Source organism: Rathayibacter sp. AY1B4 (assembly GCF_002932815.1).
Lineage (GTDB): Bacteria > Actinomycetota > Actinomycetes > Actinomycetales > Microbacteriaceae > Rathayibacter.
In genome coordinates this window covers 1-57671 of record NZ_PSWN01000022.1, presented here as the reverse complement: position 1 = coordinate 57671, position 57671 = coordinate 1, and the positions used below count along the sequence as shown (strand labels likewise).

The following is a 57671-nucleotide window of genomic DNA, read 5'->3' as shown; positions in this document are numbered from 1 at the left end:
CATGGCGGTGCTCGCCGCCTACCGCCTGCAGAGCGGAGTCGCGCTCGACGCGTACCTCACCGATCAGGTCTTCGGCGACTCCGGCTTCGAGACCGTCGCCCCCGACGCGGACGACGTCGCCGGCTTCTCCGCCTACCTCGAGCGCTACCGCGCCGGCCTCGCCGTCGAGCAGACCGCCGTCGAGACCCTCACCGACCCGCAGAACCAGGGAGCCACCGCATGACCACCCAGACCCCCGCCGTCGAGGAGGCGATCGCCCGCGTCCGCGAGGACGTCGCGCGGCTGCACTCCGAGCTCGTCCGCTACGGCCTCGTCATCTGGACCGGCGGCAACATCTCGGGCCGCGTGCCCGGTGCCGACCTCTTCGTGATCAAGCCCAGCGGCGTCTCCTACGACGACCTCGCGCCCGAGAACATGATCCTCTGCGACCTCGACGGGAACGTCGTCCCCGGCACCCCCGGCAGCGACCGCAGCCCCTCCAGCGACACCGCGGCGCACGCCTACGTGTACCGCGAGATGCCCGAGGTCGGCGGAGTCGTGCACACGCACTCCACCTACGCGACCGCGTGGGCGGCCCGCGCCGAGTCGATCCCCTGCGTCATCACCGCGATGGCCGACGAGTTCGGCGGGGAGATCCCCATCGGCCCGTTCGCGATCATCGGCGACGACTCCATCGGCCGCGGCATCGTCGCGACCCTCAGCGGGCACCGCTCGCGGGCGGTCCTGATGCAGAACCACGGCGTCTTCACCATCGGCAAGGACGCGAAGGACGCCGTCAAGGCGGCCGTCATGGCCGAGGACGTCGCCCGCACCGTGCACCTCGCGCGCCAGGGCGGCGAGCTCGTCCCCATCCCGCAGGAGTCGATCGACGCCCTGTTCGACCGCTACCAGAACGTCTACGGACAGAACCCCACCGGAGCCATCGCATGAGCGTGTACCAGAGCATCATCCCCGACCTCGCCACCCGCACCGTCTGGTTCCTGACCGGCAGCCAGGACCTCTACGGCGAGGACACCCTCCGCCAGGTCGCCGAGCAGTCGCAGGCCGTCGTCGCGCAGCTGAACGAGGCGGGCGCGATCCCCGTGACCGTCGAGTGGAAGCCTGTGCTGAAGAGCTCCGATGCCATCCGCCGCACCATGATCGAGGCGAACTCCGACGACTCCGTGGTGGGCGTCATCACCTGGATGCACACCTTCAGCCCCTCGAAGATGTGGATCCACGGCTTCGACGCGCTCGCCAAGCCGCTGCTGCACTTCCACACCCAGGCGAACGTCGCCCTGCCGTGGCAGGACATCGACTTCGACTTCATGAACCTCAACCAGGCCGCGCACGGCGACCGCGAGCACGGCTACATCCTCAGCCGGATGAGCGTGCCCCGGAAGACCGTCGTCGGCCACGCGAGCGACGCCCGCGTCACCGAGGCCATCGGCACCTGGTCGCGCGCGGCCGCAGGCTGGTCCGCCTCGCAGAGCATGAAGGTCGCCCGCTTCGGCGACAACATGCGCAACGTCGCCGTCACCGAGGGCGACAAGACCGAGGCCGAGATCCGCCTCGGCGTCAGCGTCAACACCTGGGGCGTGAACGAGCTCGTCGAGCGCGTCGACGCCGCCACCTCCGAGCAGATCGACGCCCTCGTCGCCGAGTACCTCGAGAGCTACGACGTGGTCCCCGAGCTGCTCCCCGGCGGCGAGCGCCACGAGTCGCTCCGCTACGGCGCCGCGGTCGAGATCGGCCTGCGCTCGTTCCTGGAGGAGGGCGGCTTCGAGGCGTTCACCGACAGCTTCGAGGACCTCGGTGGGCTCCGCCAGCTCCCCGGACTCGCCGTGCAGCGCCTCATGGCCGACGGCTACGGCTTCGGCGGCGAGGGCGACTGGAAGACGGCCGTCCTCATCCGCATCGCCGCCGTCATGGGCGCCGGCCTCCCCGGCGGCACCAGCCTGATGGAGGACTACACCTACGACATGACGCCCGGCGAGGAGCTCATCCTCGGCGCGCACATGCTCGAGGTGTCGCCGTCCCTGTCGTCGAAGCGCGCCTCGCTCGAGATCCACCCGCTGGGCATCGGCGGCCGCGAGGACCCGGTGCGCCTGGTCTTCACCGCCGACGCCGGCCCCGCCGTGGTGGTCGCCCTGAGCGACGTCCGCGAGCGCTTCCGCCTGGTCGCGAACAAGGTCCAGAACGTCGAGCCGCCCCAGACGCTCCCGCACCTGCCCGTCGGCCGCGCCGTCTGGCAGCCCGCCCCGGACTTCGGCACCAGTGCCGCCGCCTGGATCACCGCCGGTGCCGCGCACCACACGGTGATGACGACGCAGATCGGGCTGGAGGCGTGGGAGGACTTCGCCCGTATCGCCGGCGTCGAGCTCCTCGTGATCGACGAGTCGACCACCCTCCGCGGCTTCGAGTCCGACATCCGCTCGAACGCGGCGTACTACCGCCTCTCCCAGGGCCTGTAGATCCTGCGAGGCCGGACGGCCGGCTCCCTGCGGGGGGTCGGCCGTCCGTCGTTCCCGGCGAGCCGCCGGGTCGGGGCGGGGGCCCGCCGCCGAGACCGGCCTGGATCACGTCGGCGATCGAGGGCGGATCGCCCTCTCCGGCCCGTTCGGCGCCCGCTGCAGCGTCCCGGCCCCGGTTGCGGACGCGCTCGCAGCACGACGGAGGCCGGGAGGCCCGGACGGCCCTCGCGGGCAGTCGGTCCTTCCGGCCTCCGGGATGCAGGCGTGCGGCGGGCGGTCAGTCGCGCGAGGTCGAGAACGCCGCGTCGAAGGCGTCGGCCGGCGGCGTGATCGCGTTGAGCTTCCGCACGAAGGCCAGAGCCTCGGGGGCGCCGTCGAGGCGGTCCATGCCGGCGTCCTCCCACTCGACGCTGGTCGGGCCGGTGTAGCCGATCGCGTTGAGCGCGCGGAACACCGGCTCCCACGGGACGGCACCGTGCCCGGTCGAGACGAAGGTCCACCCGCGGCGCGGGTTCGCCCACGGCAGGTGCGAGCCGAGGACGCCGTTGCGGCCGTCGAGGTTGGTGACCGACTCCTTCACGTGAACGTGGAAGATGTGGTCGGCGAAGTCGAGCACGAACGCGACGCTGTCGAGCTGCTGCCAGACGAAGTGCGACGGGTCGAAGTTGAAGCCGAACGAGGCGCGGTGGCCGATCGCCTCGAGGGTGCGCTTGGCGGTCCAGTAGTCGTAGGCGATCTCGCTCGGGTGCACCTCGAGCGCGTAGCGGACGCCGACCTCCTCGAAGACGTCGAGGATCGGGTTCCAGCGGTCGGCGAAGTCCTGGTAGCCGGCGGCGATCCACTCGTCGGAGGCGGGCGGGAACATGGCCACGCCCTTCCAGATCGACGAGCCGGAGAAGCCGTTGACCTGCGTCACGCCGAGCGCGGCGGCGAAGCGGGCGGTGTCCTTGAGGTCCTGGGCGGCGCGCTGCCGGACGCCCTCGGGGTCGCCGTCACCCCAGACGCGGTCGCTGAGGATGTCGCGGTGGCGCTCGTCGATCGGGTCGTCGCAGACCGCCTGGCCGGTGAGGTGGTTCGAGATCGCGAAGACCTGGAGGCCGTTGCGCTCGAGGATGTCCTTCCGGCTCTGCACGTACTCCGCGTCGTCCCAGCGGGCGACGTCGATGTGGTCGCCCCAGCAGGCGATCTCGAGGCCGTCGTAGCCCCACTCCCCCGCGAGGCGGGCCACCTCCTCGAACGGGAGGTCGGCCCACTGGCCGGTGAACAGGGTGATCGGTCGCGTCATCGCGGTGTCCTCACTCGAGTCGCCGCCCGGGTTGGCCCTCCGGGTGCCCTGGCGGCTAATTTGAAGTTCCACGCAACATATCAGGAGCACCCTGACGGAAGGAACGATCATCCGATCGATCGACCGCGCATCGTCGCGCGCCGCCCTCGCCACCGCCACTCCCGCCCCGACGTGGGAGGACGGCCTGATCGTCGGCAGCGGCCGCGTCGGCGCCGTCGTGCACGGCCCCGCCGACTCCCTGACCGTCCCGCTCGCCCACGAGCGCTGGTTCCTCCCCGTCAATCCGCGCCCGGACGCGCCCGACCTCGCCGGCGTCCGCGACGAGCTGCGCGGCGCCATGCTGGCCGGCGACTCCGACAGCGCCACCGCCCTGCTCGCCCGCGCCGCCCGCGACAGCGGCTACGACGGCGGCCTGATCTGGACCGACCCGCTCGGCCTCTGCGCGACCGTCACGCTGCGCACCCCCGGCGGTGTCGCCTCCGCGGTCCGCCTGATCGATCCGCTCGGCGGCGAGGCCGCGGTGGAGTGGACCGACGAGGACGGCGGCCGCCACGCCGTGCGCCTGCTCGCCCCGCACGGCGGCGAGGGCGTCCGGCTGGCTCTGGAGTCCTCCGCGGACACCGTCGTCACCGTCGAGCTCGCGCTCGGGGCCGGCGAGGCGACCTCCTTCGACACCGGCGTGCCCGACGCCTCGGCCGTGGTCTCGTCGCACGTCGAGGGCGGCGCCTCCGCGGTGCTCACGGCCGAGGCGGGCGAGGGCCCGACCGCGATCCGCGCCGTGACGCGGGCGACGAGCGGAGCGACGTGGCGCGTGGCCGGGGGCGCCGCCGTCTCGGACGTGGAGATCTCCACGGGGGTCGCCCGCGTGCTCCGGCTGGACGTCGCGATCGGCGCGGCTCCCGACGCCTCCGCCGACCTCTCCTGGGAGGAGCTGCGCGACGCCCAGCGCGAGGGGCACGGCCGGCTGGTCGGCGCCTCCGTGCTGGATCTCGACGGCGCCTCCGACGCCGAGCTGACCGAGGACCTGTGGGACGCCGCCCGCGCCGGCGACGAGGGCGCGCGCCGCCGCGTCGTCGAGCTCGCGTACCTCAGCGGCCGCGCGAACATCGTCGCGTCGACCGGCGAGCTGCCGCCGACGCTGCAGGGCGTCTGGCAGGGCACCTGGCGGCCGGCGTGGTCGGCCGACTACACGCTGAACGGCAACGTCCAGAACGGCGCGATGGCGGGGATGATCCCGACCGGCACGCCCGAGCTGGCGCTGTCGATCCTGGAGCTGGTGCTGCCGCACCTCGACGACTACCGCGAGAACGCGCGCCTCGTCTACGGGGCCGAGGGGATGCTCCTTCCGTCGCGGATGTCGACCCACGGCCGCGCCGACCACTTCGCGGCGAGCTACCCGCACCTGTTCTGGACCGGCTGCGGCGGCTGGGTGCTGCGCCTCGCCGCCGACGCCGTCGCCGCGACGGGCGACCGCGGCATCGTCGACGACCGGCTGTGGGAGCTGGCCGAGGGCGTGCTGCGCTTCGCCGAGACCGGGACGACCGTGGTCGACGGGGTGCGCCGGATCGTCCCCTCCTACTCCCCCGAGAACACACCGGGTGGTGCGCGCTCGCCGATAGCGGTCGATGCGACGATCGACGTCGCCGTGCTGCGGGACACCGCGCGGGCGACGGCGCTGCTCGGCCGGGCCCGCGGCGACGACTCGCTCGACGAGCGCTGGGCGCGGGTGGTGGCGGAGCTGCCGGAGTACCGGGTCGCCGAGGACGGCACGCTGGCGGAGTGGATCGACCCGCGGTTCGCGGAGGAGATCGCGCACCGGCACGCGTCGCAGCTGTACCCGCTCTGGTACGGGGGCGATGCGGCCTTCGAGGGCCCCGGCGCCTCCGCGGTGCGGCTGCGGGCCGCCGCGGCGGCGACGGTGGCGGCGAAGATCGCGTGGCGGGCCGAGGCGCCGACCGCTCCTCCCGGGCGGATGGAGATGGCGTTCGGGCTGGTGCAGGTGGGCGTCGCGGCGGCGGCGCTGGGTGACGGGGACGCGGCGCTGACCTGCGCGGAGTGGCTCGCGGTCGAGCACTGGTCACCGACGCTGACGACCCGGCACGACGCGGGGCGGATCTTCAACCTCGACGCCAGCGGCGGACTGCCGGGGCTCGTGGCGGCGATGCTGCTGGGATCGGATGACGAGACGCTGACGGTGCTGCCGGCACTGCCGTCCGCGTGGGCGCGGGGTGCCGTGACGGGGCTGCGCGCGCGCGGCGGGGTGGTCGTGGACCGGCTGGAGTGGTCGCCGGGGCGGGCGTCGCTGCGGGTGCGGCGGGTGCCGAGCGCGGAGTGGCTGGCACCGGCGGGCGGGACGCGGGTGCGCACGCTGCGCGACGCGGTGCTGCGCGTCGACGGGCGCGAGGTGTCGGGCGGGCTGGAGCTCGGTGCGGAGGCGGTGCGCGTGGACGTGGAGTGGCGCGGCTGAGGGCACTGCGGAGGGTACGGCTGCGGCACGCGGAACGAGCTCCGCTCCGCCGACGGAGGCGGAGCAGCGCACCGGGTGTCGTCCCCGCTGGCCGCCGGACCCGCCGTGTGGCCGCGTCGACGTGAGAACGAGACGCGCGCCGGATGCGGTGGGTCGGGTCAGCTCCGCGAGTGCCCGTAGCGGTCGTAGACGCGGTTGCGGGCCGCCCGCTCGGCGGCGGGCAGGCGCTGCGCGTCGGCGATCTCGTAGACGCCGAAGGTGTCGCGCAGGCGCGAGGCCGGGTCGACCTCGACGAAGGTGCACCAGGGCAGCCAGTGGTGGTGGCTGCGCAGGGTCTGGGTCGCGAAGTCGCCGCTCTCGTGGCCGAGGCCGGCCATCGCGTAGCCGATGCTGCCGTCGACGTCGGTCGACTGGCGGGTGTTGCGGTGCAGGAACTCGGCGAAATCGAGGTAGTGCTCGTCGCCCGTGATCAGGTGCAGTCGGTAGTAGCTGTACGAGCAGGCCGCCATGTAGACGTCGGCGCCGCCGCCGAGGGTGATGATGCTCTGTCCGCTGATCGAGTACCGGTTGAAGGGATGCGCCCAGGGCGCGCGGACCGGGAAGGACCACGCGTAGGTCCAGGTCTCCGTGTAGTCGGCGGCGCGGACGGCGCCCTCCAGCCAGCGCGGCTCCTCCGTCAGGTCGTACAGCGCGAGGAACCCGAACAGCCCGTAGATGCCCGCCTCCTTGTCCTGGATGTCGGCGTTGTCGCAGGTGCCGCCGCGGTACTCCAGCGTGCGGTGGATGTTCGCGAACGACCACTCGCCGGCGCGCACGGCGGACGCGCGGTAGCGCCCCTCCCCCGTCACGAGGTGCAGCTGCACGAGGAAGCGGATCACGCTCGGGGTGTTCGAGCGCGAGTCCATCCGCACCGAGCCGTCGGCGTTGTAGGCGCGGTGGAAGCTGCCGTCGGCGTCCTGCACCTCGAGCAGCCAGTCGGCGGTCCGCCGGCAGAACTCGAGCCAGAGCGGGCGCTCGTCGCCGAGGTCGCGCAGGTGCAGGTAGCCGTCGAGGATCGCCTCGACGCCGTCGGCGAGCATCCGCAGGTAGTGCGGGTACGGCTCGAAGCCGCCGAGCGAGGGGTTGAAGCACATCCGCGGCGGGCCCGACTCGGGCAGCGCGGTCCGCGCCCAGAAGTCGACGATGCCGACGCCCTGCTCGAACGCCTCCGGCACGCCCTCGCGGTCGCCGTAGCGCAGCAGCTGGTAGCCGATGCCCGGCTGCTGCCCGACGAAGCCGAACTGGAAGGAGACGCTCGAGACGTCGAGGTCCGGCAGCTGACAGGCGAACGGCAGGCCCCAGGAGTCGCCGTAGCGGCGGGTGAGGCGCTGGAGGATCGCCATGCCGTGGTGGAAGTGCCGCTCGTTGTCGACCTCGAACAGGTCGTCGCGGAGCCGGGCGTAGGTGCTGCGCCAGGTGGCGCGCATCATCGTCGCGAAGTCGTCGTACCGGCCGAGGTCGACCGCGACGGCGTAGCGCTGGCGGAAGCCGACCTCGACCGGGTGGTTCACCCGCTGCAGGGCCTTCGGGGCGGCGTCGTAGTCGAGGCCGGAGTAGGGGTTGTCGATCGGGCGCTCGCCGTCGGCGCCCGGGTGGACGTAGTCGATCGACAGGCCCGCGGGCGGCACGTCGAGCGGGGTCCGCACGCCGAAGCCGTAGTAGAGGTAGTTCAGCGTCGTGCCCTGCGGGCGGCTCAGGCCGATCGAGCCGACGGTGCAGTCCGGGTCGGTGAAGTTCTCCGAGCGGACCACGTCCAGGCGCGGCAGCGTCGCGTCGGCCGCCCAGCGCGAGAGCGCCACGGTCTCGCCGGTCGCGAGGCTCTGCGCGGCGAACAGCGGCAGCGCGTAGTGCGTCTCGGTGCGCCAGAAGTACTCGCTGCCGGGGTCGCGGCCCATCGCGTCGGCGGGCCCGAAGGCGTTGTCGCGGTACCAGGCGCCGGGGGCGAAGCACTCGTAGTCGCGGAGGTCGTCGGACCCGGTCAGCCCGAGCGAGACGGCGGTGGAGAAGCCGAGGTCGCCACCGGCCGCCAGCACCTCGACGTCGCGGTGCACGGAGAAGCCGTCGCCCGCGACGCGCCAGACGTCGGTGACGGCGAAGGATGACCCGGAGCGGATGGTGATCGTCCCGCTCGCGGTGATCGCCCCCTCCGACAGCGAGACGTCGTCGTAGGGCGCGCCGGAGTACTCGCTGATCGCGGCGACGGTCTTGACCGTGACGCGCAGCGGCCGGTCGTTCGCGTAGAGGACGCTCTCGCCCGCGAGCACCTCGAGGCCGCCCGCCTCGACGCGGAGGGTGTAGTCGCCGGAGCGCAGTTCCACGGTGGTTCCTTCCCGGAGGGTCATCTCAGCTCTTCTCGTCGTGCGCGCGGGGGCCGGCCGATCGGGCGGCCCCCGCCGGCTCGTCCTCGAGCCGCTGCGCCCCCGGATCGAAGCGCCGCGAGCCCGGCCGGAACAGCAGCGCCACGCCGCCCTCGACCAGCCCCGCGAGCAGCAGCAGGATCGCGAACGGGATCAGCGAGATCTCGGCCCACGCGCCCATCACCGGCATCACCAGTCCGGCCGCCGTGAAGCTGACCGTGCCGAGGATCGCCGTGACGCTGCCCGCCTCGCTCGACGGGCCCTGCAGCGAGAGGTACTGCACCGGGGCGAAGCCGAGCGAGCGGCCGGCCAGCGCGAACGTCAGCGCGCCGACGACGACGAGCAGCGGCTGCGTGCCGGTGAGCGCGAGCACCGCGACCACGACGGCGCCGAGCGCCGTGACGATCGCCGAGGCGGACATCGCGAACCGGGGTCCGAAGCGCGGCACGATCACCCGTCCCGTCGTCTGCCCGACCGCGATCGTCACGAGCGAGGTGACCAGGAACAGCAGCCCGTACAGGTCGGGCCCGACCGCGTAGACGTTCGTGTAGAGGAAGGGAGCGGTCGCGAGATACGCGAAGCCGACCGACCAGCCCGCGGCCGAGGCGGCGGCGAGCGCCAGCACGCGCGGCCGGCGGAGCATCCCGAAGGAGTTGCGCAGCGACGGGCCGAGCCCGCCCTGGTGCCGCCGCTCGCGGGGCAGCGTCTCGGGCAGCACCAGGAGCGCGATCACGGTCGCGAGCGCTCCCCAGGCGGCGACCGCGAGGAAGGAGCCGCGCCAGTCGATCACCTTGGTCAGCTGCGCGCCGACGGAGGGCACCAGGATCGGGAAGACCGAGACGATCACGGCGAGGTTCGCGAGCATCGTGACGAGCCGCTTGCCGCTGTAGAGGTCGCGGACGATGGCGGTGACGACGACGCCCGCGGCGGTGCAGGCGGCGCCCTGGACGAAGCGGGCCGAGAGCAGCACGGCGGTGTCGGAGGTCATCGCCGCGACGAGGCTCGCCGCGATGTGCAGCGCCGCCGAGACGCCGAGCGGCCACTTGCGGCCGACCGCGTCGCTGAGCGGTCCTGAGATGAGCTGGCCGGCCGCGAAGCCGAAGGTGGCGCCGGTGACGACCAGCTGGGCGGTCGCCACCGAGACGCCGAGATCCTCCTGCAGCGTCGGCAGGAACGGCAGCACCAGGTCGATGGTGAGCGGCCCGAAGCCGACGAGCATCGCGAAGATCGGCAGCAGGAGGCGGCCGCGGGGCATCGCCCGGACGGCGGGGGAGGCGGGGGAGGCGGTCATGAGCGCGGAGCGCAGGTCACGGAGGGGATCCTGTCCATCAGCTCCCGGCCGAGACCGGGAAGTAGAGCGAGAAGGGTTCGTCGACGACCTCGTGCAGAGGCCGGAAGCGGACGGCGGCGGGCTGGCCGACGGCGCGGTACCCGTGCAGCCACTGGGTCCACTGCCGCTCGTTGTCGGGGGCGAGCAGGGCGGGGGCGTCCTCGAGTCGCCCCCGCAGCGCGATCTCGCGGTCGACGAGGCCGGCCAGCACGATCGGGCCCTCGACGAAGGCGACCGTGCCCGGCTCGTCCGGGATCGGCACGGCGCGGATCTCGGTGCCGAAGGCGAGGTCGACGCTCGTGCGGCCGCCGGGGTGCTCGATCAGGAGCGCGCCGTCGCCCGCCCGGACGCGCTCGGCGTCGCCCGCGACCCCCGGCTCGCCGACGGTCCACTCCGGCACCCGCAGCCGCACGTGCAGCGCGACCCCCTCCTCCGAGACGATCTCGACCCGGATCCGCGAGGCGGTGGGGCGGTGCACGTCGCCCGCGGCACCCGCGTTGGCGTCCGGGCCGACGTAGCCGGCGGTGTCGAGCACCTCGACCCGCACCGCCGCGTCGCCGGCGGCGGTCGGCAGGCGCAGGCTCGCGTCGACGTGCTGCGCGATCGTCAGCTCGGCGTCACCGCCGCGGTAGAAGACGAGCCCGGAGTGGCGCGTGTGCGCCTGCACCAGCGTGCCGTGGCAGCACCAGAAGTCCTCGGTCGGGCTGCCCCAGTCCTTGCGGGCGCCGCCCTCGAGCGGCAGGAAGTAGGCGACCATCCCGGTCCGCGGGTTCTGCTGGGCGAGGAGGCCGTTCCAGAGGTTCCGCTCGATGTAGTCGGCGTAGGCGAGGTCGCCGGTCCAGCGCAGCAGCACGTCGGCCAGCCGGATCATGTTGTAGACGACGCAGTGCTCCTGCGTCTTCTCGCCGCGGCGAGCGGCGAACGCGAAGGGCGGCGTCCAGATCTCGCCGGAGGTCTGACCGCCCGTGCAGAAGGTGCCGCGGAGGGTGACCGCCTGCTCCCAGTAGGCCTCGACGATCCTCCGCCAGCGCTCGTCGCCGGTGACCTCGTAGGCGCGGGCGGCGCCGAGGACCTCGGGGATCGTGGTGTTGGCGTGCATGTTGGTCAGCACGTCGCGGCCCTCGAGCAGGCCCTCGAAGAGGGAGCGGCGGTCGTAGCGGCCCAGCAGCTCGGTGTAGACGGGGTCGCCGGTGATCGCGAGGAGGTCGGCCCAGACCTCGAGCATGCCGCCGGTCTCGACCTCGAGGATCTCCTGGAACGCGGCGTCGTCGAATCCGCGGACCCACTCCAGCAGCGGGACCGTGGCGGCCCGCGCCATCCGCAGCGCCCGCTCGTCGCCGAGGTCGAGGTGCAGGTCGACGAGGCCCATCAGCAGCTTGTGCATCGCGTACTGCGGCGCCCAGATGGGGCGGCCGGTCGCGAGGCGGTCGAGGTAGCCGCGCGGGATCGCCCAGATCCAGCCGCCGCCGTTCTCCTCCTGGCAGCGCTCGAGTCCGTCGAGCACGGAGTCGATCCGGACGCGCAGCAGCGGGTCGCCGGTGACCGCGACCTCGCGGGCCGCGGCGGAGAGCCAGTGGCCGAGGAAGTGCCCGCGCAGCTGGGAGCCCGGCGTCTCCCAGCCCCAGTGCCGGTCGAGGCCGCGGGCCTCGCGCGAGTCCTGCGAGGGGTGCAGGTGCCAGCCCTGGTCGCCGATCCCGGCCTCGATCAGGAAGTTCTGCAGCAGCCCCTCGTCGGTGAGCGAGAGGAGGTAGTCGCGGTTGAGCCGCCGCCGCGCGTCGAGCACCCCGCGCTCCAGACGGGTCTCGTGCGGCGCCGGGTGGGTCAGCGGCATGGGTGCTCCTCGTCGAGGCGGTGGGTGGTGGGGATGAGCGGTGCGAGCGGTGGTCGATCGGCGCGGGTCGATCCGCGCGGTGGTCCATCCGACCGAGGGTCGAGATCGATCTCTCGCTGTACTCAGACCAGGATCGACGATAGGAATGGGGACATGCAATCCCCGAGAGTGATCCATCTCGTCGCCGATGACGTGTCCGCCCTCCTCACTCAGTCGGGAGGCGACCTGCCCGTGCTGCTGCACTGGGGTCCGCGACTCGACGCGAGCGACGACGATCTCGCAGCTTTCGCAAGAACTCCCGCGCGGACGGGGATCGAGGGCTCCTCCGACGTCCCCTACGAGCCCGGGATCCTGCCCGAGCACACCTTCGGCTGGGCCGGCCTGCCGGGTCTCCGGGTGCACCGGGAGGGCGCCGGCTGGTCGCCGAGGCTGACCGTGGACGCCGTCTCGGTGGACGGGGAGGCCCTCGCGGAGGGCGCGGTCGCGCAGGCCGGCAGCGCCGCCGTGACCGTCGAGGCGCACGACGCGCAGGCCCGGATCGGGGTCGTCCTAGAGATCGTTCTCTCTCCTGCCGGACTGCTCAGGACCCGCGTCTCGGTCCGCAACGACGGCGCCGGGCACCTCGAGGTGATCGGCGTCGACCCCGCCCTCCGGATCCCGACCGAGGCCCGCGAGATCCTGGACTTCTCCGGCCGCTGGGGCACCGAGAAGATCCCCCAGCGCCACCCGGTCGTCACCGGCACCCACTCCCGCTCCTCGCGGCGCGGCCGCACCGGCCTGGACGCGACGACGGTCGTCGCGGTCGGCACCCCCGGCTTCGACTCCGCCGACGGCCGGGTCTGGCTCTGCCACGTCGGCATCGGCGGCAACCACGAGCACGCGGTGGAGCGCGGCGACGGCTGGCTCGCCTTCCGGGGCGGCGAGCTGCTCCTGCCCGGCGAGGTGCGCCTCGCGAGCGGCGAGAGCTACTCCTCCCCCTGGATCTCCGGCAGCTTCGGCCACGGCCTCGACTCCGCGGCCGCGCGCTTCCACGCCCACCTCCGCGGGGTCTCCCGCTCCTCGCGCCGGCCGCGCCCGGTGACGCTCAACGTCTGGGAGGCGGTCTACTTCGACCAGGACCTCGCCGTCCTCGCCGAGCTGGCCGACCGCGCCGCCGCCCTCGGGGTCGAGCGCTACGTGCTCGACGACGGCTGGTTCCTCGGCCGCAGCGACGACCGCGCCGGCCTCGGCGACTGGACGCCCGACCCCGTCGCCTGGCCCGACGGCCTCCTCCCCCTCGCCGAGCACGTCCGCGGCCTGGGCATGGAGTTCGGCCTCTGGGTCGAGCCCGAGATGATCAACGAGGACTCCGACCTCGCCCGCGCGCACCCCGACTGGATCCTGCGGGCCCGCGAGGAGCTGCCGCCGCGGTTCCGCTTCCAGCAGGTGCTCGACCTGACGAACCCCGACGCGTTCGCGCACATCCTCGGCGTGCTCGACGGCCTGGTCGCCGACCTCGGCGTCGCGTACCTCAAGTGGGACCACAACCGCGACCTGATCGACGCGGGCCACCCCGCCACCGGGACGGCCGCGGTGCACGAGCAGACGCTCGCGCTGTACCGGCTGATCGACGAGCTGCGCGCCCGGCACCCGGAGCTCGAGATCGAGAGCTGCGCCTCCGGCGGCGGCCGGGTCGACCTGGGGATCCTCGAGCGCACCGACCGCGTGCACACCTCCGACAACCAGGACCCGCTGGACCGCTCGCGGATGCTGCGCTGGACCGGGCTGCTCGTGCCGCCGGAGATGCTCGGCTCGCACGTCGCCTCGCCGGTCAACTCCGTCACCGGTCGCACCAGCGACCTGCACACCCGCTGCGCGATCGCCTTCCTCGGCCACTTCGGGATCGAGTGGGACCTCCGCGAGCTGGACGCGGAGGAGGAGCCCGTGCTGGCGGGCTGGATCGCGGCGTACCGCGAGCACCGCGGCCTGATCGCGACCGGCCGGGTCGTCGGGGGCGACGACTCCGACCCCGACGCGCCGTCGCTGCGCGGCGTCGTCGCGCCGGACGGCTCGGAGGCGCTGTACACGCTGGTCACGCCCGCGCTGACCGCGGACTCGCGCCGCCGCGTCCGCCTCCCGGGCCTGGATCCGCGGGCACGCTACCGGATCGAGACCGCGCGCCCCGGCTCGCTCGGCCCGCCCTGGCAGAGCCCGCACTGGCTGGAGTCGACGGTGCCGCTGGACTCCGACGCCCCGGCCCCCGCCTACCCGGGGAGCCTGCTGGGCGAGGCGGGCCTGGACCTGCCGACCTTCCACGCCGACCGCGCGATCGTCCTGCGGCTCGTCCGCGAGACCGCGTGAGCACCGCCGCCGCCGACCCGTCCGCCACCACCCTGGAGCACCCCGTGAACAGCACCGTCACCGTCGACCTCGACCGCCCCGGCGCCACCATCAGCCGCCACCTCTACGGTCACTTCGCCGAGCACCTCGGCCGGTGCATCTACGACGGCTTCTGGGTCGGCGAGGACTCGCCCGTCCCGAACGAGGGCGGGATCCGCCTGGACGTCGTCGAGGCCCTCCGCGCCCTCGACATCCCCAACCTCCGCTGGCCCGGCGGCTGCTTCGCCGACCGCTACCACTGGACCAACGGCATCGGCCTGCGCGAGGAGCGCCCCGGCCTGATCAACACGCAGTGGGGCGGAGTCGCGGAGGACAACTCCTTCGGCACCCACGAGTTCATGGCGCTCTGCGAGCTGCTCGACGCCGACGCCTACATCTCGGGCAACATCGGCTCCGGCACCGTGCAGGAGATGGCGGACTGGGCCGAGTACCTCACCGGCGCGGGGAAGTCGCCGATGGCCGACCTGCGCCGCTCCCACGGCCGGGAGGAGCCGTGGACCGTCCGCTTCTGGGGGCTCGGCAACGAGACCTGGGGCTGCGGCGGCAACATGCGCGCCGGCGCGTACGCCGACCTGGCGCGGCAGTTCGGGACCTTCGTGCAGAGCGGCAACGACACTCCGCTCTACCGCGTGGCCGCCGGAGCCGACGGCGCCGACACCCACTGGACGCAGACGCTGATGGAGGTGATCCCCGAGATCGAGGGACACCCCTTCTCCTCCGTGCCGTGGGAGTCGGTCTCGGTGCACTACTACACGATCGGCGGCAGCTGGCACGCGAAGGGCAGCGCGACCGACTTCGACGCCGACACCTACTGGAGCACGATCGTGGCCGCGCAGGGGATCGAGGAGCTGCTCCGCTCGCACGCCGCGGTGATGGACGTCCACGACCCCGAGAAGAAGTACGGGATGGTGCTCGACGAGTGGGGCACCTGGTGGGACGTGGAGCCGGGGACCCACCCGGGCTTCCTCTTCCAGCAGAACACGATCCGCGACGCGATGGTCGCGGCCTGGCACTTCGACGTCTTCCACGGCTTCGCCGACCGCCTGACGATGGCGAACATCGCGCAGACGGTGAACGTGCTGCAGGCGATGCTGCTGACCGACCCGGACGGCGGCGAGATGGTCCGCACGCCGACCTACCACGTGTTCGAGATGAACAAGGGGCACCACGACGCGACGGTGCTGCCGACCACGGTCGCCGGCCCGACGCACACGGTCGACGGCCGCGAGATCCCCGTCGCCTCCGCCTCCGCCTCCACGAAGGACGGCCGCGTCCTGGTCTCGCTGACGAACGTCGACCTGGAGGAGCCGCTCGAGGTCTCCCTCGACTTCCGCGGCGGGACCGTGACCGGCGCGACCGGCCGCCTCCTCACCGCCGACCGCCCCGACGCGCACAACCGGCCCGGCGCCGCCGACGAGGTGACCCCCGTCGCCCTCGAGGGCATCGAGACCACGGCGACAGGACTGCGCGTCACGCTGCCCCCGCACTCCTTCGCGACCGTGACGCTGGAGCTGTCGTGATCGCCGCGCGCACGGAGGCCGCCCGCCGCCCGCCGATGGGCTGGAACAGCTGGGACTGCTTCGGCGCCTCGGTGACGGAGGAGGAGGTGCTCGCGAACGCCGAGCACCTCGCCGAGCACCTCCTGCCGCACGGCTGGGACACGGTCGTCGTCGACATCCAGTGGTACGAGCCCGATCCCGGCACGAGCGACTACCAGGAGGTGTCGGAGCCGGTGCTCGACGACTGGGGCCGCCCGCAGCCCGCCGTCGGACGCTTCCCCTCCGCGGCGACGGGCGGGTTCACGGCGCTGGCCGCGCGCGTGCACGCCCTCGGCCTCCGCTTCGGCGTGCACCTGATGCGCGGCGTCCCCCGGCGGGCCGTCGAGCTCGGCCTGCCGGTGCTCGGGGCGGAGGCGACCTGCGCCGACATCGCCGACCGCGGGAACGTCTGCCCGTGGAACCCCGACAACTACGGCGTCGACATGAGCGCGACCGGCGCGCAGCAGTACTACGACTCCGTGATGGCGCAGCTGGCCTCGTGGGGCGTCGACTTCGTGAAGCTCGACGACGTGCTCTACCCGCCGATCCAGGCGGAGGAGATCGCCGCCCTCTCCCGCGCGATCGACGCGACCGGCCGCCCGATGGTGCTGAGCCTCTCGCCCGGCAAGCAGCTCTCGCTCGAGAACCTCGAGCTGCTGCGCTCGACCGCGCAGATGTGGCGGATCTCGGACGACTTCTGGGACGACTGGGCGCACCTGCACGAGCAGTTCCAGCGGGCCGCGCGCTGGGCGCCGCACCAGCGCCCCGGCGCCTGGGCCGACGCCGACATGCTGCCGCTGGGGCGGATCGGCGTGCGCGCGCACGTGGGCGAGGACCGGCTCTCGCGGTTCACGCCCGCGGAGCAGCGGACGCTCGTGACGCTGTGGTGCCTGCTCCGCTCGCCGCTGATGATGGGCGGGCACCTCCCGGACACGCCCGCCGACACCCTGGCGCTGCTGACGAACGACGACGTCCTCGCGCTGCTCGGCAGCGACGGCAGCCGCGAGATCGTCCGCGACGGCGACCTGGTGGTGTGGTCGGCGTGGCGCGGCGACGAGCAGTGGCGCGGAGTGTTCTGGCTGGGCTCGTCGGCGCGGTCCTACTCGGCGCACCTGGCCGACCTGGGCTGCTCCGGCGCAGCCTCGGCCGTCGATGTGTGGAGCGGCGCCGAGCTGCCGATCGTCGGCGGCGCCGTCGAGCTCGAGCTCGAGCCGCACGGCTGCCGCCTGCTGCGCCTGGCCTGACGCGCGGGCACCGGCCGGGGCGGGCGGGCCCGCCCCGCCCCGCCTCGCCCCTCGCCTCGGCTCGGCGAGAAGCCAGGACTTGTCGCACTCGACGCCCACTGCGACAACTCCTGCGCACTCGCGACCGGCCTCGGGACGCCGGACGCCCGTCGCTCCTGTGCCGAGCACCCCGAGACTCCAGGAGTTCTCGCACTCGAGACCGACTGCGACAACTCCTGCGCACTCGCGGAACCGCGATCGGAGGAGTCCGGCGAGAAGCCAGGACTTGTCGCACTCGACGCCCACTGCGACAACTCCTGCACACTCGCGAGCGGAGGCGGCGGCGGACGCGAAGAGACGCAGGAGGCCGCCGCACTCGAGCTCGAGTGCGACGGCCTCCGGACCGTCAGGAGCAGGCGCCCGCGGGTCAGGACTCCGTGTCGACGAGCGAGTCGAGGTGCGCGAGGTCCTCGGACGAGATCTCGAAGTCGACGTCGGCGTTCTCGACGATGCGCGAGGGCGTCGTCGACTTCGGCAGCGGCAGCACGTCCTTCTCGAGCAGGTAGCGGATGCAGAGCTGCGCCACCGACTTGTCGTACTTCGCGGCGATCTCGCCGATGTCGGAGTTGTCGAGCAGGCCGCCCGTCGCGAGCGGCGAGTAGCCCTCCACGAGGATGCCGTGCTCCTTGCAGTACGCGGTCGTCTCGTCCTGGGTGTTGCCGACGAACCAGCGGATCTGGTTGGCGTGCGGCACCACGTCGGTCGCCGCGATCAGCGACTCCAGATCGGCGACCTGGAAGTTCGAGACGCCGATGGCGCGCGAGCGACCGGCCTCGAGGATCTCCTCCATCGCCTTCCACGCCGCGATGTTGCCCTCGCGGTGGTCGGAGCCCATGTCCTGCCAGGGCCACGGGGCGTGGATGAGGTACAGGTCGACGTGGTCGAGCTCGAGCGCCGCCATGGTGGTCTCGAAGCTCGCCTTCGCGCCCTCGTAGTCCTTCACCTCGGCCGGGAGCTTGGTGGTGATGAACACCTCGTCGCGCGGGACGCCGCTGTCGCGCAGGGCCCGGGCGACGCTCGCCTCGTTGCCGTAGGCGCGGGCGGTGTCGATGTGGCGGTAGCCGGCCTCGAGCGCGGCGGTCGTCGCGTCGTAGGCCTCGGGGCCGTCGGGGATCTGCCAGGTGCCGAACCCGATCTTCGGGATGGCGACTCCGTTGGACAGCGTGAACGTGTCGGTCAGGGCGGGCATGACTCTCCTCTGCATCGGTCTTCTCCGCGGGCCGCCACCGGCGGCGCCGCTCCTTCCACGCTAGGCCGGGCCTCCGGCTCGCGCGGGCCCCTTGCGCTGTGCGCCTCCGGTGCTACGCGGCCGTCGCGCTCCCGGCCGCCGACCCCGCAGAAGTCGCAGGTCTCGCGCTCGAGCACCGCGACTTCTGCGGACTCGCGAGCCGGCACCACCGGCCCGCCCCCGCGAGCGGCCGGCGCCTCCCCCTGAGGCGCCGACCGCTCAGCCTCGCGCCACCGACCAGGGGGTCCGCAGCGCCCGCTCGGCGAGCAGCCGCCGCTCCCCCGTGATCGATACCTCCGCCGTCACTGCCGCGTCCGCCGCCGAGGCGCCGGCCGTCAGCCGCAGCGGCCCCGGGTCCACGGCGAGCCGGCCGTCCTCCCCCGTCACCGCGAGCCGGGCCGCGTCGACGTGGAAGTGCACCGTCAGCGTCTCGCCCGCCGCGATCGGCACGCGCGCGAAGCCGATCAGCTGCGCGACCGGCCGCACCACCGCAGACGTCGGATAGCCCGCGTAGAGCTGCACCACCTCGACCGTGTCGGCGCCGTCGTTCCGGAGCGATACCGCCACGTCGAGCGATCCGCCGACCGGCAGCTCCGCCGCCGTCGCCAGCTCCGTGTACGTCACCGCGCCGCGGGTCAGCCCGTAGCCGAACGGGTAGAGCGGAGTCGCGTCCAGCGCCGTGATCCCGGGGTTCGAGAGCCCGAGCGACGGCTGCAGGTACGTGGTCGACGCGGACGGGAGCCGCGGGATCTGCACGGGCAGGCGCCCGGTCGGAGCCACGCGGCCCGAGAGCACCCCGGCGACCGCGGCCGCCCCGTCCGCTCCCGGGAAGAACGCCTGCACGAGTCCGCGCGCCGCTCCGAACGCCCCGAGCGCGTAGGGCCGGCCCGAGAGGACGACCACCACGGTGGGCACGCCGGTCTCGAGCACGGCCGTCACCAGCGGCTCCTGCGCTCCGGGGAGGCGGAGGTCGGCCGCGTCGCAGCCCTCGCCCGAGGTGCCGTCGCCGAAGAGCCCGGCGATGTCGCCGACCACGACGACCGCCGCATCGGAGCCGCGGACGAGGTCCACCGCCTCCTGCACGCCGGCGGTCGACGCGGAGGTGATCGAGCCACCCTCCGCGAAGCGCACGCGCGACGCTCCGAACTCCTCCTGCAGCGCCGTCAGCACGGTCGGGATCGACAGGCCGAGGTCGTGCCCGGGGTGCTTGGAGAGCACGTGGTTGGGGAACGCGTAGCAGCCGACCAGGCTGCGGAACTGGTCCGCGGCCGGTCCCACGACGGCGAGCGAGCCGGAGGACAGCAGCCCCGCGACGTCCTCGTCGCGCAGCAGCACGACCGACTCCTCCGCGATCCGCGACGAGATCGCGCGGTTGCGGGCGCTGTCGAGGTCGACCTCCTCGGCCCCGTCGGGCACCAGCGGGCCGCCGTCGAGCAGGCCCGCCTCGAACTTGTGGCGCAGGTGCCTGGCCACGGAGCGGTCGAGGTCGGCCTCGTCGACGACGCCCTCGCGGATCAGGCGCGGCAGCTCGCCGTACGCCGCCGTCTGCGGCAGCTCGACGTCGACCCCGGCGTGCAGCGCCAGGCGCCCCGCGTCGGCCGCGTCGACCGCCACGTGGTGCATGGCCTGGAGGAACGGCACCGCCCAGTAGTCGGCGACGACCGTGCCCTCGAAGCCCCAGCGGTCGCGGAGCAGCGTCGTCAGCAGGTGCCGGCTGGCGCTGCTGGGTACGCCGTCGATGTCGGTGTACGAGGTCATCACGCTGCGGGCTCCGCCGTGCCGCAGGGCGGCCTCGAACGGAGGCAGCACCGTGTCGGCGAGCTCGCGCGGTCCCATGCTCACGGGTCCGTGGTTGCGGGCGCCGCGGGAGGCGGCGTACCCGGCGAAGTGCTTCAGCGTCGCGACGACACCGGTCCCCTCCAGCCCCGCCACGTAGGCGGCGCCGAGCTGCGAGACCAGGTACGGGTCCTCGCCGAGGGTCTCCTCGACGCGGCCCCAGCGGTAGTCCTTCACGACGTCGACGACCGGGGCGAGGCCCTGGTGGATGCCGAGGGCGCGCATGTCCGAGCCGATCGCCTCCGCCATCTCGCCCACGAGCTCCTCGTGGAAGGTGGCCGCCCAGGCGAGCGGAGTGGGGAACGCGGTCGCGCCGTACGCGGCCAGGCCGGTGAGGCACTCCTCGTGCGCGATGGCCGGGATGCCGAGGCGGCTGCCGGCGACCACGCGCTCCTGCAGCTCGCGGAGCCGACGGACGCCCTCCGGGACGGTGACCGGCTCGGTGCCGAACACGCGGGTCAGCTGGCCGAGGCCGCCGGTCAAGAGGTCGTCGCCCGCGGCGGGCCCGTCGTCGAGCTTCGGAGCGAAGTCGTCGGCGGAGTCGGTGAGCCAGACGGAGCCGAGCTGCGCCGCCTTCTCCTCGAGGGTGAGTTCCTGGGTCAGGAGGCGGGCGCGCTCGGCCGGAGGCAGAGCGCGGTCCCGCCAGTCCCGCCCGGGAGGACGCGCGGCGTCCGTCCCGGGCAGTGCTGGGGAAGCGTCGTGCATCAGCCCTTGAACGCCCCGTCCATGATCCCGGACACCATCCGGCGGCCGACGAAGAAGAACGCGATCAGCAGCGGGAGGGTGGCCATGAACGATCCGCCCATCGCCAGGGCGACGTCGATCGAGCGGTTGGCCTGCAGCTGCTTCAGCGCGATCTGCACCGTGAACAGCTCCGGCGACTTGAGGACGATGAACGGCCACATGAAGTCGTTCCAGACCGCGGTGAACGTGATCAGTCCGAGGACGAACGCCGCGGGGCGGACCACCGGGAAGGCGATGCGCCAGAACAGCTGCCACGAGTTGGCGCCGTCGATGCGGGCCGCCTGGATCAGCTCGTCGCTGACCGTCGTGGACATGTGCTGCCGCATCCAGAAGATGCCGAAGGCGCTGGCCAGGCCCGGCACGATGATCGCCTGGAGGGTGTCGACCCAGTCGAGCGCCGAGACGATCAGGTACTGCGGGATGATGCTCAGCTGCGCCGGCACCGTCATGGTCAGCAGCACGATGAGGAACAGCACGTTGCGGCCCGGGAACTGCAGCTTCGCGAAGGCGAAGCCGGCCATCGCGCAGAGGATCGCCGAGATGACGGCGATGCTCAGCGACACGATGAGGCTGTTCAGCATCGAGGCGATGAACGGGACGGTGTCGAACACCTTCTCGGCGATCGCCATGAAGTTCGTGCCCGGGTACAGGCGCGGCGGGATCGACGTGACGGCGGTCGCTCCGACCGACGCGACGACGAACATGTAGTAGAGCGGGAAGATCGAGACGAGCACCGCGATCACGAGGAAGACGTAGGTCGGCCAGCCGACTCCGCCGCCCTTCCCGCGCCGCTTCGGCAGCTGTGCCTTCTGGACCGTGGGGGCCAGCGTCTGCGGGACGGCCTGGTCGATCACATCCGACATCAGACGGCCTCCTTCCGGGTGCGGGTGGAGAGGTAGAAGTTGAGGAGGGAGACGAGGACCACGATCACGAACAGCACGACGCCGATGGCGGATCCGTAGCCGAACTTGAACTGGCCGAAGCCCTGCTCGTAGAGGAAGAGCGCCAGCGTCTGGCACTGCCGGCCGGCGCCGCAGGTGAGGCCCGATTCGGGAGCCACCAGGAGCGCCTCCGTGAAGATCTGCAGACCGCCGATGGTCGACATGATCACGGTGAAGACGATGATCGGGCGCAGCGCCGGGATCGTCAGGTGGCGGAACTGCTGCCAGCTGGACGCGCCGTCGACGGAGGCCGCCTCGAACATCTCGCGGGGCAGCGACTGCAGGCCCGCCAGGTAGAGGAGCGTGTTGTAGCCGAACCAGCGCCAGAAGACCATCGTCGAGATGACGATCCAGGAGCCGTAGTTCGTGGCGAGGAAGTTGATCGACGGCAGTCCGAAGATGCCGAGGAACCAGTTGATCAGGCCGAAGTTCTTGTCGAAGATCTGCGCGAACACGATCGCGGTCGCCGCGACGGAGGTGATGTACGGCACCAGCAGCGCCATGCGGAAGAAGTTCGCCCAGCGGAGGCGGGCGTGGTTCAGCAGGTGCGCGAGGAAGAGGGCGAACAGCAGCTGGGGCACCGTCGAGATGATGAAGATGCCGAAGGTGTTGACCAGCGCGTTCCAGAACCGGGAGTCGGCGAAGAGCTGCTGGAAGTTCGCGATGCCGACGAAGGTCTGCTCGCCGATCGGGTTCCAGTCGAAGAGCGAGACGTAGAACGTGAACAGGAGCGGGAAGAGCCCGAAGACGATGAAGATGATGAAGAAGGGCGCGACGTACGCGTAGGGGGCGATCCGCTCCGAGAGGGAGTTGCGGATCCGCGCGGCCTTCTGGACCGGCGCGCTGGGCTGCTTGCGCTGCTTGCGGGGTGGTGCTGCTGTCACCGTTGACACGGGAGTACCTCCGTCGAGAAAGGGGGGAGGGGCCCGGCGCGCGAGGCGCCGGGCCGCTCGGGTGGGTGGGGCGATCAGCCGCCGATGGCCTGCTTGGCCGTGTCGAGTGCGGTCGACCACGCCTTGTCGGAGGTGACGTTGCCGGCCTCCAGCTCGACGAGGGTGTTGAGGAGCGCCCCGTTGATGGGGGTGGTGTCCGGTCCGTTGTAGAAGGACGGGAACTGCTCGACGGAGGTGGCCATGACCTCGCCGATCTTCGAGTCGCCGAAGAACGGGTCGGTGTACGACTGGACCTCTTCGCTGGCGACCGCCTCGGTGGCGGCGGGCAGCGTGCCCGAGGCCTTGAAGTGGTCGGTCTGGCCCTCGGCCGACATCATCGTCTTGATGTACTGCCAGGCGGCCTCGGGGTGCTCGGCGCGGGCGGGGATGGCGATGACGCTGCCGCCCCAGTTGCCGCCGATGCCGGGGACGCTGGTGACGCGCCAGTTGCCGGCGGTGTCGGGGGCGTCGGTCTTGATGCCGGCGAGGATCCACGAGGGGGCGATCGTCACGGCGAAGGCGCCGTTCGCGCGGCCCGGGGCCCAGCCCGAGGACCAGGCGGCGATGCCGGCGCTGATGCCGGCGTCCTTGGTGTCCACGGCGACCTGGAACGCGTCCTTCACCTGCGGGTTGGTGTCGTAGACCAGCTCGCCGTCGGGCGAGTAGTACTTCTCCGAGACCTGGTTGACGGTCGAGAAGAAGACGCTGGTCTCGATGTTGTCGACGAACGGCTTGCCGGTCGCCTCGGTGTACTTCTTGCCGGTCTCGATGAAGGACGGCCAGTCCTTCCAGAGCTCGGCGACCTGGTCGGGCTCGGTCGGCAGGCCGGCCTGCTCGAAGAGGTCGGCGCGGTAGGCGAAGCCCAGTCCGCCGACGTCGGTCGGGACGCCCACGACGGAGCCGTCATCGGCGGTCGCGGCGGAGGCGGCCCACGGGAGGTAGGTGGAGGCGACGTCGTCGCCGCCGAGGGTGCGCAGGTCGAGGAAGTTCGAGCTGTTGGCGACGAACTGGGGCAGGTCGTCGTTCTGGATCATGACCAGGTCGGGCACCTTGCCGCCGGCGAGGGCCGCGGTGAGGGCGGTGGCGGTCTCGGTCGTGCTGCCGACCTCGGAGAGCTTGATCTTCGCGTCGGGCATCTTCGCGAGGTACTCGTCGACGCTGTCCTTGGCGTTGATGCCGGTGAAGGACCAGAAGGTGGCTTCGGCGTTCGGGTCGTCCGAGGCGCCTCCTCCCCCTCCGGACGAGCACCCGGTCAGGGTGAGCGCGACTACTGCTGCTGCGGCGGCTACGGCCGTCAGGCTTCTTTTCACGACAATTCCTCTTCGTTGGGGATTCGCAGGGTTTCGGTGAGGGCAGGCCTCAGAGAACGATCTCTTGGCGGCCAACCTAACCCGCCCGCGAGCACGTTGCAAGCGAGAACCGGTCTCCGCGAGATAACGATCTCCGCCTAGTATCAAAGGGAAGTTTCGCAAATCGAGCAGTTCCGGACGGCCGCCCGCCGCCCCGTGCGAGTCTTCACTCCGACGTTCTCCCCACCGTGCTCCGCGGGGAGGCGCGGAAGCCGGAACCTCCCCTCGCAGAAGGAAGCAGCATGACTCGACCCACGCTGGTGGACGTCGCCCAGGCCGCGGGCGTCTCGCGCGCCACCGCCGCCCGGGTGCTCGCAGGCGGCACCAATGTCGACGTCCGGATGACCGCCGCGGTCGAGCGCGCCGCGAAGTCCCTCGGCTACGAGGCGAACAGCGCAGCCCGGATGCTCCGCGGCGGGCGGGCCGGGGCCATCGCACTGATCGTCGCCTTCAACGAGCTCGACAGCCTCACCGGGACGTTCTTCACCTCGGTGCTGAAGGGCGCCGCGAAGGGCCTCTACGCCGGCGAGGTGCAGCCCGTGCTGCTGCCCGCCGACCACGACGACAGCGACCGCATCCCCCGCTTCCTCCGCTCGCGGGCCGTCGACGGCGCGATCGTGATCCTCCAGCACGAGATCACCCACCTCGCCCAGGCGCTGGCCGACTCCCCCGTGCCGATCGCCTGGGTCGGCCGCCCGCGGGTCGCCCTGCCCGAGGACGCGATCGTCATCGACTCCGACAACTACGGAGGCGGCCGCCTCGCCGCCCGCGCGCTCGCCGACTCCGGCCGCCGGCACCTGGGCATCATCGCCGGCCCGCACGACATGGAGCCCGCCCGCGACCGTATCCGCGGCTGGCGCGACGAGCTGACCGAGCTCGGCCTCGACTCCAGCCCGATCGTGCACGGCGCCTTCACCCTCGAGAGCGGTTCCGCCGCGATGGCCCGCCTCCTGCAGCGCCACCCCGACCTCGACGGCGTCTTCGCCTCCTCCGACCTGATGGCCAACGGCGCGATCCGTGTCCTGCAGGCGTCCGGCCGCCGCGTCCCCGCCGACGTCTCCGTGATCGGCTTCGACGACGTCGTCATCGCGACCACCTCGGATCCGACCCTCACGACCATCCGCCAGCCCCTGGAGGACATGGGCCGCGTCGCCGCCGAGACCGTCGTCGCCGTCGTGCAGGGCCGCCCCGTCGACCGGCAGCCGATCCTCGCGACGACCCTCGTGCAGCGCGAGTCCGCATGACCCCGCCTCCCCCGCACCGCCTGATCGTCAGCACCGACGCCGCGAACGAGGCCGACGACCAGTTCGCGATCGTCCAGGCGCTGCTGACCGACACCCTCGACGTCCGCGGTCTGGTGGCGGCGCACTTCGGCCGGCCGGGGAGCATGCCGGAGTCGCGCGCCGAGATCGACCGCATCGTGGAGTTGGCGGGAGCGACGGTGACCGTCGTCGACGGCGCCGAGTCGGCCCTGCCCGCCGAGGCGTCGGACGGCGCCCGCCTGATCGTCGCGGAGGCGCTGCGCGACGCCGGCCGACTGTGGATCGCCGTGCTCGGGCCGCTGACCGACGTCGCCGCCGCCCTGCTGCTCGAGCCGTCGATCGCCTCCCGCGACGTCGTGGTCGTCTGGGTCGGCGGCCCGCCCTACGATGAGATCCCCGCCTACAGCCCCGAGTTCAACCTGATCAACGACGTCGACGCCGCGAACCGCGTCCTCGAGTCGGGCATCGCCCTGTGGCAGATCCCGATGCCCGTGTACTCCGGAGTCGGAGTCGGGCACGCCGAGCTGCGGACCCGGCTGCGCGGCACGAGCCCGCTCGGGGACTACCTCGTGGACCAGCTGATCGCGTTCAACGAGACCATCCCGTACGGGCCGCTCGACTTCCGGTCGCTGGGCGACAGCCCGGCCATCGGCGCCGTGATGAACCCCGCCGGCGGACGCTGGCGGGAGCGCCGCGCACCGCGGTTCTCCGCGGACGGCGAGCTCCTGCCCGACGCAGGACCGCACACGATCCGGGTCTGCGAGGCGTTCGACACCCGCTGGCTGATCGAGGACCTGTTCGCGAAGCTCGTGGAGTTCGGGGAGCGGTCGGGCGGCGAGCGCTGATGGTCCCTCGTGGCGAGGCATCCGATGCGTGCGCTCGCTGAACAAACGAAGGCCTTCTGCGATGCGAGCGGACACCGCGGGTTGCTCGCACGATCCCGAGATCAGGTGTAAAGACGCAGCTCGGCTTCGAGAAGCGACTCAGCCCTGAGTTCCTTTATGAGTTCTTGAAGAGCTTCCACCGCGACGGTCTCGGCGCTCTCCGAGTCGGTCGCCTTGTGCGCAGCTCTCAGTACCGCTTGATGTCTATCGTAGATCGGATCCTCTGCATAAACAGCCTCGAGCACATCCGCGAAATCGACGAAATACCGGTAGAGAGTGCCGATGCCGACGCTGGCGCGAGCCGCCACCTTGGCGGTTGTCGCCCGATCTCTACCCACCTCGATGACGACTTCGCGTGCCGCCGCGACGATCGCGGCTCGCGTTCGATGAGCTCGATCTTAGAGTGGTTTCACTGGTGTGCTGCGGTTTTTCGCTCCTGTCATACCTTTCATCTTCTCACCACACGCCTGGAACGTGACACATACTCATATGGTCGATCGGAGTGTGCTGCCAACGCAGAGTCGCATTGCGGGCGGCCCCCGAAGTGATCTCACCAGCGCGCTGGCCGCCACCCTTCCGGCCACGCCAACCGAGGGCGCTGAAGCAAGCGAAAGCGGAGGAGAGAAAGAAGTAGAGCCGAATTCACGAAGATCCGAGTAAGACTCCTCGCTCACGAACGCGCCACTTATCCCGCCACTTGAAGCTCCGCTCTTGACCGTTCCTGACTTCGCTGCAAGCCTTCTTCAAACGCGGAGATCAATCCGCGTCTGAAAAAACGCTACAGATGAAAGGCCGTTCGATATGCCATTGAGGGAATTCGGAAGTGCCAATGAGAGTAGAGACAAGAAGCTAAAGGTGGATCGCATGAAGCGTTTCCGTTCCTTCGCTGCAAGCCTGCTTATTGCGGGCATCGCAGCCACCGGAATCGGACTGGTCTCTACGGGACCGGTGATGGCAGCACAACCGCCCGCCGGCTACCCCAGTACAGACACCTTCGCGACGGTGTCGAGCAGTACGCATGGGAGTTTCCCGATCCGGCGCGGCTTCTACGATGCAGACATCGAGCGCGGGTGGGGCCTCGACAAGGTTTTCCACAAGCACAACATCTGGAGCACCAACGCAATGAAGAAGGTGATGGCTTCCACGAACAGCACGCTGCAGGGGAACGGCAATTACAATCTCAAGGCCTACGCGGGCAACTACGACTGCGTCGACGGCAGGTGCGTGCTCCGCGAGCAGGTCGAGTTGCTGGGCATCTACAATCCCCGGTCGTACGACCTGTACTACGGATGGCCCGTCGGCGGAAAGATGGGCATGCAGACCCTCTACTGCAAGCAGGGCGGCGAAGCTCGCTGCGCCGACTGGGTGACGTACTCGATTGACTACCCAGGTGTCGACAACCCGTTTAGCCGGTCGAGCACGCCTGCGGAGGAAGGGCTCACGGCGGACCAACAAGCGAAGCAGGCCGAGATCCTCGCGTCGCCGGAGATAGAGGAGCTGAAGGCAGAGATCGCAAGCGACGTGACCGAGGTCGCGTTCGACTACGCGCCCCTGCCGGAGATCATGTTCACGGAGTAAGTTCGGTCAGTAGCAGAGGAGAAGAAATCTACTCTTCTCCTCTGCTACTGTCGATTAGGAGGAGTTGGGCAATGACACAGGCGGAACATACAGCCGACGCCTTCCTGCGAGGAGTGCGTGTCTTCCTAAAGCAAGATCGTGCTGGTGATATCGAACTTATTTACTGCTGGGCACAGGAACCTAATGACGCCTTCATCCTCTATAGATATCGAAGAGGACCCTCCAACGTTTTCGGGTGGCATGAACAGCTTCTCACGTCCGAAGGAGTGGAAGCCGCACTACTTCATGGTATGGATACAGCCCAAGAGCTTTCGGAACCCGTTGGAACCGCGTCTATCAAGGCTGATGAGAATGGCATCAAATGGGTCGGGCAAGCAATTCATACCAGCCAGCCGAAACTTACCTTCGAGGCAGTGACTTTATTGCGTTCCGCTATGGAACGCTAGAAGAGGTAACGCGGGGCTTCGCAGGCCCGGCGGCGTGGCCCTGTGGCCGGGAAGGGTGGCCGACGGGCATGGGGGCTGGGCGTTTACATACCCGCGAGCCCCTGTGGTACCTCCTAGTTGGGTGTGACGGCGGAGGGAGGAGGGAGCGAGCCTTTGCTCGAGCGGTGCGTGTGAGCGCATCGCGTCACTCAGCTCCGAGCACCGTGCTGTCAAGGGGTCGGTTCAGGGTCCTGCGCATGGTGTCCGACCTGATCGGCACCTACGACCGGGAGACGACCTCCGCGAGCATGAACAAGGGTGTGCGCTCGACCACGAGCGCGTTGAAGCGCGAACTGATCCTCGACGTCGCGGAGCTGGCGAACCTCCCCACACCGAGGAAGGGCCGCAAGATCGGGCGCGCGGTGATGATGTCCTCCGGTAACCGTGCCGCGATTCTGCGCACCGTCCCCTGGTTCGACGGACCCAAGGCGCTGGTGGAGTCGATCAACGCCTCCATCGCGAACCACAAAGCGGGCAAGCCCGCACCGACGACGCCGCCCCTCGTCACTACCGCCGTTATCGAGGAAGCATGACCGCAGACGACTTCGACCCGTTCGGCGGCGAGGACTCCGCACCCACCGCAGAGCACGCTCCGGCGCCAGGCGAGGAGGCAGTAACGACGCACTACGGGTCCGCGGATGAGTTCGTGCGCAAGCAGCTCATCAGCACCTACCGCCGCCGGGTGATTGCGTATGGCTCCGGGGGCGGCATGCGCTGGAAAGCGGCCTGGTGGGAAAGCAAGGAGGCGGTGCAGCGCATCGAGGCCCTGTCGCGGGCGTGGGAGGCCGCACGGCGAGACGAGACGGACGGGCCGAGCACCTGGTGGGTCAACCACTGCGACCCGCACATGAACGTGCTCCTCTCGATGGACGGGCCGTTCGCGGACTCCCGCGACGAGAACGACGTCGGAGATCCGCTGCCCTACACGCCGCCACCGGTCGGCATGTTCGAGGACGACAACCAGCCCCCGCTCTACACCGAAGTGGCAGCGGCACGGGAGGCGACGGCCTGAGCCCAGGGCAAGAGTGAAGGGGAGCATCCGACTGGATGCTCCCCTTCTTTGCGTGGCGTGCGTCAGCGTCCGAGGCGGACGCCCCCTGACCACCTGTGCACAGCCCAGCTCTCGCTGGGGCTGGCCTGCACACAGGTGGACAGCGGGACCCCGGCCGCAGTACAGATTCGGGATTTTTTGCCCGATGATGCCGGGTATGGGTTTCCTCGACAGGCTGCTGGGCCGGACCGCTCCTCGCACCAACGACGCCACGTCGAAGGAGGAGCCGAGCGCCGCGTCCCCGTTCGCGCACCGCGTTCAACTTCGCGTGAACCTCAGCACCACGATCGAGCTTGGCGTGGTGCAGCTGACGGGAACGACGACCTTCGCCCGCGAGGCGATCACGGCGCTGGCATCACGTCATCACGCCGCCGAAGGCGGCTACATCGAGACGTCCGGTTCCCTGCAACGAGAGCCCGACAACAGAGCAGACCCGTTCGCCGTAGGAGTGCATGTCGAGGGCGAGCGCATCGGCTACCTCCCCAGCTTTATCGCGCAGGAGCTCGAGCTGAGCGAGGACGGGTCAGAAGTCGTCGAAGTGCAGATCTTCACCGAACTTCTGCCCACCGGCCTGCGAGCCGAGGCATGGGCATGGCTGGGCGACGGACCCGCGCGGTGGCAGTGGTCCGCATCGAACCGACCACCCCTGTCATCACCAGCGAAAGCCGCCGCGCACCACCAGTCCTCCCGAACCATGGTTAAAGAGGCCCTCGCCGGCGGAGGAGCGCGAGCGAAGGACTTCCAGCGCGGGATGGTGAACGGAGTGCACTATCTGGAGCTGGTCGAGCCGATCAAACAGCTCAAGCGCGAAGGACGACTCGACGAAGCTCTCGTCCTGTGCACAGCAGCGATCGCCGGAGCAGAAGGCTCCCGCGACGGCCGCGAACCGGCACCCTGGTACACCGAGCAAGCCGCCATTATCTACCGCAAGCTCGGACGCCGCGACGAAGAGATCGCTGTCCTCCAGCGTTGGCTCAACCTGTGCCCGAAGGAACACCGCGACGGAACCCGCATCGGAGAACGACTTGCGAAACTGACGGTATGACCGCAGCCTCCGGGCCCTAGTCGCTGGCTCCGAGTGCTCCTCGGCCCGCGTCGACGCGCGCGCGGGAGCGGCGGTAGAACGTCGCTCGCGACACGCCCAAGTCACGCGTGACCTGGGCGACCGGATCCCCATCCGCATCGGTAGGCAGGCGCAGATGCCGGATCATGGCGCGCGGGATCGCTGTGCGAGTAGGCCCGCGGTGCTGACACGGTTGGGCTGGGGGGACGAGCGGGCCCTCTGCACAGCGGATCGCGGAGATCGAGCTCTGACAGCACGGCGCTGGTGACCACAGACACAGGACGTGATGTCTCGCCGCACGAACTCGACATTGTGCCTCCGGGAATCCCGTCGACATAATGACCGCATGCGATCACGCACGGCCGGTGCGTCCGCATCGCACTCGACGCCTGGACCGCGTCTGACCCTTTTCGGGCTCGACGAGGTCATCCACCACACCTCTGCACCTGTCTCGACTATGCGGTGCCGAGCGTGAAGGCCCGCACCCTCGCGGTCACGATCGGAGCGATCGTGCTGATCGGCGCAGGCGCGACCTTCGTGGTGGATCCCTTCCAGTGGCGGTCGGGCCCGGGATCGTCGGCCAGCGCCCCCGAGAGCAGCGCGACGCCGACTCAATCACCCGATGTGACCGACCCGACAGCAGAAGCCGTTGCGGATGCTTTGCGAGCACTGCCGGAGGATCCTGTCGCGGGGGCATCCGAGGCTCTGCGCCCCGCTGTTCAGGCCGCACCGGACGTCGCCGTGCCACCGGGCGCGACAATCGACGTTGACTCTTCCACCTGGGTGGCGACCGACGATCAGGCAGGCACGATCGCGATGTCGATGACGGTGCCCGGAGAGTCGGACCCGAGGGCCTACCTCGCATTCATGGTCGTCGAGAACGGCGTCTGGAAGCTGGACGGCACGATCGAGAGCGAGTTGCAGCAGTGAGACGCATTCGAGTCGCTCTGGTCATGCTGCTGCTCGCAGCGTTCGTCGTCGCCACGCCGCCCGCCGTCGCCTCGCCGACCGAGAACTCGTACCCGAATCTCTCCGCCGGCTGTGCGCCCCGAGGGCTCGAGCAGGCAAACGTCTGGATCAGCGACTACGAAGCCGACGGCGAGGCGAGACCAGATCCGGAATCGGGCCGAGTCGTCCCGGTGCTGATGGTCCACGGGTGGACCGGGAACTCAGCACACCTCTCAAAGCCGCTCGGCAACTTCTCGCGCACGGCCGACCTTGGCACGATCGGCGAATCGATCACCCCATCCTCTCGGACCGTGGTCGGCATCCTGCAGTACCTCGGGGATACCGACGTCTACACCTTCGATTATCACGACGCGTCGGCGCAGTGGGTCACGTCCGATCAGATCGCGGCACCGCTCGCGAACTCGATCCGGTGCCTGGCTCAGAACTCCGGCCAGAAGGTGATCGTCGTCGCGCACTCCATGGGTGGCCTCGCTGTGCGCCAAGCACTGGCCCAGGATCCTGGCCTGCTCAAGGACCTGAGCCAGGTCATCACCTTCGGAACGCCGAACACCGGATCCGACATCGCTCGTTCCGTCTCCGCGGGAGGCTCGGGCGGGTCGATCAATGCCACCGCCAGCCGCGCCTTCTCGGCGCTGCTGCGGAGCGCACTTAGCAGTTGCGGTTCCGCGACGACCACCTCACTGAACACCGGGACCCCGTGCGATTGGCTACCCGCGCAAGCGAGCGCCTTCGAATCAGATGCTGGGCGGGCGCTTCGAACTGGGTCGACGGAGCTCAGTCTGTTGAAACCATGGCCGACCGAATTGCCCGTGCACGCGCTCTACGGCGACACGACGCTGACAATGCCGCGGATGGGCTTCCTCGGTCTTCCCCTCCAGACAGAGGATGTCCGCGTCGGGGACGTCGTCGTCGGCCACGAATCGGCCACAGCACGCGCGACGACTCGGGACAGCGCCCGCTGCCGCTACACCATCAGCGCAGTGCACAGCCTCGGAGAGCAGTTCCTGCGGGACATGAAGCTGAAAACGGTCGACGAAGTCGGTCGTGACCTAATGGAAGGCGGCAATTCGCCGTGCTACCACGGGTCTTTGATGCGCACGCAGCAACTCGTGAACGCCATGATCGGATACGTCGTCGACGACGTCGACAGCCGTGGGCCGATCGAGGACGTCGTCGGCGAGCTGCTCATCCCCGCCGGTGCGTGCACCCAGTGGGAAGGGTCCCGGCCCATCCAGTTGTCCGACGGTCAGGGCGAGAACTTCGACGACGGCCAGAGTGGGACGGGCATCCTCGCAACGCGGCTCGTCGGCACCACGGATCTCACCGGGGACGGCAGACACGACGCCGTTCTTGTCGTCCAGTGCACGGGCACGCCGGCCGCGCTGTGCTGCGCCGGGCGCGCGTCGATCATGTCGACGGTGCTGGCGCTCGACCTCAGCGGCGCGACTCCCGTTCTGATCGGGACGCCTTTCTCCGGCGGCAGTCTCTCCTCCTCCGAGGGCGACGTCTACGCCAAGATCTACGACGACGGGACCGACTCCCCGCGCCTCGAGGGCACGGATGTGCTGGCGTACGAATACCCGACTTACGATCTCGAGGACCCGGACGAGGCCGAGACGATCGCCGGCTGGTTCCGCCACACATTAAAGAACGGGGAATGGACTCGAGTGAGCGAGTAGCTCAGCTCCCCGCATCCAACCCCCGCTGAACCACGATCAAGGACCTCCGACGCCTCTGCACCGACGGCACTCGAATGACCGCGACCACGTCCAGCTGGGGTACACCTCAACTAGACGTCAGACAGATCCGCGAACCACGTCCGACTAGGGTCGCTCTCGGTTTTTTCTGACACTCGTCCTTGAAACTCCTAGACTTCAACTGGACAAATAGGGGTCGGAGGCGGCATGACGGGTCAGCGAGTCGGGTACGTGCGGGTGAGCACGCTGGATCAGAGCACGCTCCGTCAGCTCGACGGCGTGATCCTGGATCGAATGTTCGAGGACAAGGCTTCCGGGAAGGACGTGAACCGTCCGCAGCTCGAAGAGATGATTGGGTTCGTCCGCGACGGGGATACGGTGCTCGTGCATTCGATGGACCGGCTTGCGAGGAACCTCGAGGACCTGCGTCGGCTAGTGCGCCGGCTGACGGACAAGCGGGTCCGGGTCGAGTTCGTCAAGGAGCAGCTGACCTTCACGGGAGAGGACAGTGCGATGGCGAACCTGCTTCTGAACATGATGGGCGCGTTCGCGGAGTTCGAGCGCGAACTCATCCGAGAGCGCCAACGCGAGGGTATCGCCCTCGCTAAGCAGCGCGGCGCTTACCGCGGACGTGCCCGCTCACTCTCGCCGGCCCAGACTGCCGAGCTACGGGAACGTGCCGCCGCCGGGGTGCCGAAGACGACGCTGGCGAAGGAGTACGGCATCAGCCGGGAGACCGTGTACGCCTACCTTCGAGTTGCTGCAACCGTCGCCGCCAACTAGCGCCAGAGCCGAAGGGCCTGGCATCTAAGGGCGGTGAGTCTTGCACCATGTTTCGCGATGAGGTGCGCCGAGGTCACCACGGCGCCAACCCCTGTAGCTCCTCGTCAGGAGCGACAGCTTCTAGCCTGGCGGCACCTCGAAGTTCCGGCGTTGCCTGTTGCCAGCCCCAGCAGGACAGGCTGCGGCAGCAGCGAGCGAAACTTACCGCGCGCAATCAATGCGTATTCCTCATTATTTGAAGGCGTTGTGAGCGGCCGCTCGTCCCAGATTGCTCTCTGCACGAGACGCCCGTGATCACCTCGTCCCCGACAGGAGTCTCTGCACGACGGCTCGGGGCAGTATGCGAGGTAGAGCAGTGGCGCTGAGTGCCGATCAGCGGCACCATCGAGAAATGGGCTTCTTCTCCTCGGCGCTGAGCAACGGACGCATCTCTTTCCCGGGGGCGTCAGAGGAGTTGGTCTTCCGGGCGGTGCTGACGGCAGCGGCGCAGTGCCGCTTGTCGGTGCAGAACGCCGATTCGACGTCCGGCTTCGTCTTGTTGCGGGCGAAGAGCTTGTACCGGCATTGGGACGGCAACCTCTCGGTGTCCGTCACCGGCGAAAGATCCGGCGCCGTAGCTACCATCTCCGGCGCCACGACGACCAACTCGCTCACCGGAGTGACGGACCCTACTTCCCAGGGAGAGCTCGGACTTGTACGGGGCCGGCTCGATACGGCGATCCGGCGAGCGGTGTCACTCGCAGGAAGCGGGAGTGCGTCGGCTACCGCAACAGGGGAACCCTCTTCGTCGGCCGTGGACGTCGATGTCCAGAACGTGACCTCGCATCAGAAGCTGTGGTCGTCCCCGTTCGGCGACAAGCGCGACAAGGCGACGGTGACTATCTTCGACGACGCCCTCGAGTGGACGCACCGAGACGTCGAGGCGTCGATTCCCGTCGGCGATATCGAGGCCGTGGACGCCGTCGACTCCCTTCAGGGCGGAGCACTGAGGATCACGGCCTACGGTAGCGAGTACGTATTCGCGTTGGACCTCCACCGAGCAAGGACCGGCGCAGCGACAGTCGAGTCGCTCATGGTGGAGCGACGCGCTTCGTCCGTTGAGGCAACCCCTGAAACGCTTACGGACGACGAGTCGCTTAAGAGGAACCCTATCGATGCAGACACCGTTGGCCCCCTTGACGAGTCGAGTCACGACGCAGCGCGGCGGATCACTTCCCTGCACGGCCTGCTGACTTCTGGTGCCATCACTCAGGAGGAGTATGACCGCAAGAAGGCGCAGCTGCTCGAGCTGCTCTGACACGGTCGTCCGCGGTCAAGCACACAAGAGCTCGCCGACAAGGAGCACGGGCGTCATCACGAGGATCGCAGTCAAGATCAACCAAGCTGCTGCGCGCGCGGCGTGTAGGTCCGATCGACGTCGAAGACCTCAGCCACTCGCCCGCGACACCAGTCACGGTGCCTGAGCGCGGCAACGCAGGCGCCCGCTCCACAAGAAAGGCCGGGCTGCGTCTCGCAACCAGTGCAGTTGATGAAAGTCGCGGGAAACAGTTGCGTTACCTAGTTCTGAGACTCACTGCTCCAAACCAGCGCGCAGGTGAGGAAGCTCCGCTTCTCTGACCAATAAGACGTCTCGAATCCATAGGGATGCGAGACAACCTATGCGCCTGTATGTACCTCGGAATGACGTCTTTGGAGTAGCGGATTACGCGCAGGCGCAGCTGAGTGCTTCTTGGACGTCCTCCGTAGTCGGTGTGCAACCTCGCCGTGGTCGATGCGCAACCTTTCCGTAGTCCATGTGCGACCTCTCCGTAGTCCATGTGCAACCTCTCCGTAGTCCATGTGCAACCTCGCCACCGCTCGCGGCGAGGAGGAGGGTGGAACCAGTTGAACCGGAGAAACATCGAAGGAGAAACATCATGGACACCACGAAGACCACGGGCAGCCAGACGACTCAGCACGGCCGGTCGTTCCAGCGCAGCAAGATTCTCGGCGGCATCGTCGCCGTCACCCTCGCCCTCGGCGTCCCGACGCTCGCCGCCGCCCCCGCGCAAGCCGACACCGTCGCGACAGCAGCCGTCACTGCCGACAGCGGCCGCACCGTCGGCACTACTGAAGCGACCAACACCGTCCCGGACCCCACTCAGTGCACCTACGGGGCTAAGGAGAAGTTCCACGAGGCGACGGGCCTCTACCCGGCCTTCAAGGGCAACGCCTATGAATGGACCGACACCGCAGCGGCAACCGGTTGGACGACCGTCCTCGATGCGCAGGCGCGTAGCATCGTCGTCTTCCAGCCCGGAGTCCAAGGCTCAGATGCGACGTACGGCCACGTCGCCTGGGTCGACTCCATCGAACAGCACCCCGACGGGCTCTACATCAACATCACCGAGCTCAACGGTGTCGCCGGCCCCGGCCAGTGGGGCACCCGCCAGGTCAAGGACGTGCCCGGCATGAGCTACATCCTCGCTCCGTAGATCCGCGGAGAAGTCCGAACGGCTGTTGCAGCACGCGCTGCAGCAGCCGTTCGCTTGTCCGTCCACCCCGCAAGGACCGAACCGACAAGCAGAACGCCTGCTTGTCGAACCACGCCGGAGCCGTGTTCATCGGATCCGCCCACTGCAGACCAGCGGCGACCGCGCACACCACGCTCTCAGGACCGGCGCCGAAGTAGCAGTACCCGTGGGTCCCTCGATCTGCAGGTGCGGCAGCATCACCACGAGACGCCAGTTAGACAGCATCTTCCACACCTGGACCGTGAAGGTCTTCGTCTCCTGCAACCGGAAGCCGTTCCCCGTCCGCACGATCCGCTCCCCCGCGAAGTCAGCCTCGGAACGCATCTGCCGCTCGAGGTCGTCGAGCGCCTCGGCTCGAGTGCGCAGCATCGCCTTCTGAATCACCGCCCCAGTGTCCCGATAGCCACCCCCTCACTGGACATTCCATCGGGCGGGCCTTACGGGACACTGCCGCCCGCACCCATGCACAGCTGTGGACTTCAGCGGTCGGTGGCGGCGTTCTGACACCGTTCCGTGCCGTAAGCCGCTGCGCGGCTTCGGCAGAAGCTTGGGGAGTGCGCCGCGGTCTCTGCGACGTCGGCAGCTCGCGAGGGTCGAGTCCGGTTAGGGAGCGGAGAGGCGGGCGGCGCGCCGGGTGCGGTGGTCTTCGCGGGCAGCGCTGACGAGGCCAGCGACGGCGGCAGCGATCAGCAGGAATTGGATCACGACGAGCACAGGTTGATCTGCCGGGTCGGTCTGCTGCGTGAGGGTTTCGCTGGCGCGGGTCGCGCCGGAGGCGAGGTAGAGGACGCAGTCGGTCAGCGCGTGCACGGCCATCGCGACCCAGAGACGGCCGGTGGCGCGGCGGACCCAGTATTAGAGGGAGCCGTTCATGGCGAGGAAGGTGACCTGGAACGCGATCGCCGGCGCCGGAACTCCCGCCCACACGCTTCCCACGACGTGCGCGAGTCCGAACACCACTGACGTAGTGAGCACGGGACTCCAAGCGCACTCTCCGTCATCAGCTCTCCGTGACGCGCGGGAAAGAGACGCCCGAAGGTTCGCTGTCCGGCTCGAGGAGTCCTTCTGAGCGCGCCTCGCGCCGGCCGGCCTCGCGCGCCTCGTCCATCAGTCGGGTGAGGGCGCGACCGCGTCGGATCCGACCGCCGAAGAGGCCGAGAACGAGCAGTACGACGGCTGCCACGACGATCAGCTGCGGCCACGGAAGCGCCCACACCACGACCTCGTCCGTGATGACGTCGGACGGGGTCGAGCCGCCGTCCGGAGCGATGGCGGAGTAGCTAGCCTCCAGCGGCAGGCCGACCGCGCCGAGCGGCCAGACCTCGGGAACTGTAACGTTCAGGACCCGTGTGTCTCCGGGGAGGAGCTCGACGAGCACACCGTCGACGTTCTCGTTGGCGCTGATACGCCGCCCGTCGTACTCGACGGCAGCCGCGACTGCGAGGCGGACGTTGCCCGTGTTGCGCAGCGTGTAGGCCAGATGGATCTGGCCAGGCCGGAGCGGATTCCACCTCGTCTGGTACTCCGCCGTCGCGGAGGTATCGAGGGCGGGAAAGACGGTGCCCGAGACGTGTGTCATGACGCGGAACCCGATCCGGCTCTCGACGCCGACGCTCGTGGCGTCGCCCTCAGCGCTCTCCGAGCGGATCGAGGCGGCGATGCCCGCCGCGTGGTCTCCCGGTTCGGCGTTCGCGGGCACAGTAATCGTGTACGGCACGACGACGGTCGTGCCCGCGGCGACCGTGACCGTGTCGGCGACGTCGATCCACGTGCCGGCCGCGATGGACGAAGTCGTTGAGGGGAGCATGCTGAAGCGGCCGGAGGGCGTCAGGTAGCCGTCGGCGGCGCTCAGGGTGAACGTGGCATCGACGCCGCCGAGGTTGCGGATGGCGAGGTGCTCGGAGCGGATCGCGCCGGGATCAAGCTCTGCTTCGACCCAGGAGCGTCCGTCGGGTCCGGAGTTGGAGGCGGGCGTGGCCGCCCAGGTGATCGCGGTGTCCGTCGGCGCCCCGGCGGCGGCCGGCGCCGCGAGGAGAGCGGAGAAGAACACGCCGAGCACGACCGCGATCGCTCGTGCGGGTCGGGTCGAGACGGTCATGTCCACTGGTCCTTTCGAGAGCTGCGGGGGCGCAGTGTCACCGCGCCCCCGCAGCAAATGGATCACTCGAACAGCGAGAGGGTGAGCTGTCCGGTGTAATCGCCGGCTTCGACGGTGGCGTCGGTGCGGAGGAAGAGGTCGGCGGACGCGGTCCACTGGCCCTCCTCGGCGACGGCGCCGGAGTCGAGCGCGAGCGCGAGCAGCTCTTGGTCGACGAGTCCGACCGCGTCGTCACCGTCGTCGAGGACGGTGTCGACCTGGTCGCCCTCGGTGACGAGTCCGGAGTCGCCGCCGTCGATCAGGCGCGGCGTCCAGCCGAAGTGGTCGGCACCGATCGGCTCCTGCCCGGCGTCGCCGGTGAACTCGCTCGCCGAGCCGAGCACGTACCAGCCGGCGCCCTCGGGGATCTCGTCCGCGGAGCGGGTGTCGGTGACGGTCACGGTGGGCAGGGTGCCGGTGAACTGGCGCACCAGCTCGGTCGAGCCGTTCTCGGCCAGGTCCGTCGAGGTGCCGGCGACGGTCATCGCGAGGACTCCCGGTTCGGTGAGCTCGGCGATCGAGACGTTGACGTCGACGTCCTGATCGCCGTAATTCTCGTCGGCGACGGCGGCTCCCGCGACAGCGGTGAGCAGCGCGGCTCCGAGGGTGACGGCGGCGCAGCGGGCCGCGAATCCGTTCGTGTTCACAGTGTCTTCTCCTTCAGAGTCGTATGTCAGTTGCAGGACGTCGCGGCGTAGGGAGCCGAGACGGTGACGGTGGCCGGTGCGCCGTCGACGGTGGCGGAGGCGGTGACGGAGACAGCGCCCGCGGGGATCGACGCGGTGCGGGTCGAGAACGCGTGGGACGCGCTCTTGCCCGCTGCGACCGAGGGGAACGACTTGCTGCCGAAAGCGGATGTCGCCGTCATCGCGACCGGGAACCCGTTCCCGTTCAGCGCCTGCACCGTCACGAGAGCCTTGCCCGCCACGCACTTCGTCGCGGCGGTCGCCGTGACGTTGAGTGCCGGCACCTCGGCCTGCGCGAGAGCGACCTGGTCGAGCGTCCAGAACGCACTGTTCTGACCGGTGTAGCGGAAGCGGAACTGCGCGCTCTGCGCGCCGGCGGGCACCGCGATCTCGACGGACTCGTTCGCGTTCGTGTTCGCGGTGTAGCTCTTCACGGCGACGGGTGCCGCTCCGTCGAAGCTGACCGAGACGGCGGCGGTCTGCGGGCCGTCGATCACGTAGTCGGTCGCGTAGGTGAGAGTGGCGGTCGCGGCCCCGGTCAGCGGGTAGGCAGGGCTGATGAGCGTGGAGTCGAACTGGCCGGCGGCGTGGGCCTTGTCGTCCCACTCGTCGGAGTCGGCGACGGCGAAGACGTCGCGCGAGCGGACGTTCGTCTCGCGCTTCTGCCCCGGCTCGACGCTGGTGAAGAACGAGTCGGTCGCGAAGGACCATCCGGCCCACTCGGTGACCCCGCCGGCGGGCATCGCGGAGTTGTCGATGCTCCATCCGGCCGGGGTTGAGTGGGTCCAGCCGAGCAGACCTGCTGCGGGACGGGTCTCGTCGACCTTGGGCTGGAGGACGCCGCGGAGGGTGTCGAACTCATCGGGCTTGAGGGCGGACAGGGCGGAGCCGTCGAGGTTCCAGCGCGGGTCCTTCGCGATGCCGTTCGCGGCTAGGACGGTCGCGGAAATGTCGACGATCTTGACGTCATTGCGCTTCGATCCGGCGGGGATGCCCGGACCGGCGGCGATGACGAAGGTCTTGCGCTCGGCGAGGGTGTTCCCGCCGTGCCCGCCCGTGGGCGTGTGGCCGTGGTCGGCCGTGACGAGGATCGTCCACTGCTCCGAGGCGTAGCTCGGGCGGGCCTTCACGGCGGCGACGAGCTCGCCGAGCTGAGCGTCCGCGCGGATGAGTGCCGTCGCGTAGGCCGCACCGTTCGTGCCGACGGAGTGGCCGGCTCCGTCGACCTCGTCAAGGTGGACGAAGGTGTTGTCGGGGTTGCCGTTGCGCAGGTAGTCGACGGCGGTCGAGGTGGTCTGCACGTCTCCGCCGCCGGTGCTGCGCACATCGACGGAGGGGCCGAAGATCGTCTGCGCGACCGGCGACCAGGTCGCCACCACCAGGCTCGACCGAGCGGAGTCGGCGGCCTCGATCCGGCTCAGGTAGTCGGGGTACTGCGCGAACTTCGGGGCGGTGAAGTTGTTGTCGACGACGTTGTGCTTGTCGGGCCAGACGCCGGTGGCGATCGTGGACCAGCCCGGGCCGGACACCGTGCCCGACATGGGCGCGGCGTAGAGGTTGCTGGTGGCGGTCAGGCCGTCGGCGCGGAGGCCGTCGAGATTCGGCATGTCGGCGGCGTCGAACTGATCGAAGGACGCGCCGTCGATGCCGACGACCAGCGTCTTGGCGGTCTGCGTGCCGGAGGGCAGGCCGTTGTAGGCGGTACCGGCGGCGGACGCGGCGGACGGCGCGGCGAGCAGTGCGCCGCCGACCACCGCCGTCGCGCAGACAGCACCGAGCGTGCGGGAGAACAGAGACATCATCCACTCCAGAGGGGATCGTCGAGACGGAACCGCGCGATCGAGGTGTCGAATCACGCATCTCCAGGGTGCCCACATATCTACCTATCCTGGTACGGAAGGGCAAGATATAGATACACGTTAAGGACGTATTCATGCGGCGGCGATCGATTCGGCCCTGCGGGGAGCTGCGCAGGTGAACGACCTCGCGCGAGGTCGGCGTCAGCGGGGTGAGACGGCGATGCGGACGGGCCCGCCGACGCCGGCGCGCCGGATGCCGTCGTCGAGGTGGTCGAGGGGGACGGTGTCGCCGACCAGCTCGGCGAAGGGCCAGGACCGCCAGCGATCGATGACGTAGTCGGTGGCGGCGGCGAGCTGGAGGGGTGCGTAGTTGTGCACACCGCGGATCGTGAGCAGCGAGCGCACGACCCGCTCCGGGTCGAGTGCGACCGCCTCGGAGGGGGACACGCTGCCCACGAGGACGACGACGCCGCCGATCCCCGCTGATGCGAATGAGGTCGCGACCGCGGCGGCAGACCCCGACGCTTCGAGGACGACATCGAACTCGCCCGTGGCGGTCCCGGGCGCCAGGGCCTGCGCGGCGCCGAAGCGGCGAGCGAGGTCCCGGCGAGCGGGGCCGGGGTCGACGACCGTGACGGAAGCCCCGCGGTCGACCGCCATGGCCGTGGCGGTCAGTCCGATCAGCCCGGCGCCGCTGATGAGCACCTCCGCGCCCTCGAGGGCGCGGATCTGCTCGGCGGCGGCGAGGGCGGCGAAGGCCGTGGCGGTGCCGCAGGAGACCGGCGCCAGCACCGCCGCGGGGATGTCGTCGGGCACGCGGACGATCGGGGTCCCGGCGAGGAGGTGGGTGTGGGTCGCGAATCCGCCCGACAGTGCCCAGCGGTCCTCGATCCGCTCGTGTCCGTACTTGCGGAGGGTGCGGCACTTCTGGCTCCTGCCGGAGCGGCAGCGGTCGCAGTCACCGCAGCTCGCGGCGATCGACCAGAGTACGCGGTCGCCGACCCGCACCGGTGAGCCGTCGACGGCAACGACGGGCGTGGCGCCGAGCGCGACGACGCGTCCGACCTGCTCGTGTCCGAGGACGAGAGGCGCCGGAGCCGACCGGTGACCGCGTGCGGTGTGCACGTCGGATCCGCAGATCGTGGCCAGCTCCACCTCCACGAGCACTTCGCCGGGCGCGAGCTGGACGCTGACGAATGCGACGGCTTCGTGTTGTCGATCGACCGCCATCCACACCATGGCGGTCGCGGAGGGGTTCAGCTCGACCCGGACGGAGGTGCCCGCAGGACGAGCCAGGACGGTCATCGGCCGGCGAGGGTGAGGGAGTGCAGGGCGGTGACGTTGTCGATGACAGCGTCGGCTCCGGCCTCGTCGAGCCGCGCGCGGTCGTGGGCGCCGGACAGCACTCCGACGACGAGCCCGGCTCCTGCGGCACGGCCGGAGAGGACGTCGCTCGCGGTGTCGCCGACGACGGCGACGGCGCTCATCGCGCTGACTCCTGCGCGCAGGGCCGCGGCGAGCACCAGGTCGGGAGCCGGGCGCCCCCGACCGGCGTCGACGGGCGAGAGGGCGATGTCGACCAGGTCGGCCCAGCCGAGCGCCTCGAGGATCGCGTCGCGGGTGACCGGCGCGAAGCCCGTGGTGAGGGCGACGGCGATACCGGAGGCGCGCAGCGACCGGATGACGTCTTCCGCACCCGGGAGGGGAGCGGCTGCGCCCTCGGCGATCAGCTCGGCGTAGGCGTCCTCGAAGGCGGCCGTCGCTCGCTCCGCCGCCGCCGTGTCGCCACCGGCGAGGTGGGTGAAGACGTCGATCTTCGACTGCCCCATGGTGTGCCGGACGTACTCGAGAGCCTCCGCCCAGGGCAGGCGGTCGGCGACTCCGGTGCGCTCGGCGGCGCGCTGGAACGCCTGCTCGACGACTCCGTCGTCGGTGACGGTGGTGCCGGCCATGTCCAGCACGACGAGCTCGATGCCCGTCAGGGCCGGACCGAGGGTCGTGGGGGCGGGGGTGGGAGTGGTCATCGGATGCCTTCCGCGGTGACGAGAGTGGGGGTGGAGGTGGTGTCGAATCGGCCGGCGAGGACGGTCTCGGTCAGTCCGAGGCCGGTCGTCATGCCGATGCCCGTGGTGACGGTCAGGACGAGCACGCCCGGGGCCGGTTCGGCGACGAGGAACTCGTCGCGACCGCTCGCGTACACGCCCTGCCACCGTTCGATCACCCGTGCGGGTGCTCCGAACAGGCGCTCGGTCTCGGTGAGGAGCAGGTCGGCCACCGTCTCGGGCTGGAAGGGCTCGGGGCTGACGGAGCGGTGGTGGGAGTCGCCGACGACGACGGAGCCGTCGGGCAGCTGGGTGTACATCTGGTTGAGGTCGATCCCCGCGAGATCGGGTCGGCCGGCGTGCAGACGCGCCCGCACGGCGGCGGCCTCGGGCAGGGTCGCGAACCCGCTGTACCGGATCAGCGACCAGCCGGTGAGGAGCGGGGCGCTCAGCGGTGCGGCGAGCGGGAGCTCCACGCGCATCATGTCGAGCGAGCAGCGCAGCACGTCGTTCGCCTCCGCCAGCTCGGGGAAGAGCTGGTCGATGTCGTGGTTGACGGCGACCACGATCGTGTCGGCCGCGATGTCCCCGCGACTGGTCTGGACGACGCCCTCGCGGACGCGCCCGACGGCGGTGCGCATCCGGAACTCGACGCCGAGGGCGCCGAGGTACCGCACGATCGCGGCGGCGGCCGAGCGGGGATCCGTCTGCAGGTCGTAGGGCAGCACAGCGCCGCCGACGACGTCGCCGGGAGCGACGGGGACGGCGGAGGTCGTCTCGCGGGCGTCGAGCAGGCGGATCTCGGTGCCGTCGCCGAATCCGACGGCGGGCCGCTCGGCCGCAGCGGCCAGCAGCGCCAGCTCGTCCTCGTGCCGGGCGACGATGTGCGTGCCGTTCTGCCGGAGCCAGAAGCCGGCGTCGCGGGCGAGCCGCAGCCACGCCTCCCGGGCGGCGAGGCTGTAGGTCAGCGCCTCGCCGCTCTGCGGAGTGAAGCAGAGGTGCCCGAAGTTGCGCACCGTCGCGCCGACGGGCTCGGCGGTCCGGTCGAGCACGACGACGCGGAGTCCGCGTCTCGCGGCGGCGTACGCGGCACCGAGGCCGACGATGCCGGAGCCGACAACGGCGACGTCGTACCGCCCGCTCATCGGAACACCCGGCGCAGCCACATCGCGAGCCCCTCGACCAGCAGCACGGTCACCAGGATCATCAGCACGATCGCGGTCACGGTGGCGTAGTTCGAGCCCTGCGCGGCGTTCAGCAGGTAGTAGCCGATGCCGCCACCGCCGACGATGCCCAGCAGTGTCGCCGCCCGGATGTTCGTGTCGAGCAGGTAGAAGGTGTGCCCCAGCATCGCTCTCGCGCCCTGCGGCAGGGTCGCTCCCGCGTAGACCTGGAAGCGGGTGGCGCCGGTCGCCGTGAGCGCCCGCTCGGGCCCGGCGTCGACCTCCTCGAGGGAGTCGGCGATCAGCTTGCCGAGCAGTCCGATGCCGCCGACTGCCAGCGCGATGGTGCCGGCCTGGGTGCCGAGACCCGAGATGACGATGAGCACGATCGCGAGGATCAGCTCGGGCACTCCCCGCACCGCGACCAGGAGCAGCCGGAATCCGCCGCGCGCGGTGGGGTTCGGTGCCACGTTGCGGGCGGCGAGGGAGCCGATCACGATCGACGCGAGGAGCGTCAGCAGGGTCGCGGCGAGAGCGATCGCGATGGTCTCACGCATGGCCTCGACCATCTGCGCCGTGTCGTAGCTCCCGAACGACGGCGGCCAGAACTGCACGGCCACCGCGGGGATCCGCGCCCAGAACGTCGCGAAGTCGCTCCACGTGATGTCGCTGACGACGACACCGCCGACGACCGCCGCGACAGCGACGACGCCCGCGATCGCGGTGCGGAGTCGCGCCGGCGTCCACGGCCGGTGCAGCGCCGTCTCCGGGGTGGCAGCCGCGAGCGGGGCGGAGGGTGCCGCCGGATCGCGGCGGCGGAGGCGCCGCATCATCGCGTCGACAGGCCCGGAGGAGGGAGCCCCCTTGCCGAGCATGGCGGTGCGGACGGAGCTCGAGACGATCTCCATCGCCACGCAGAGCGCAAAGATGACGATCGCGATGCCGATGCCGCGTCCGTACTGCAGCGACTTGAAGGCGTACGACATCTCGAGGCCGAGGCCGGCGACTCCCACATACCCGAGGATCACGGAGCCGCGCAGGTTGATGTCGTTGCGGTGCAGCACTGTCGCGACCCAGGAGGGGAGGACCTGCGGCAGGACACCGGAGGTGAACTCCTGCAGCTTCGAGCCGCCGGCGGCGCGGATCGCCAGCCGGGGGCCCTCGTCGATCTGCTCGATCGCGTCTGCGAACAGCTTCGAGATCATTCCCACCGAGTGCAGGCCGATCGCGAGGATGCCCGGCAGGGAGCCGAGGGAGAAGAGGAGGACGAACACCATCGCCAGCACCACATCGGGGACCGCCCTGGCGAGGACCCCGAGGAAGCGGGCCGCCGCACGCCAGCCGTTGCCCGGAGTGGTGTTCGAGGCGGCGAGATACGCGAGCGGGACCGAGAGGACCGCGGCGAGGAGCGTTCCGGTGAGGACGAGGCCGAGCGTCAGCGCGGTCAGGGCGAGGAGCTCGGGGGCGTCGGGGAAGGTGATCGCCCCGACGCGGACGAAGAAGCGCTCGGCGTTCGAGAGCGACTGGATCATCCGCGGGACGGAGATGTCGATCTCGACCAGGGCGCCGATCGAGACGACGACCAGGGCGACGAGCGTGAGGACCGCGGCGATCCGCTCGGGCGAGCGGCGAGGGCGCGGCGCACGCTCGGCGACGTCCGCCGGACGGGTCCCGGAGCGCAGGCGCGGAGGGGCCGTGGCCGTCACAGTGCCGCCTCCGGGGTGAGGAGCTCGTTCTGCACGGCCTGCAGCTCGGAGGTCGTCGTGGCGACGCGACCGTAGATCTCCATCACCTCGGCCTTGCTGAGGCCGGCGGCGGGGGTGTCGAGGACGACGGCACCGTGACGGAGGCCGACGATGCGGTCGGCCCACGAGATGGCGAGGTCGACCTGGTGCAGGCTGCAGATCACCGTGAGCCCCTCCTCCGCCGCGATCTCGCGGATGAGGCTCATCACCTGATCGCTCGACTCGGGGTCGAGGGAGGCGACCGGCTCGTCGGCGAGGAGGATGCTCGGGTTCTGCATGAGTGCACGGGCGATGGCGACGCGCTGCTGCTGTCCGCCCGAGAGGGTGTCGGCGCGCTGGTAGGCGCGCTCAAGGAGTCCGACTCGGTCGAGGTGCTGCAGGGCGCGCAGCTTCTTCGACTTCGGGTAGCTCCACAGTCCCAGGCGCGGGCCGCGCAGCTCGGCGAGGGCGCCGGTCAGCACGTTCTCGAGCACGGTCAGCGACGGCACGAGCTCGAACTGCTGGAAAATGAAGCCGACCCGGCCCCGCAGCTCCCGCAGTCGTCGTCCGCGGAGGGCCGGCACCTCCTCGCCGAGCACAGCGACGGATCCGCTCGTGGGGATCTCGAGGGCGTCGAGATGGCGCAGGAGGGTGGACTTGCCCGACCCGGAGAGGCCGAGGAGGACGACGATCTCGCCGCGGCGGACCGTGAGCGACACACCGTCCAAGGCGGTCGTGGTGCCGAACCTCTTGGTGACGTCGGTGATCGTGACCACCGTGTCGGTCGTCGAGTCGGAAGTCGTCGTCATGGCAGTCTCCAGGTCGGGTTCGTCAGGGTCGCCGGTCGGCTACTTCTGGCACTGCGTGGCGTTGGTGACCTCGCAGATGTCGCGGATCTGGTCGTAGTAGGCGTCGTCGACCGGGGTGGTCGCGTAGAAGACGCTGCGGAAGCCCTCGGTGTCGGCCGACTCAACGCCGGAGGCGATGATCTCGTCGATCGTGACCTCGCCGAGGATCTCGCGCAGCTGCTCCTTGAGGTCGTCGGGGAGGGTGTCCGACTCGACGATCGGAGCACCGGGGACCATGGTCTTGGCGATGACCTCGACCTTGTCGGACTTCTCGACCTCGCTGTCCTCGGCGAAGCCGGCCTCGCACTCGACGCCCTCACCCACCTTCTGGACGCTGACGTCGTGCTTGCCCGCGAAGACCGGCGTGATGTCGGCCTCGGGATCGATGCCCGCCTCGATCAGGTTGTAGGAGGGGAAGAGGTAGCCGGAGGTGGAGGACGGGTCGACGAAGCAGACCTTCTTGCCCTTCATCCCGGCGAGATCCGTGATGGTGCTGCCCTTGGGGACGATCGCCTCGGAGTAGTAGCCCGGCTCCTGGCCCTCCGCGGTGGTGATCGAGGAGATCGGGGTGAGTTCGGCGCCGTTGTTGACGGCCGTGACGTAGGTGAAGCCCGAGAAGGAGGCGACGTCGACCTGGCCGGCGATGGCCGCCTCGATGAGGGCCGCGTAGTCGGTCGACTCGTTGTACTCGACGGTCTTGCCGGTCTCCTGCGCGATGTAGTCCATCAGCGGCTGGTAGTTGGTCTCGGTGTCGACCGAGTCGGGGACCACACCGAAGACCAGGGTGTCGGAGTCGACGGCGTAGCCGGCGCCCGCGTCGGCGGAGTCCGTTCCCGCGGCGGTGGAGGTGCCGGAGCAGCCGGCCAGGAGGGTGAGGGCACTGGCGACGGCGAGCGTCGTGATCGAGATACGTGCGCGGGTCTTCATGATCGCCTTTCAAGCAGGAGGAGGAGAGGTGTCGAAGGGGACGACAGGAACACTGCCGCATCTCCAGCCGTGATGTATACCTACGTGCTCGTTGTTCATAACGTGTTAACCCAACTTCGGGACCGACTGCCCGAGTGATTCCCGCGCACTCCTCGGCTGCGCGGCTCGTCAGCGTCCCTTGCTCGCTTCGGGCCCGTAAGGTGCCTATGTGGCAGAGGTGATGTACAAAGCGATCGCGGACGACCTGCGTCAGGCGATCGCGAGCGGGCGCCTCGCCCCGGGCGACGAAGTCCCGACCGAGGGTGAGCTCGCAGCGAAGTGGGACACGTCCCGCGGACCGATCCGGAACGCCCTGGCGGCCCTTCGCAACGAGGGCCTCATCGAGACGACACGGGGCCGGCCGAGCCGCGTCATCGAACGCAAGACCCAGCAGGCCGTCGACGTCTCCATCCCCTTCACCCGGTGGGCGCGCACCATGGGAGCCCGACCGGGAGCTCTCACGCAGCAGGTGTCGCTCCGCCGCTCCGACGACGACCAGGCGACACTGCTCGGGATCGAACCCGGCGACCTGGTCGTCGACGTCCTGCGCCTGCGCGCCCTCGACGGACGGCCGACCATGCTCGAGCGCCTCACCTTCATCGAGCCCGCGGGCCGCAACCTCTTCGACGTCGACCTCGACACGGTCTCGATCACCGAGTTCCTCGAATCGCGCGGCTGGAAGTCGGCCGAGGTCGATCACGAGATCGACGCCGTCGCGGCCGACGACACCGACGCCCACCTGCTCGAGCTCGCCCCGGGCTCGCCGGTGCTGCGCCTGCACCGCGTCACGCGCGACGCCGCCGGCCGGACCTTCGAGGCCTCCGACGACCGCTACCGCAGCGACATCGTCCGATTCACGGTCTCCGCCACCGGACGCCGCCGCGGCGGCGACCACTTCATCCGCCCCGTCGGCGTCTGAGCGGGCCCGGCGACTCAGATCGCCAGGAGCAGCACGCCGACGACCACCACGATCGACGCGGCGACGCGGCGCACCGCGAAGCCCTCCCTCAACACGAGCGCGCCGAACAGCGATACCAGCACCACGCTCACCTCGCGCACCGGCGCCACAAGGGCGACGGGGGCCATGGTGACGGCGGTGAGGATCAGGATGTAGGAGAGCGGCGACAGCACTCCGAAGAGGAGGAGGCGCGGCCAGTGCCTCCGCACGATCGCGAGGAGGTCGTCGCGGCGCCCTCGGAGCCCGGGGGCGTACAGCAGAACCTCGACCGCCGTGCATCCGACCATGAACGCGACCGGTGACAGCTCCCAGGTGCGGATGACGTGCGCGTCCCAGATCGTGTACGCGGCGATCGCGACACCGGTCAGCACCCCGAAGAGGATGCTCGGATCGACCCGGGAGCGCCGCATCCGCGACGAGGCGGGACGCGGATCGATCAGCCCGGTCCCGATGACCGCGACCACGATCACCGCGATCCCGACGATCGCGACGGGCGAGATCCGCTCACCCAGCAGCAGGACCGCGAGCACCGCGCTGAGCGCAGGCCCCGTCCCGCGCGCCGTCGCATAGACGGTCGAGAGCCGGCCCCGGGCGTAGCCCTGCTGGAGGACGAGCATGTAGACCACGTGCAGCACGCCGGAGGTCACCGCTCCGATCGCGAAGCCCGTGAGGACGTCGCCGCCCGAGCCGAGTCCGCCGGTGAACGGGATCACTGGCGCCCACAGCAGCGTGCTCGTCACGGCTCCCCACCAGAGAAAGGGCAGGCCGAGGCCGCTCACCCTGTGGGCGAGGATGTTCCACCCCGCGTGGCAGACGGCCGCAGCGAGGACGAGGGAGAGGACGAAGACAGACATCAGGACCCGTTCCGGTCGCGCGAGGGCACGACACAGGGGTCCTCCAGGCTTCTATCCCTTGAGATGACGGCCCGCCGGTGGCGGCGGAAGCCGTGGCGCCGCTCGAACCAGACGGACGATGAATCGTCCCGGAACCCTAGGCGCTGTCACCGATACCGTAGCGCAGCACGACTGCCGATCAGGTTCGCGCCCGTCGTCATACCGAGTCAAAGGTAGGGCAGAGACGATGCCGCAGTTCAGGAACTCGCTCGACAAGCGCTAAGCGGCCCGGGCCTCACGTCGGAGGCGAGCGATTAGGGAGAATCTCAAGAACTGCGGCTGTCGCAGCTCGTACCGCCGATCGGAACGCTCCAGCAGCGCAAGGACCAATGCCTCACGACGGCAAGTTCGCAGGGAGCGGCGTTGCCTCCCGCGAGCTAGGTCACGCCGACGCGACGGCGCTTTTCGACGGAAGCAGGCCGCCCTCGAGCGGTCGTCAGATGTGGTCTACTGATCTCGATTCAGGGGGATGAGCAATGAACAGCACTGTGGAACCGTCGGGATGGGCGCGCTTCTGGGACCACGGGCGGTGGTGGAAGGCGCTGATTCTTGCGGTCGGCTATCTCGCGATCTACGAGCCGGCCTCACTGCTGATGGCACCGTTCGTGCCCTTCATCGGAGACGCGGACTCCGCGAGCTACGTCATCGTCCTCATCACCGTCCCGGTCCTGATCGGAAGCCTCATCCTGGTCGGCTTCGGCGCGAGCGTCGGCTGGCTGCGGCGCACCTTCGAGCGGCGGACCCCTCGGGGAGGCGGCTGGATGTGGATCGCGATCGCGGTGGTCCTGCTCTTCAACGTGATGCGCTTCGCGAGCATCGATTACTCCGCCGCCGGGTTCGACTGGGTGGCCGCCTGGCTGCTCGCCGGACTCGTCATCGGCTTCTCCGAAGAACTCCTTACCCGCGGATATGTCGTCCGGATCATGCGCTCGTCGGGTCGCTCCGAGGTCGCCGTCGGGATGGTCTCCGCCGCTCTGTTCGCCTTGCTGCACGCGACCAACCTCTTCATCGGCCAGCCACTCCTGCCGACGCTGCTGCAGATGCTCTACACGTTCTTCTTCGGGTTCTGCATGTACCTCGCGCTGCGAGTGACCCGCACGATCATCGCGCCGATCCTGTTGCACGCCAGCACCGACCCCAGCATCTTCATGCAGGGCACCTATCCCGCCGCCGGCACCCTCTCCTCCTTCGCCCAACTCGGCAATATCGTCGTGATCCTGGTCGGTGTCGTCCTCCTCGTCGTCTTCCTCATCACCGAGCGCCGAGCTCGACACCGCGCGGGCACGGCGCAGCACGAAACCGCGCAGATCTCCTGACCACCATCCACCGGGGAACGTCCGCCCGACGATCCCCTTACGGGACGGGGTGAAGTACGGCCTGACCCTGTGACTCGTAGCGCCGAGTGGCGGCGTTTGTATGTCGAGTCAGCTCGCCGAGGCCAGCTCGTGCGCATCCGCAGGAAGGTAGATGAACGACTGCGGAACCGCGGGTCGTGGTTTGAAGTCGGTGAGCGCGAGCGAGTCTGGGAAGCGCTCTGCTGTTGCTACGACGATGGCGACGGCCGAGACGGCGTCGCCGTAGTATGCGAAGAACGCGTCCTTCTCGATGACGCCGACAGCGCCGAACCGTTCCCAGATCCGTGCGGGGGTGTCGGTGACCATCTCGTCGATTGTGAACTGGCCGATGACCTGGCTCGTGGGGGCAGTTGCGTAAATGAGGACGGTACGGATGTCGTCGGCGAGACGTCGTTTGCGGAACTCGACGCGCTTGCGGCCGTCGACGATTGCCTCTGCCCAGCGTTGATGGATCGACATCAGTGCGACTCGGTCAGCTGTTGCTGCACCCATGCGATTCCTTCCTTGTCCTTCACCCGAACGACGGACTGCGGCCATGACGTTACGACCCTACGTTCCACCAGTTCGGTCAGCGACCATGGCTGCTCGATGAACCGGTCCTGCCGGAAGAGGATCGTTAGAACAGCTCTCCCGTCCTGGTGCATCGCGGCGACCTCGGCGGCTGAGTACACGGTTCGCTTGAAGGAGAGTTCGATGGTGGCTATCGGATCGGCCGAGCGGTGGGAGCGCTCCGCAACACCAACGGCAACGATCGAGCCGTCTCCTCGAACACCGCCCTGGCTGCGGTAGAACAGCAGCGTCGACCCCGGAGGGATTTCCTTAGTGGGGCTGCGGCAGAGGTACGCCTTCCGGATGGCGTTGCCGTGCGCCTTCGGCGTCAAGAAGGTGTCGGCGAGCATCGTCGCACCCATCGTGCCGACGACCGTCGCGTCGGGGAACAAGTCGTCGTACCACTGGGGTGTGATCGGGATCACGAAGATCGGGTTGCCCGGCTGGATCGCGGGCGGCCCGTAGGCGATGTGGAAGTCCAGGCCATTCAGCTGTGACACGGTAGGCGGGTCCAGGTGCTTGAGCCAGATCTGCTCGTCCGGGTCGCTCCCCTTGTCGGTGACGTAGGCGAACCCGAAGTCGGTCAAGAACTCTAAGAGCCGCTCCTGTCGGGTGTTGACTTCAACGAACATGTCGCCGGGACGGCCCGGTTCGGTCGCTGCCCAGCGGAACACTGCCTTGAGGAGCAGCTCGCCATACCGCTTGCCGCCGGCGGTATCCCCGACTTTGAACGTTGACAGCTTGATCGCTGAGCGGCCTCGGTCCACCGGGTGAGCGTCCAGCATCTTCACCAGCGCGAGCGCCTCGTACCGCGAGCGATCGTCTCGAATCACCCATGCGCGTCGAGCGAGCGAATCCTTCTTGACCTTCCCGATCCAGGTGTCGAAGCCCGGATAGTCCTCGCGAAGCGAGTTGAAGAACGTCTGGGACGTCTCGAGCTCGTTGGTCTGCAAACGGTCGACCATCGGGGGTGGCGGAGGCGCGTCCGGATGCCAGGCCGCGAGCTGTGCCGCTGCCTCACCGGTGCGCAAGACGCGGTGCTCGAGCCCCAGCCTCGCCGCACGCCTACGAAGTCGGCCGTCGTTCGTGATGAGGAAGTGGACGCCCTCCGCGTGCAGGGAAGCGAGAATGCGCGCGTCTCGCTGGTCATTCGGTCCCGCCGGATGGGGAAAGACGTTCCAGACGTCGCCGGAAACGTTCACCTCGGACAAGGTCAGGTACTTCTCGTACGCGGCCAGGTTCTGGGCGCGATGAGCCGGATCGCTCGTCTCGGCAAGGTCGTCCCGCGTCGCCGGATGCACGAAGACGTGATGCCCGTTCTGGGCGGCAAGTCGCAGGAAACTACTCACCGCGGGGTGGGCGTCCTCGAGCTCGCCGTTGAACGGCTCGGCCGCGATGATGACGTTCGAATCGATGAGGAACGACATCTCGGTCTGCATCGGTCCCCCCACCGTCAGCGAGAGCATCTCACGCCCATGAGCAACGTCTGTGGAACTACGCGGCGTTCCTTTGAGTGGCGTTTCCCTGCAAAGGTCCCACCCTTGGCATGTCCGGAAAAGCAGTAGCTTTCTGAGACGCATCGTCCGGCGGTCGTTCCGCGCTCGGCGGGTCCAGGTTCTCGGGACGTCGACTGTCTCGGAAAGACGTCTTGACGCGTTTCGTCTCAGGAGGGGACGCGGAGGGTGTTTCCGAGTCAGAATGAGGTCGTGAGGCTTCTCGGGTACACGCGTGTGAGTACGTCGAGTCAGGACGCGCAGTTGCAGCTCGACGCGCTCGTCGCCGCCGGCGTGCAGAAGCGCGACGTCTTCGCGGACGTCACCTCGGGGAGCAAGACCGCGATCGAGCGGACCGGGATGAAGAAGCTCCTCGAGTACGCCGAGGACGGCGACACCGTGGTCGTGTGGCGAGTCGACCGCCTCGGCCGCTCCCTGATCGACGTGCTGAACACGGTGAACCTGCTGCGCGGGCGCGGTGTGCAGGTCCGGTCGATCTCGGACGGCATCGATCCGTCGACGTCGACGGGTCGGCTGATGCTGAACATGCTCGCCACGCTCGCGGAGTACGAGCGGGAACTGATCGTGGAACGAGTCAACGCCGGAATCGCGGCCGCCCGCGCGAACGGGACCCGGTTCGGCCGGCCCCTGTCGGATCCGGTCGTGATCGCGGACAAGCTCGCGATCGCCGCGGACGCGCGAGCGCGCGGTCGCACCGCTGAGGACGCTGCTCGTCTCGTCGGGTGGAGTCGCGCGACGCTCTATCGCCACCAGCAGGCTCATGCGGCCCGCGAGAGCGCGGCGATGTAGCGATTGATGGACGGCCTCGAGCGGTGGCGGATCCTTCGACTTCACGTCGAAGATCAGGTCCCTCTCGCGGCCCTCGCCCGCGAGAGCGGCATCGGCGCGCGGACGCTGCAGCGCTGGCATCAGCTCTATAGGAGGGACGGGCTCGCCGGGCTCGATGACGCTGCGAGGACGGACAAGGGCGGTCGGCGCACGGATCCGGCGACCGTCGCCGCCATCGAGGGGCTCGCCCTGACCCGGCCTCGTCCGTCGATCGCGACGTTGCATCGCCTCACCGTCGAGGGGTGCCTGCGCGACGGCCGGCCGGCGCCGAGCTACGCGGCCGTCCGGCAGATTGTGCAGGCCCTCGACCCCGCGCTCGTCACTCTCGCGTTGGAGGGTCCTGCTTCCTATCGCGACCGCCACGAGCTGGTGTTCCGCCGCCGGGCGGAGCGGCCGAATCAGATCTGGTAGGCCGACCACACCGAACTCGACGTCCTCATCGTCGGAGCGAACGGCAAGCCCGACCGCCCTTGGCTGACGACCGTGATGGATGATCACTCCCGCGCGATCTGCGGCTACATGCTCTTCACCGGAGCACCCTCATCACTGAACACCGCCCTCGCGCTGCGCCAGGCGATCTGGCGCAAGACCGACCCCGCATGGGCGATGTGCTGAATCCCCGACGTGCTGCACGTCGATCACGGCTCCGACTTCACCAGCCACCACCTCGAGCGCACCGCCGTCGAGCTGCACCTGCGGCTCATCTTCTCGACCGTCGGCCGACCCCAGGGGCGCGGCAAGATCGAGCGATTCTTCGGCACGATCAACACCGAAGTCCTCCCGACCCTTCCCGGCCACCTCGGCCCCGGGAACCGCAGCCCGCAGCCCGTGCTCGATCTCCCGGGCGTGGACCAGGCGATCGGCGCCTTCATCGCCACCTACAACCAGCGCACCCACCAAGAGCTCGGTGTCACCCCGCGCGACGCGTGGGTCGCGGACGGCTGGATACCCCGCATGCCCGACACCCTCGACGAGCTCGACGGCCTGCTACTCACCGTCCCGACCCATCGCACTGTGCAGCGAGACGGCATCCACTTCCAGGGGCAGCGCTACCTCGCGCCCACCCTCGCCCCGTTCGTCGGACACACCGTCACCATCCGCTACGACCCCCGCGACGTTTCCGAGATCCGCGTCTACGACCACGACACCTTCCTCTGCGTCGCCGTCGACGAAGCCCACCCCAACATCCGCCTCACCCTCCGCGACATCGAAGCCGCCCGCCGCGCCCGCCGCCACGAACTCCGCCGCGCCATCAACGACCGCATCCCCACCGTCGCCCACCGCGAAGAACCCCACCTCGCGGACCCCACCCCGCGCAAGAAACGACTCCGCACCTACGAGGAGGAGTGATGACCCAGACCTTCATCGCCACCAAGGAACACCGCCGCTTCACCGAGTTCGCGAACGCGGTGAAGAAGGAACGCACCATCGGCATCTGCCACGGCGACGCCGGAGTCGGCAAGACCAACTCCGCCCGCCGCTACGCCAACTGGGACACCCTCGAGCCCTACCTCACCGCGTGGGGCCCACGGAGCGAGGACGACGCGAAACACAACGCGCTCGCGCATCGCTCCCGCACCGTCTTCTACACACCCGAGGTACTGCCGCGACCCAAGGACCTCATGCGAGAGATCGGCAAGTGGCAGGCTCACCTCGGCATTTGCATCGATGAGCACCTCCGCACCATCGGGAAGGTCGCCGGCGTGCACAACGGCGACACCACTCGGCGGGTCGAGATGCTCATCGTCGACGAAGCCGAGCGGCTCACGCCCACCGCTCTCGAGCTGCTCCGCGACGAACACGACCGCACCCACCTCGCGATAATCCTGATCGGCATGCCCGGCATCGATCAGCGCTTCCGCCACTACCCCCAGCTCTACAGCCGCCTCGGCTTCTCCCACCGCTACCGCGCCCTCGGCCGAGACGAACTCCTCTTCGTCCTCGACCGACACTGGAAACACCTCGGCCGCACCCTCAACCCCGACGACTTCACCGACGCCCAAGCCGTCGCCGCGATCGAACGCATCACCCGCGGAAACTTCCGCCTCCTCGAGCGACTCTTCCCCCAGATCAGCCGCGTGCTCAAGATCAACGAACTCGAGACGATCACCGACGACGTCATCGAAGCCGCCGCCAGCGTCCTCGTCATCGGGAGCTGACCGGCGCCACCGAGCGATCAGAGAACGCCGCCATCGAGCAAGCAACTCCACAGCACAGCGCATCCGGCTCGCCGCAGTGGTGCGGTGAACGACCCCCATACGAGACGGCGGGCTCGGGAGCTCGTCAACTGGTCGAGAGCAAGGTGCAACGATGAGCGCATGGATGAAGAGGCGACGGTCGAACGCGCTGACCTGCTGTGGCAGGAGGGCCGCCGTGCGGCCGCTCTCGAGCTCTTGCGCACGCATGTTCGCTGCGTCCCCTCGAACACGAGGGCCAGGCTCGCGCTGATCGCGAAGTACCGTGCGCTCGGCGCCCCTGACCAAGCAGGACGCTGGGGGCTCGCTCTGGATGGCGAGACTTCGGACTTCGAACGAGACAGGGCTGCGCGCCTACTGGCAGGGGCAGGCGTCCGCGACGAGGATCTGCCCGAATTCCTCGCTCTACCCTCCCGCGATCTTCCTCAAGAAGCTCTCGAGTTGCTCCCTCTGGTCGAGCACTATCGCGCAAAGTTCGATGAAGAAAACCCCTACATGGAGACGCCGCCGAGAGACCAGCTCGATCTCACTGCGACTGTACTGCTGTTGTCTTCGGCCGGCCTGACCATTGTTGCAATGGCGATTATCTGGGGTGGCGCAGCCCTCGGCCTGCAAATGACCGCATTCGCTCGATGGTCAGGTCTCGCCTGCGTCGGCATCGCCGCTCTCGGTTGCGTGACACGGGGCTGGTGGTGGTTGCGCTCAGGATCTCGAGCGCTCGGCTGGGCCTGGCTAGCGCCGGCCGCGATCGTCATGGCCGGAGTCATCCTCCTCATCACGGCCGCAGCTCACAACGGCGGAGAGCTTCATTTCACTGGGAAAGAGTGAATCGACGCGCCACCCGACGAGCGCGTCGCATGACGTCCCACGTGACCGGTCAGCGACCCCCATCCGGGATGCCGCGGCCGAGCGCGGTCGGTTAAGCGACGGCTCCTCTCAGTCGGCAGACTGTGCTGGTGTCCTCTAGGAAGAAGATCCGAGCACTGCTGACCACAGCGCAACGTGACCAGACGCATGTCACGGTCCGATTCGCGTTCGGGAACCGATGGTCGATCGACGGGTTCGTCGTCGGTGTGGGTCGGAAGTGGGCGCTCCTCGCGGAGACGATGACCGGCGGCTTCTTCGACGGGTACGCCGCCGTCCGTCTCGCGGAGATCGAGCGGGCGCGACCGAGTCGGTCCTGGGAAGCACGATTCTCGCGTACCCGACCGGAGTGGCCCCCTCACCCGCCCACCGATCGCCCCGCGATCGATCTCGACACCACCTCGGGGCTGCTGGCCACCTTCCTCGACCCGAAGACCCTGGTCAGCATCGAACGCCGCAAGAAGTACAGCGCGATGTGGGTGGGCGTCCCCTACGCACTCACTCGCAACTGGCTCTCCCTCTGGGAAGTGGACGCGAAAGCGATCTGGCACGAACGGCCGCTCGGCTACCGACCCCGAACCATCGCCCTCGTCCGGACCGGCGACCACTACCTCAGAGCACTCTCGGCCGTCGTCGGCGATCGGCCTCCCCAGGACCTGCCGTACGACTGGGCCGCACGCTCGAAGCACGCACGACGCCAGCAGTGACGACAGGCCGACGATGGTTGGTCAACCATCCCCATACGGGACGAGCCGCCGCCGTGGCCGGTGTCGGAGTCACGCCGACCTCAGGAAGCGTTGATGTCCCCGTGGATCGTCAGGAACCAGGCCGTGTCGCCGTCCGCGTTTGACGCGGTGGCCTCGACAGTCGAAA

At 69.7% G+C, this 57671-nt stretch carries 49 protein-coding genes and 1 pseudogene (1 of these 50 running past the window's edge); 26 read left to right on the top strand and 24 right to left on the bottom strand.

Features of this window, described 5'->3' with window-relative positions; all coding sequences use genetic code 11:
* The 3 genes from C5D66_RS13575 to araA all read left to right on the top strand — a co-directional run.
* On the top strand, positions 1 to 223 hold part of the coding region annotated (locus C5D66_RS13575; RefSeq protein WP_258074873.1) for an FGGY-family carbohydrate kinase (this coding region is incomplete at its 5' end). Its footprint begins 710 nt before the window's first position; 223 of 933 annotated nt are visible.
* Positions 220 to 930 (top strand): L-ribulose-5-phosphate 4-epimerase, encoded by a 711-nt coding sequence (locus tag C5D66_RS13570; protein ID WP_104224687.1) that lies wholly within the window; start codon positions 220 to 222, stop codon positions 928 to 930. The genes C5D66_RS13575 and C5D66_RS13570, both read left to right, overlap by 4 nt.
* Positions 927 to 2453, top strand: coding sequence for an L-arabinose isomerase (araA, locus tag C5D66_RS13565; RefSeq protein WP_104249666.1), 1527 nt, complete (start codon positions 927 to 929; stop codon positions 2451 to 2453). The genes C5D66_RS13570 and araA overlap by 4 nt, the downstream gene beginning before the upstream one ends.
* A 277-nt stretch (positions 2454 to 2730) precedes the next feature.
* Here the strand turns inward: araA and C5D66_RS13560 are convergent, their stop codons facing one another.
* Entirely contained in the window at positions 2731 to 3738 is a 1008-nt protein-coding gene (locus C5D66_RS13560; protein ID WP_104226056.1) for a sugar phosphate isomerase/epimerase, read from the bottom strand.
* Positions 3739 to 3817: 79 nt separating this feature from the next.
* Here C5D66_RS13560 and C5D66_RS17390 point away from each other — a divergent pair, with 79 nt between their 5' ends.
* Complete coding sequence (locus tag C5D66_RS17390; protein ID WP_374954410.1) at positions 3818 to 6205, top strand: glycoside hydrolase family 95-like protein; 2388 nt, start codon at positions 3818 to 3820, stop codon at positions 6203 to 6205.
* 158 nt (positions 6206 to 6363) lie between these two features.
* Here C5D66_RS17390 and C5D66_RS13550 read toward each other — a convergent pair whose 3' ends face one another.
* Genes C5D66_RS13550 through C5D66_RS13540 form a run of 3 tightly spaced genes read right to left on the bottom strand, consistent with a single transcriptional unit; the run spans position 6364 to position 11762 of the window.
* Entirely contained in the window at positions 6364 to 8562 is a 2199-nt protein-coding gene (locus C5D66_RS13550; RefSeq protein ID WP_104274195.1) for a hypothetical protein, read from the bottom strand.
* Between the two features lie 25 nt (positions 8563 to 8587).
* Positions 8588 to 9892, bottom strand: coding sequence for a multidrug effflux MFS transporter (locus C5D66_RS13545; RefSeq protein ID WP_104274190.1), 1305 nt, complete (start codon positions 9890 to 9892; stop codon positions 8588 to 8590).
* Between the two features lie 37 nt (positions 9893 to 9929).
* Positions 9930 to 11762, bottom strand: a complete 1833-nt coding sequence (locus C5D66_RS13540) for a beta-L-arabinofuranosidase domain-containing protein (protein ID WP_181067901.1) — start codon at positions 11760 to 11762, stop codon at positions 9930 to 9932.
* Positions 11763 to 11915: 153 nt separating this feature from the next.
* Between C5D66_RS13540 and C5D66_RS13535 the strand changes: the two genes are divergently transcribed.
* From C5D66_RS13535 to C5D66_RS13525, 3 genes are read left to right on the top strand one after another with little or no spacing between them, the layout of a single operon-like run.
* Positions 11916 to 14102 carry an alpha-galactosidase gene (locus tag C5D66_RS13535; RefSeq protein WP_104274189.1) on the top strand — a complete coding sequence of 729 codons (2187 nt, stop codon included), beginning with the start codon at positions 11916 to 11918 and terminating at the stop codon, positions 14100 to 14102.
* A complete protein-coding gene (locus C5D66_RS13530; RefSeq protein ID WP_308471284.1) occupies positions 14099 to 15661 on the top strand; it encodes an alpha-L-arabinofuranosidase C-terminal domain-containing protein in 1563 nt (520 codons plus the stop codon). Before C5D66_RS13535 ends, C5D66_RS13530 begins: the two co-directional genes overlap by 4 nt.
* A complete protein-coding gene (locus C5D66_RS13525; protein ID WP_258063874.1) occupies positions 15658 to 16923 on the top strand; it encodes a glycoside hydrolase family 27 protein in 1266 nt (421 codons plus the stop codon). Before C5D66_RS13530 ends, C5D66_RS13525 begins: the two co-directional genes overlap by 4 nt.
* A gap of 406 nt (positions 16924 to 17329) precedes the next feature.
* Here C5D66_RS13525 and C5D66_RS13520 read toward each other — a convergent pair whose 3' ends face one another.
* The 5 genes from C5D66_RS13520 to C5D66_RS13500 form a co-directional block, all read right to left on the bottom strand.
* The gene (locus C5D66_RS13520) at positions 17330 to 18151 is read right to left on the bottom strand and encodes an aldo/keto reductase (RefSeq protein ID WP_104226493.1); all 822 of its coding nucleotides are present in this window, start codon (positions 18149 to 18151) and stop codon (positions 17330 to 17332) included.
* A 258-nt stretch (positions 18152 to 18409) separates the two neighbouring features.
* Positions 18410 to 20731 carry a glycoside hydrolase family 3 N-terminal domain-containing protein gene (locus C5D66_RS13515; protein WP_104274188.1) on the bottom strand — a complete coding sequence of 774 codons (2322 nt, stop codon included), beginning with the start codon at positions 20729 to 20731 and terminating at the stop codon, positions 18410 to 18412.
* Positions 20731 to 21633 (bottom strand): carbohydrate ABC transporter permease, encoded by a 903-nt coding sequence (locus tag C5D66_RS13510; RefSeq protein ID WP_104224678.1) that lies wholly within the window; start codon positions 21631 to 21633, stop codon positions 20731 to 20733. Before C5D66_RS13510 ends, C5D66_RS13515 begins: the two co-directional genes overlap by 1 nt.
* Positions 21633 to 22595: a carbohydrate ABC transporter permease gene (locus tag C5D66_RS13505; protein WP_104224677.1), complete on the bottom strand. Its 963-nt coding sequence runs from the start codon at positions 22593 to 22595 to the stop codon at positions 21633 to 21635. Before C5D66_RS13505 ends, C5D66_RS13510 begins: the two co-directional genes overlap by 1 nt.
* Before the next feature lie 83 nt (positions 22596 to 22678).
* Positions 22679 to 23953: an extracellular solute-binding protein gene (locus tag C5D66_RS13500; RefSeq protein ID WP_104226495.1), complete on the bottom strand. Its 1275-nt coding sequence runs from the start codon at positions 23951 to 23953 to the stop codon at positions 22679 to 22681.
* Positions 23954 to 24234: 281 nt separating this feature from the next.
* On the opposite strand from C5D66_RS13500, the gene C5D66_RS13495 reads away from it, so the two are divergent.
* Together C5D66_RS13495 and C5D66_RS13490 are read left to right on the top strand one after the other, a co-directional pair.
* Positions 24235 to 25236, top strand: a complete 1002-nt coding sequence (locus C5D66_RS13495) for a LacI family DNA-binding transcriptional regulator (protein WP_104274187.1) — start codon at positions 24235 to 24237, stop codon at positions 25234 to 25236.
* Positions 25233 to 26099, top strand: coding sequence for a nucleoside hydrolase (locus tag C5D66_RS13490; protein ID WP_104274186.1), 867 nt, complete (start codon positions 25233 to 25235; stop codon positions 26097 to 26099). The genes C5D66_RS13495 and C5D66_RS13490 overlap by 4 nt, the downstream gene beginning before the upstream one ends.
* 101 nt (positions 26100 to 26200) lie before the next feature.
* Here C5D66_RS13490 and C5D66_RS13485 read toward each other — a convergent pair whose 3' ends face one another.
* A complete protein-coding gene (locus C5D66_RS13485; RefSeq protein ID WP_104256131.1) occupies positions 26201 to 26509 on the bottom strand; it encodes a TetR/AcrR family transcriptional regulator in 309 nt (102 codons plus the stop codon).
* Between the two features lie 484 nt (positions 26510 to 26993).
* On the opposite strand from C5D66_RS13485, the gene C5D66_RS13480 reads away from it, so the two are divergent.
* From C5D66_RS13480 to C5D66_RS13440, 10 genes are all read left to right on the top strand, one after another.
* Complete coding sequence (locus C5D66_RS13480; protein WP_104262297.1) at positions 26994 to 27716, top strand: hypothetical protein; 723 nt, start codon at positions 26994 to 26996, stop codon at positions 27714 to 27716.
* A gap of 71 nt (positions 27717 to 27787) precedes the next feature.
* The gene (locus tag C5D66_RS16880; RefSeq protein ID WP_146079313.1) at positions 27788 to 28162 is read left to right on the top strand and encodes a hypothetical protein; all 375 of its coding nucleotides are present in this window, start codon (positions 27788 to 27790) and stop codon (positions 28160 to 28162) included.
* A gap of 236 nt (positions 28163 to 28398) precedes the next feature.
* Positions 28399 to 28734: a hypothetical protein gene (locus C5D66_RS13475; RefSeq protein ID WP_104256133.1), complete on the top strand. Its 336-nt coding sequence runs from the start codon at positions 28399 to 28401 to the stop codon at positions 28732 to 28734.
* Positions 28731 to 29213 (top strand): DUF4913 domain-containing protein, encoded by a 483-nt coding sequence (locus tag C5D66_RS13470; protein ID WP_104256134.1) that lies wholly within the window; start codon positions 28731 to 28733, stop codon positions 29211 to 29213. The genes C5D66_RS13475 and C5D66_RS13470 overlap by 4 nt, the downstream gene beginning before the upstream one ends.
* A 196-nt stretch (positions 29214 to 29409) precedes the next feature.
* Positions 29410 to 30297: an HIRAN domain-containing protein gene (locus C5D66_RS13465; protein WP_104317806.1), complete on the top strand. Its 888-nt coding sequence runs from the start codon at positions 29410 to 29412 to the stop codon at positions 30295 to 30297.
* A 489-nt stretch (positions 30298 to 30786) separates the two neighbouring features.
* Positions 30787 to 31245, top strand: coding sequence for a hypothetical protein (locus tag C5D66_RS13460; RefSeq protein WP_146079314.1), 459 nt, complete (start codon positions 30787 to 30789; stop codon positions 31243 to 31245).
* A 23-nt stretch (positions 31246 to 31268) separates the two neighbouring features.
* Positions 31269 to 32963: a triacylglycerol lipase gene (locus C5D66_RS13455; RefSeq protein WP_104256137.1), complete on the top strand. Its 1695-nt coding sequence runs from the start codon at positions 31269 to 31271 to the stop codon at positions 32961 to 32963.
* A 225-nt stretch (positions 32964 to 33188) separates the two neighbouring features.
* Positions 33189 to 33764: a recombinase family protein gene (locus tag C5D66_RS13450; protein ID WP_104256138.1), complete on the top strand. Its 576-nt coding sequence runs from the start codon at positions 33189 to 33191 to the stop codon at positions 33762 to 33764.
* A 391-nt stretch (positions 33765 to 34155) separates the two neighbouring features.
* Positions 34156 to 35061 (top strand): SHOCT domain-containing protein, encoded by a 906-nt coding sequence (locus C5D66_RS13445; protein WP_104256139.1) that lies wholly within the window; start codon positions 34156 to 34158, stop codon positions 35059 to 35061.
* Between the two features lie 619 nt (positions 35062 to 35680).
* Positions 35681 to 36238 (top strand): CHAP domain-containing protein, encoded by a 558-nt coding sequence (locus tag C5D66_RS13440; protein ID WP_219814229.1) that lies wholly within the window; start codon positions 35681 to 35683, stop codon positions 36236 to 36238.
* A gap of 126 nt (positions 36239 to 36364) precedes the next feature.
* Here the strand turns inward: C5D66_RS13440 and C5D66_RS13435 are convergent, their stop codons facing one another.
* The 11 genes from C5D66_RS13435 to C5D66_RS13385 all read right to left on the bottom strand — a co-directional run bounded on the left by C5D66_RS13435 (position 36365) and on the right by C5D66_RS13385 (position 47603).
* Complete coding sequence (locus C5D66_RS13435; RefSeq protein ID WP_104256141.1) at positions 36365 to 36661, bottom strand: hypothetical protein; 297 nt, start codon at positions 36659 to 36661, stop codon at positions 36365 to 36367.
* A gap of 219 nt (positions 36662 to 36880) precedes the next feature.
* Entirely contained in the window at positions 36881 to 37093 is a 213-nt protein-coding gene (locus C5D66_RS13430; protein ID WP_146083188.1) for a hypothetical protein, read from the bottom strand.
* A gap of 184 nt (positions 37094 to 37277) precedes the next feature.
* The gene (locus C5D66_RS13425) at positions 37278 to 38375 is read right to left on the bottom strand and encodes a hypothetical protein (RefSeq protein ID WP_181067902.1); all 1098 of its coding nucleotides are present in this window, start codon (positions 38373 to 38375) and stop codon (positions 37278 to 37280) included.
* Positions 38376 to 38437: 62 nt separating this feature from the next.
* Entirely contained in the window at positions 38438 to 39061 is a 624-nt protein-coding gene (locus C5D66_RS13420; RefSeq protein ID WP_104256143.1) for a hypothetical protein, read from the bottom strand.
* 26 nt (positions 39062 to 39087) lie between these two features.
* Complete coding sequence (locus C5D66_RS13415) at positions 39088 to 40899, bottom strand: alkaline phosphatase family protein (RefSeq protein WP_258063876.1); 1812 nt, start codon at positions 40897 to 40899, stop codon at positions 39088 to 39090.
* A 201-nt stretch (positions 40900 to 41100) separates the two neighbouring features.
* On the bottom strand, positions 41101 to 42204 hold the full coding sequence (locus C5D66_RS13410) for an alcohol dehydrogenase catalytic domain-containing protein (RefSeq protein ID WP_104256144.1): 1104 nt from the start codon (positions 42202 to 42204) through the stop codon (positions 41101 to 41103).
* Positions 42201 to 42923, bottom strand: coding sequence for a phosphonatase-like hydrolase (locus tag C5D66_RS13405; RefSeq protein WP_104256145.1), 723 nt, complete (start codon positions 42921 to 42923; stop codon positions 42201 to 42203). The genes C5D66_RS13410 and C5D66_RS13405 overlap by 4 nt, the downstream gene beginning before the upstream one ends.
* Complete coding sequence (locus C5D66_RS13400; RefSeq protein WP_104256146.1) at positions 42920 to 44086, bottom strand: TIGR03364 family FAD-dependent oxidoreductase; 1167 nt, start codon at positions 44084 to 44086, stop codon at positions 42920 to 42922. The genes C5D66_RS13405 and C5D66_RS13400 overlap by 4 nt, the downstream gene beginning before the upstream one ends.
* Positions 44083 to 45810, bottom strand: coding sequence for an ABC transporter permease (locus C5D66_RS13395; RefSeq protein ID WP_258063877.1), 1728 nt, complete (start codon positions 45808 to 45810; stop codon positions 44083 to 44085). The genes C5D66_RS13400 and C5D66_RS13395 overlap by 4 nt, the downstream gene beginning before the upstream one ends.
* On the bottom strand, positions 45807 to 46637 hold the full coding sequence (gene phnC, locus C5D66_RS13390) for a phosphonate ABC transporter ATP-binding protein (RefSeq protein ID WP_104256147.1): 831 nt from the start codon (positions 46635 to 46637) through the stop codon (positions 45807 to 45809). The genes C5D66_RS13395 and phnC overlap by 4 nt, the downstream gene beginning before the upstream one ends.
* A 39-nt stretch (positions 46638 to 46676) precedes the next feature.
* Positions 46677 to 47603 carry a phosphate/phosphite/phosphonate ABC transporter substrate-binding protein gene (locus tag C5D66_RS13385; RefSeq protein ID WP_104256148.1) on the bottom strand — a complete coding sequence of 309 codons (927 nt, stop codon included), beginning with the start codon at positions 47601 to 47603 and terminating at the stop codon, positions 46677 to 46679.
* Positions 47604 to 47811: 208 nt separating this feature from the next.
* On the opposite strand from C5D66_RS13385, the gene C5D66_RS13380 reads away from it, so the two are divergent.
* Positions 47812 to 48561 carry a GntR family transcriptional regulator gene (locus C5D66_RS13380; RefSeq protein WP_258063878.1) on the top strand — a complete coding sequence of 250 codons (750 nt, stop codon included), beginning with the start codon at positions 47812 to 47814 and terminating at the stop codon, positions 48559 to 48561.
* A gap of 14 nt (positions 48562 to 48575) precedes the next feature.
* Here C5D66_RS13380 and C5D66_RS13375 read toward each other — a convergent pair whose 3' ends face one another.
* A complete protein-coding gene (locus C5D66_RS13375; protein WP_104256150.1) occupies positions 48576 to 49454 on the bottom strand; it encodes an EamA family transporter in 879 nt (292 codons plus the stop codon).
* A gap of 515 nt (positions 49455 to 49969) precedes the next feature.
* Here C5D66_RS13375 and C5D66_RS13370 point away from each other — a divergent pair.
* On the top strand, positions 49970 to 50809 hold the full coding sequence (locus C5D66_RS13370) for a CPBP family intramembrane glutamic endopeptidase (protein WP_104256151.1): 840 nt from the start codon (positions 49970 to 49972) through the stop codon (positions 50807 to 50809).
* A 108-nt stretch (positions 50810 to 50917) separates the two neighbouring features.
* Here the strand turns inward: C5D66_RS13370 and C5D66_RS13365 are convergent, their stop codons facing one another.
* Together C5D66_RS13365 and C5D66_RS13360 are read right to left on the bottom strand one after the other, a co-directional pair.
* The gene (locus tag C5D66_RS13365) at positions 50918 to 51307 is read right to left on the bottom strand and encodes an ASCH domain-containing protein (protein WP_219814227.1); all 390 of its coding nucleotides are present in this window, start codon (positions 51305 to 51307) and stop codon (positions 50918 to 50920) included.
* Positions 51307 to 52836 (bottom strand): N-acetyltransferase, encoded by a 1530-nt coding sequence (locus C5D66_RS13360; RefSeq protein WP_104256153.1) that lies wholly within the window; start codon positions 52834 to 52836, stop codon positions 51307 to 51309. Before C5D66_RS13360 ends, C5D66_RS13365 begins: the two co-directional genes overlap by 1 nt.
* Before the next feature lie 267 nt (positions 52837 to 53103).
* Between C5D66_RS13360 and C5D66_RS16875 the strand changes: the two genes are divergently transcribed.
* From C5D66_RS16875 to C5D66_RS13340, 5 genes and pseudogenes are all read left to right on the top strand, one after another.
* Positions 53104 to 53700, top strand: coding sequence for a recombinase family protein (locus C5D66_RS16875; RefSeq protein ID WP_104256154.1), 597 nt, complete (start codon positions 53104 to 53106; stop codon positions 53698 to 53700).
* 6 nt (positions 53701 to 53706) lie between these two features.
* Positions 53707 to 55089 (top strand): annotated as a pseudogene (locus C5D66_RS17650) (Mu transposase C-terminal domain-containing protein).
* Positions 55089 to 55898: an AAA family ATPase gene (locus C5D66_RS13350; protein WP_104256155.1), complete on the top strand. Its 810-nt coding sequence runs from the start codon at positions 55089 to 55091 to the stop codon at positions 55896 to 55898. Before C5D66_RS17650 ends, C5D66_RS13350 begins: the two are co-directional and overlap by 1 nt.
* Positions 55899 to 56057: 159 nt before the next feature.
* Positions 56058 to 56762, top strand: coding sequence for a hypothetical protein (locus tag C5D66_RS13345; protein ID WP_104256156.1), 705 nt, complete (start codon positions 56058 to 56060; stop codon positions 56760 to 56762).
* A gap of 128 nt (positions 56763 to 56890) precedes the next feature.
* Positions 56891 to 57505, top strand: coding sequence for a hypothetical protein (locus tag C5D66_RS13340; RefSeq protein WP_146079316.1), 615 nt, complete (start codon positions 56891 to 56893; stop codon positions 57503 to 57505).
* Positions 57506 to 57671: the final 166 nt, after the last annotated feature.

Excerpts from the sequence above, each read along its gene's own strand:
- C5D66_RS13570 (WP_104224687.1), top strand. The coding sequence starts at position 220 with ATGACCACCCAGACCCCCGCCGTCGAGGAGGCGATCGCCCGCGTCCGC.
- araA (WP_104249666.1), top strand. The coding sequence starts at position 927 with ATGAGCGTGTACCAGAGCATCATCCCCGACCTCGCCACCCGCACCGTC.
- C5D66_RS13560 (WP_104226056.1), bottom strand. The coding sequence starts at position 3,738 with ATGACGCGACCGATCACCCTGTTCACCGGCCAGTGGGCCGACCTCCCG.
- C5D66_RS13545 (WP_104274190.1), bottom strand. The coding sequence starts at position 9,892 with ATGACCGCCTCCCCCGCCTCCCCCGCCGTCCGGGCGATGCCCCGCGGC.
- C5D66_RS13540 (WP_181067901.1), bottom strand. The coding sequence starts at position 11,762 with ATGCCGCTGACCCACCCGGCGCCGCACGAGACCCGTCTGGAGCGCGGG.
- C5D66_RS13535 (WP_104274189.1), top strand. The coding sequence starts at position 11,916 with ATGCAATCCCCGAGAGTGATCCATCTCGTCGCCGATGACGTGTCCGCC.
- C5D66_RS13520 (WP_104226493.1), bottom strand. The coding sequence starts at position 18,151 with ATGCCCGCCCTGACCGACACGTTCACGCTGTCCAACGGAGTCGCCATC.
- C5D66_RS13515 (WP_104274188.1), bottom strand. The coding sequence starts at position 20,731 with ATGCACGACGCTTCCCCAGCACTGCCCGGGACGGACGCCGCGCGTCCT.
- C5D66_RS13510 (WP_104224678.1), bottom strand. The coding sequence starts at position 21,633 with ATGTCGGATGTGATCGACCAGGCCGTCCCGCAGACGCTGGCCCCCACG.
- C5D66_RS13495 (WP_104274187.1), top strand. The coding sequence starts at position 24,235 with ATGACTCGACCCACGCTGGTGGACGTCGCCCAGGCCGCGGGCGTCTCG.
- C5D66_RS13490 (WP_104274186.1), top strand. The coding sequence starts at position 25,233 with ATGACCCCGCCTCCCCCGCACCGCCTGATCGTCAGCACCGACGCCGCG.
- C5D66_RS16880 (WP_146079313.1), top strand. The coding sequence starts at position 27,788 with ATGACACAGGCGGAACATACAGCCGACGCCTTCCTGCGAGGAGTGCGT.
- C5D66_RS13475 (WP_104256133.1), top strand. The coding sequence starts at position 28,399 with ATGGTGTCCGACCTGATCGGCACCTACGACCGGGAGACGACCTCCGCG.
- C5D66_RS13470 (WP_104256134.1), top strand. The coding sequence starts at position 28,731 with ATGACCGCAGACGACTTCGACCCGTTCGGCGGCGAGGACTCCGCACCC.
- C5D66_RS13465 (WP_104317806.1), top strand. The coding sequence starts at position 29,410 with ATGGGTTTCCTCGACAGGCTGCTGGGCCGGACCGCTCCTCGCACCAAC.
- C5D66_RS13455 (WP_104256137.1), top strand. The coding sequence starts at position 31,269 with ATGCTGCTGCTCGCAGCGTTCGTCGTCGCCACGCCGCCCGCCGTCGCC.
- C5D66_RS13450 (WP_104256138.1), top strand. The coding sequence starts at position 33,189 with ATGACGGGTCAGCGAGTCGGGTACGTGCGGGTGAGCACGCTGGATCAG.
- C5D66_RS13445 (WP_104256139.1), top strand. The coding sequence starts at position 34,156 with ATGGGCTTCTTCTCCTCGGCGCTGAGCAACGGACGCATCTCTTTCCCG.
- C5D66_RS13440 (WP_219814229.1), top strand. The coding sequence starts at position 35,681 with ATGGACACCACGAAGACCACGGGCAGCCAGACGACTCAGCACGGCCGG.
- C5D66_RS13430 (WP_146083188.1), bottom strand. The coding sequence starts at position 37,093 with ATGGCCGTGCACGCGCTGACCGACTGCGTCCTCTACCTCGCCTCCGGC.
- C5D66_RS13425 (WP_181067902.1), bottom strand. The coding sequence starts at position 38,375 with ATGACCGTCTCGACCCGACCCGCACGAGCGATCGCGGTCGTGCTCGGC.
- C5D66_RS13415 (WP_258063876.1), bottom strand. The coding sequence starts at position 40,899 with ATGTCTCTGTTCTCCCGCACGCTCGGTGCTGTCTGCGCGACGGCGGTG.
- C5D66_RS13410 (WP_104256144.1), bottom strand. The coding sequence starts at position 42,204 with ATGACCGTCCTGGCTCGTCCTGCGGGCACCTCCGTCCGGGTCGAGCTG.
- C5D66_RS13405 (WP_104256145.1), bottom strand. The coding sequence starts at position 42,923 with ATGACCACTCCCACCCCCGCCCCCACGACCCTCGGTCCGGCCCTGACG.
- C5D66_RS13400 (WP_104256146.1), bottom strand. The coding sequence starts at position 44,086 with ATGAGCGGGCGGTACGACGTCGCCGTTGTCGGCTCCGGCATCGTCGGC.
- phnC (WP_104256147.1), bottom strand. The coding sequence starts at position 46,637 with ATGACGACGACTTCCGACTCGACGACCGACACGGTGGTCACGATCACC.
- C5D66_RS13385 (WP_104256148.1), bottom strand. The coding sequence starts at position 47,603 with ATGAAGACCCGCGCACGTATCTCGATCACGACGCTCGCCGTCGCCAGT.
- C5D66_RS13375 (WP_104256150.1), bottom strand. The coding sequence starts at position 49,454 with ATGTCTGTCTTCGTCCTCTCCCTCGTCCTCGCTGCGGCCGTCTGCCAC.
- C5D66_RS13370 (WP_104256151.1), top strand. The coding sequence starts at position 49,970 with ATGAACAGCACTGTGGAACCGTCGGGATGGGCGCGCTTCTGGGACCAC.
- C5D66_RS13365 (WP_219814227.1), bottom strand. The coding sequence starts at position 51,307 with ATGTCGATCCATCAACGCTGGGCAGAGGCAATCGTCGACGGCCGCAAG.
- C5D66_RS13360 (WP_104256153.1), bottom strand. The coding sequence starts at position 52,836 with ATGCAGACCGAGATGTCGTTCCTCATCGATTCGAACGTCATCATCGCG.
- C5D66_RS13350 (WP_104256155.1), top strand. The coding sequence starts at position 55,089 with ATGACCCAGACCTTCATCGCCACCAAGGAACACCGCCGCTTCACCGAG.
- C5D66_RS13345 (WP_104256156.1), top strand. The coding sequence starts at position 56,058 with ATGGATGAAGAGGCGACGGTCGAACGCGCTGACCTGCTGTGGCAGGAG.